The sequence below is a fragment of the Neisseria sp. HMSC061H08 genome, assembly GCF_001836795.1.
GTDB classification, from domain to species: Bacteria; Pseudomonadota; Gammaproteobacteria; order Burkholderiales; family Neisseriaceae; genus Neisseria; species Neisseria subflava_A.
This window is the reverse complement of record NZ_KV830556.1, coordinates 449,564-507,234: the sequence shown is the minus strand read 5'-3', so window position 1 is coordinate 507,234 and position 57,671 is coordinate 449,564. Positions and strand designations below refer to the sequence as shown.

The following is a 57,671-nucleotide window of genomic DNA, read 5'->3' as shown; positions in this document are numbered from 1 at the left end:
CGAACAAGCGCATAAAGAAAACGCAGACACCATTCCAGAACCCTATTGGCGTTATGCCAGACGCTGGGAATTGCTGGGCTATCCCGCCTTTTGCGCCACTATCGTGATTTACTTCCTGATGGTGATGAAACCGATTTAAAGATTTTCAGACGACCTCAGCAACACCATAAAGAAAAACCATGAACATCATCATTTTCGGAGGCAGCGGCTTCATCGGCAGCCGTACCGCCCAAATCTTAAAAGAACAAGGTCACCAAGTTTACACGCCCGACCGCCGCGCCTTCGATTTTCTTCATCCTGACGAAACCGCCGCACGCCGTTTATTAGAGGGGCAAGACGTCCTCATCAACTGCATCGGCATCATGAACCGTCATGCCGAAATACTCGAAACCGTACACCACCGTACGCCCAAACAACTCGCCGCATGGGCAAAAACAGCAGGCATAAAACACTGGGTGCAACTATCCGCACTGGGTGCCGACCCATCTCAATCCATCAACTTTGTCGGCAGCAAAGGACGTGGAGATGATGCCGTCGCCCAAAGCGGCATCCCGATTGCCATAGCCAGACCATCCGTCGTTTACGGGCGAGGAGGAACCAGCTGCGAACTGTTCATCAAATTAGCCCGCCTCCCTTTGCTTCCCCTGCCGGAAGGCGGCCGCTTTCATTTGCAGCCCGTCCATCTTGCCGATGTTGCCGAAGGCTTGGCAAAACTTGCCGCCCAAACCGACACCGACCATAGCATCATTAACATGACCGGCAGCCAAAACCTGACCTTGGCGGAATACCTGACCACCCTCCGCCAAACTCTGCACCACAAACCGCCGCAACACATCCTACCCGTTCCCCTGCGCCTGATTGACCCAGCATTGCCGTTGGCCAACCTCCTCAGCAACAGCATCATCAGCCGCGACAGCTTTGCCCTGCTCAAGCAAGGTTCATGCGCTGATTATTCTGATTTTGCAGCTTTACTAGGCAGGAAACCATTAGCCGCAGAAAACTTTGCCGGTTGCCTATAATTTGTTTAGTTTTAAAATGACAAAACAAAGGCCGTCTGTTGTTCAGACGGCCTAAAGCTTTTATAAAATACTTTATTGCAAAACAATTCAGTTCATCAGAAGCTTATTGCTTCTACCTACCCAACTACAAAGGCTGGGCCAAATCATTTTCTGTGTTGTAGCTGATAAAATCCTGCTCATGAGGGAAATGGACAAACCGCGCGCGCTGTTGCTGCAACCAGCCGCGGATGCTGCGCATTCCTGAATAAAGGTATGGCACGGTGCTTTGCAGGATTTGCGGACGGATGAACATCACGCTGTAATGCGGTCTGGCAGAGGTCTCCACATAAAACGCATTACACAATGGCGTGCGCCGCGCGATGGTTTCAAACTGGGAAACCAAGTTTTCCGGCAAACGCGGCATATCGCAGGATACGATAAGCAGCCAATCGGCAGTGGCAATTTGTAAATCGTTGGCGGCAGTGCACAAAGCGGCTAAAGGGCCGTAATGCTGCCATTGGCGCGCATCGGAGAAAACGTGCGCGCTGCGTTGGGCGTAGGATTCGAGATTGCGGTTGGCACTGATGGCGATATGGCTGACTTGCGGGCGGATTTTTTCGATAACGTGGTCTATCAAGGCTTTGTTGTGCCACTGTACCAACCCTTTATCGACACCTCCCATCCGGCTTCCCTGCCCGCCGGCCAATATCAGTGCGAAAATTTTCATTTTGGTAGTCCTTTGCGAAGCAGAGTATGGAGTGTGGTTCAAGATGTTGTGTTTATTGGATAAGTTTCAAGGTTTCAGGCCGTCTGAAACCTTATTTTCATGATTTAATTCACTTGAGATGAATTTTATCATAACATGATTTTACATTAAACCCCTGTTTTTTCTTATCATAACCATACAATTATTTTAGACAGGTTGTTTATAGGCCGAAAGAATGATATTTTTATAAGATTATCGGATTAGTTTCCCTGCGTGTATTATGCGTTTATTCTCCGGATCTTCAGACGGCCTGAGCCTGTCTTCGCGTTTAAAACTGCTGACTTTTTTATGGGTCAGTTCGGCGTTTTTGTCGATTGTTTTTACCCTGCTGCTTTCTTGGCGTTTGGAAAACGCGGCCAAAACGATTGAAGATGCAGGCAGTTTGAAAATGCAAGTGTATCGGTTGGCTTATATGGCAAGCGTCCGTACGCCCAATGCGCAAATTGACAACCAAATCAAAGAATTTGAGCGTACGCTGGCCAGTGTGACGCAAAGCGATGCCATTCATCCGCTGATTCCGTCCCAAATGCCGCTGGCTTACGATTTGATCCAATCGATGCTGTTGATCGATTGGGAATCCAACATCAAGCCTTCTTTGCAACATTACGAGCGCCCGACCCAAATCGGCCTGTACCGTTTTGCCGGCAATATCGAGCTGTTTTTACAGGCGATGGAAAATGCCAACGAGCAAAATACCTTGTGGCTGCGCCGCTTTCAAATGGCCATGATGCTGATGATTGTTGTGGCTGCAGGCTTGATGATTGTTTGGCATTATTCATGGATTATCCGCCCCTTGGAAAAACTGCGCGATGGTGTAGAAACCATCAGCAAAGGGCATTTCGGCGTTCAAATCGAGACAGACCAGATTCGTGAGTTTGCCCAAGTAAGCAAGGGCTTTAACCAAATGAGCCGCCGTCTGCATACGCTTTATACGGATTTAGAAGGACAGGTTGCCCAACAAACCCAAGACTTGGCCCGGCAAAACCGTGATTTGACCCTGCTCTACCAAACTACGCGCAACCTGCACCAAACCTTTACGCCGCAACAGGCGGCAGAAGAATTTTTAACTCAGATTCTGCCGGCGTTTTCAGCCTTAGGCGGTACGGTATATCTTTCCGATGAGGAGCGGAAACGTTCTGATTTGGCGGCAAGCGTCGGTGAAACCGAAGAAGGAAATCGTGTAGAATTTCCGATCGTTTATCAAGACGAACAGCTCGGCGTACTGACCCTATATTTTTCAGACGGCCATATGCCTGACGAGCAAGACGAAAAACTGCTGCATACTTTAAGCGGACAGCTGGGCATTTCCATCGCAAGCAACCGCATGGAACAAGAGCGCCGCCTGCTTGCAGTCTTGCAGGAGCGTAACTTGATTGCGCAAGGTTTGCATGACAGCATCGCGCAAGCTTTGACCTTTTTGAATTTGCAGGTGCAAATGTTGGAAAGCGCGTTTGCTTCAAACCAACGCGAGCAGGCTGAAGAAAACATCAGCTTCATTAAAGACGGCGTGCAGGAATGCTATGAAGACGTACGCGAACTTTTGATGAATTTCCGCACCAAAATCAGTAATAAAGATTTTCCTGAAGCGGTAGAATCGCTGCTGGCGCGTTTTGAACGACAAACCGGTATTCCAGTTGATTTAAAATGGCAGGACGACGGGCAGGCTTTGAATTATGATGAGCATTTGCAAATCATCTTCATCTTGCAGGAAAGCCTGTCCAATATTCGGAAGCACGCGCGTGCGCAACATGTCAGCGTCGAAATTGCCAACCACGGCGATTTTGTCATGACGATTCGTGACGACGGCGCAGGCTTTAATAAAGAACACTTATCAGACCGGCCTTCAGGCGAACATGTCGGCTTGGGCATTATGCAAGAACGGGCCCAACGGATTAACGCAGAATTGGCCATTACATCGCAGATTGGGCAAGGTACGGCGGTTATGCTGACTTTGCCGCAACAAATGAGAACAGCATCATGACGATTAAGATTACCCTTATTGACGACCACACCCTATTTCGCAGCGGTATCAAGGCCTTGCTTTCACGCCAGCCTGATTTTGAGGTCGTCGGCGAAGCTTCAGACGGCCTGGCCGGCGTAAAAATGGTTGAGCAGCTCAAGCCTGATGTGGTCTTACTGGACTTGGATATGCCGGTCATGAATGGCCGCGAAGCATTGGCTCAAATTTTAAGTATCAATCCGCAACTGACCGTCATTATGCTGACCGTTTCCGAAGACAGCGATGACTTGACCGAATGTATGCGTATGGGTGCAAAAGGCTTTTTGCTGAAAAACATCAATGCCGACTTCCTCTTAGAAAGTATCCGCAAAGCCGTCGATGGCGACAATGTCTTCTCTCCAGAAATGACCAGCCGCTTGGTGCAATCGCTGATTTCCCCTTCTCCTTCCCGCTCCGACCACCTGCTGGCGCAGCTGACCCCGCGCGAAATGGAAATCTTGGGCTATCTTGCCGCCGGACACAGCAACAAAATCATTGCCCGCCATTTGAACTTGGCAGAGTCAACCGTCAAAGTGCATGTGCAAAACCTGTTGCGTAAGTTGAACCTAAGCAGCCGCGTTCAAGCAGCGGTTTATGCGGTGCAACACAAAGTACCGCAACCGGTATTGTCTTAATCAGGCCGTCTGAAACCTTCTTTTTAAAATGTTTCAGGAAAAGTGTTTATTCGCTATAATCACGCCGATTTATATGCAGGGTTGTCTGATTCTTTCAGACGGCCTTTTTATTTGATTTCTCACTGATTTAAAACAACATGTCCGAAAACATTCCAGAAAATACACCCGAAAATACCGTTCCTGAAGAACACAAACGCAGCATCCGCAGTTTCGTCTTGCGCCAAGGCCATATGACCGCTGCCCAACAGCGCGCCATCGATACGATGTGGCCGCAATTTGGTGTGGACTTCCAAGAAGCCCCTTTGGATTTGAACCGCACTTTTGGACGGGACAACCCTAAAGTTTTGGAAATCGGTTTCGGTATGGGTGTTGCAACGGTGGAAATCGCCAAACGTCTGCCCAATACCGACTTTTTAGCGATTGATGTTCACGGCCCGGGCGTGGGCAATATCTTGAAACTGATTGAGGAGGAACACATTTCCAACATCCGCGTAATGCGTCATGATGCAGTGGACGTAGTAGAAAAGATGCTGGAAGACGGTTCTTTAGACGGCATTCATATTTTCTTCCCTGACCCTTGGCACAAAAAACGCCACAATAAACGCCGCTTGGTACAAGTGCCGTTTGTTGAAAAGCTGCTGCCCAAACTTAAAAGCGGCGGCTATGTCCATATGGCAACCGACTGGGAAGAATACGCCGTGCAAATGCTGGAAGTTTTGAGCAGTTTCGACTCTTTGCAAAACACAGCTGCCGATTACGCCCCTACGCCTGATTATCGTCCTGAAACCAAATTTGAAGCTCGAGGCAAACGATTGGGTCATGGCGTTTGGGACTTGGTGTTCCGTAAGAAATAAAGCCGAACATAAAACACAAGGCCGTCTGAAAAATTTCAGACGGCCTTTTATCTTACTGATTAAGCCAAGAAAAGTTTATAAGCCGGATTATCAGTTTCTTCTTTATAAACATAACCCAAGCTCTCCAAAAAGTCGGCAAAAGCCTCATTGTCGCTGTCAGGTACATCGATACCGACCAAAATACGGCCGTAGTCCGCACCATGATTGCGATAATGGAACAAAGTAATATTCCATTCGGCGCGCATATGGTTCAAGAAACGGGACAACGCACCCGGGCGCTCCGGGAATTCAAAGCTGACCAAGCGTTCGCTGGATACTTTTTCCGTACGTCCGCCGACCATATAACGGATATGGATTTTGGCGATTTCGTCATTGGTCAGGTCAACATTGGGCAAGCCTGCGTCAGCCAGTTGTTTGCTGATGACGGCCAAGTCTTGCGCACCGGCGGTTTGCAAGCCGACAAAAATATGCGCATTTTTATCGCTGCCGTAGCGATAGTTGAACTCGGTAATATTCCGACTACCCAAGACATTGATAAACTTAAGGAAGCTGCCTTTTTCTTCAGGAATGGTAACGGCAAAAATACCTTCGTTGCCCTCGCCCAGTTCACTGCGTTCAGAAACATGGCGCAGGCGGTGGAAGTTCATGTTGGCGCCACTGGTGACGGCAACCAGGTTTTGACCTTGAATATTGTTTTTCGCAACGTAAGCCTTCAGGCCGGCAAGTGCCAATGCGCCCGCAGGCTCGGTAATGCTGCGCGTATCGTCAAAAATATCTTTAATCGCGCCGCACAACATATCCGTATTGACCGTAATAATTTCGTCCAACAGCTCTTTACACAGGCGGAAGGTTTCCTCGCCCACCACTTTAACCGCAGTACCGTCTGAAAACAGGCCGACATCTTTCAAATGTACGATTTCACCTGCCTCTACCGATTGCTTCATACAGCAAGAGTCATCGGTTTGCACGCCAATCACTTTAATCTCAGGGCAAACCTGTTTGATAAATGCCGCTACGCCTGCTGCCAAACCGCCGCCGCCAATCGGAACAAAAATCGCATTGATATTACGGTGTTGACGGAGAATTTCCATGCCGACAGTTCCCTGACCGGCAATCACATCAGGATCATCAAAAGGCGCGATATAAGTCAGTTTTTCCTTTTCTGCCAACTCCATCGCATAATCATAGGCATCGTTGTAAGACACGCCTTTCAATACCACTTCGCCGCCTCGGCTCTTGACCGCATCAATTTTGATTTTCGGCGTAGTTTCCGGCATCACAATCACCGCACGGCAACCCAAATACTGCGCCGACAAAGCCACACCCTGTGCATGGTTGCCCGCACTGGCAGCAATCACGCCGCAATCCAAGGCTTCTTTAGGCAGTTTCGCCATTTTGTTGTACGCGCCGCGGATTTTGAACGAAAACACCGGCTGCAAATCTTCACGTTTGAGCAAAACCTGATTGTTCAGACGGCCTGACAGACTGCGCGCCAAATCCAAGGGCGTTTCTACGGCCACATCATAAACGGAAGCGGTCAAAATACGGGTTAGATAATCAGAAAGAGGAAGGGAATGGTTCATGGTATTTTAGTGTTCGGAAATAAATTGCAATTCGGTCAAATCGACCGGAGGAAAAAGTTAAAACCATACCCCTGAGGCCGTCTGAAGGCAAGAAAAATCTTAGCAAAGCCTAAATGAGACGGTATAATGTCCGCTTAATATCTATTTAATATGCCAAACTGTTTACTTTGAAACAGTGTCCACTCATATTCAAATCCACACATAATGATGAAAAAAACGCTACTTAGCTTAATTTTTGCTGCCCTCCTGAATACTCCTGCCCTTGCTGCAGACCCGGTTGCTTCCGCACCTGCCGTACAAAGCGAGGCTCAAACGCAGCCGCTGCTGCGCAGCATCAACAGCCCGACAACACCGCCGGAAATTGCGGCGACTGCCTACATCGTTACCGACCTGCACAGCAAGCAAACCTTGGCATCCAACAATGCAGACACGCCTATCGAGCCTGCTGCATTGACGCAAATGATGACAGCCTACCTTGCCTTTAAAGCACTGGAAAACGGTACGCTTCAAGCAGATCAAATGCTGACTGTTTCAAACGTCGGCTGGAAAGTCGAAGGTTCGCGTATGTTCCTCGACCCCAAAGTTCCTGTCAGCATCAGCGATTTGATTAAAGGGACAACCATCCAATCGGCCAACGATGCCGCCATTACCCTTGCCGAAGCCATTGGCAACGGCTCTGTCGACGAATTCGTCAAACAAATGAACGAAGAAGCCAAACGCTTGGGCATGAAGCACACCCACTTCAACAACCCGACCGGCATTTCTTCTAACGGCCATGTTTCAACCGTTGGCGACCTTGCCATCTTGGCCGCCGCACTCATTAATGACTATCCGAAATATTATCCATTATTTGCAAACAAATCTTTCAAATACAATAATATCGAGCAGCCCAACCGCAATCTCCTGCTCTATCGCGACAGCAGTATCGACGGTTTGAAAACCGGCTATAGCGAAGGCGCAGGCTACCATCTCGCCGCTTCCAGCAAACGCAACAACCGCCGTATTGTTTCCATTCTTGCCGGTGCCGAATCCACCGAAGCGCGCGCCAGCGAAAGCAGCAAACTGCTCAACTGGTCATTGCAGGCATTTGATACGCCTAAACTTTACAACGGCGGAGAAGTGATTTCCCAAGTCAAAGTTTACAAAGGCAGCACCAAAGCCGTAGATATCGGTTTCTTGGACGATGTTTACATTACCATTCCCCACGATACCGGCAAAAACGTCAAACCAATCTTAGAAACGCTTCAGCCCGTCCTCGCCCCGATTGAAAAAGGCCAAGTATTGGGCAAGCTGAAAGTCATGAAAGACGGTAAAATTATTGCCGAAAAAGACGTTGTCGCCCTGACCGGTGTGGAAGAAGGCAGCTGGTTGCGCCGTATGTGGGACGCGATTGTGTTGTGGTTTAAAGGTTTATTCAGTTAATCCTCTTTCTATCAAAACATAAATTAAAGGCCGTCTGAAATTTTCAGACGGCCTTTTGTATATCTGTTTTATGGCTTTAATAAAAATTCCTAACAAGAAATTTATCCATTTTAATTTTAGCAGTTTCAGTGATTGCCAATATGCAACGCTTCCAAAAAATGCCGTCTGAAAACATAAAGATTTTCAGACGGCATTTCAATACCTTAATAGGCTATCAGTATGGGCTTAAACTAAGCCTTTTTTCTCCAGATAGCTTTCGTAATCACACGTTTTATATCCACCTTTGTCATCTAATTTGATAAATTATGTGGCATCTACTACGCGTTAACTTACACTTAGACTACCTGAAACCTTGATTTACTGCAACTTATCCTTCTGCCATGCTTGGTATGAACGAATGGCTAAAAACAGGCAGACAATCCAAATTATGCCCAAGAAGCCCCAAACACCGGGTGCCCCGAACTCGTTAAATAACCAAGCAACTGCTCGGCCTTTACGAGAAGCGTGTTCGGTAGCGACAACATTTACAGTGTCTCCAAACGTAATGTACCAGCCCAGCACTGGCAATACGATTAGTGCAAACAGATTTTGTAGCAGTTTTTTAAGATTTGCATTCATATTGTTTCCCTACAAAACTCCTTTTTTCTCCAGATAGCTTTCGTAATCGCCCAAGTAGTGTTCATATCCGCCTTTGCCATCCAATTCGATGATTTGGGTAGCCAATGAAGATACAAACTGACGGTCATGCGAGACGAAAATCAGCGTGCCGTTGTATTTTTCCAGCGCCATGTTCAAGGATTCGATGCTTTCCATGTCCATGTGGTTGGTCGGTTCGTCCATGACCAAAACATTGGGTTTCAACAACAACAGTTTACCGTAAAGCATACGGCCTTTTTCGCCACCGGAGAGGACCTTCACTTTTTTCACGACATCGTTGCTGCCGAAGAGCAAGCGGCCCAAAGTGCCGCGGATGACTTGTTCGTCATCGCCTTCCTGGCCCCATTGGCGCATCCATTCAGTCAAATCCATATCAACATCGAAATCGTTTTCATGGTCTTGCGGATAATAGCCGACACTGGCTTTTTCCGCCCATTTGATGGTGCCTTCGTCCGGCAACAGGCCGTCTGAATATTCGGGGTTGTACGCGCCGGCCAAAAGTTTCAGCAAGGTAGATTTACCTGCGCCGTTCGGGCCGATGATGGCGAGGCGTTGACCGGCTTCAAGAATGAAGTTCAGGTTTTTAAACAACTGGGTTTCAAAACGTTTGGCCAGTTTTTCAACTTCCACAGCCTGACGGTGCAACTTGGCTTTTTCATCAGCTTCAAAACGGATATACGGGTTTTGACGGGTAGAAGGTTTGACTTCGACCATCTCCGATTTGATTTTGTCTGCTTGTTTCAGACGGCTGGTTGCCTGACGGGCTTTGGATTTGTTCGCAGAGAAGCGGGCGACGAACTCTTGCAGCTCTTGCAGTTTCTCTTTGGCTTTGGCGTTGTCTTTCAGGGCGCGCTCACGCGATTGGGCGGAAGCGAGCATATAGTCGTCGTAGTTGCCCGGATAGATGGTGATGGTGTTGTAGTCCAAATCCGCCATATGGGTGCAGACTTCGTTCAAAAAGTGACGGTCGTGCGAAATAATAATCATGGTGGAATCGTATTGGTTCAACACGCCTTCCAACCAGCGGATGGTATTAATGTCCAAGTTATTGGTCGGTTCGTCCAAGAGCAATACATCAGGTTTGGAGAACAGGGCTTGCGCCAGTAATACACGCAGCTTGAAGCCCGGGGCAACTTCCGCCATGGTCGCATTGTGCAAATCTTCGGAAATACCCACGCCGCTCAACAATTCGGCAGCGCGCGCTTCTGCGGTGTAGCCGTCGTATTCGGCGAACTTGGCTTCCAGTTCGGCGGCTTTCATGTAGTCGTCTTCGGTAGCTTCGGGGTTGGCGTAAATCGCATCACGCTCGGTCATCGCCGCCCACATTTCTGTATGACCCATCATCACCACATCCAGCACGCGCATGTCTTCGTAGGCAAACTGGTCTTGGCGCAATTTACCCAAACGCACGCCGTTTTCAATCGCCACTTCACCGGCAGTCTGTTCTAAATCGCCACCGAGGATTTTCATGAAGGTGGATTTGCCTGAGCCGTTGGCGCCGATCAAGCCGTAACGGTTGCCTTCGCCGAATTTGACGGATACGTTTTCAAACAGCGGCTTTGCGCCGAACTGCATGGTGATGCCGTTGGTAGAAATCATTATTCGTAAAACCTTTATAAATAGAATGTTATAATCGGACGCGATTGTAGCATATTTTTGCAAAGACCTCAGGATTGAGGCCATGGCAAATGTGCCCAATACCGATGCAAGATGAAAACAGGCAACGCTTCACGCAAAAATGCGTTGTAGGCAGCCTTTCAGGCCATCTGAAACGGAGAAACGATATGGAAACGCACAAAATCTATTACGCCGTGATTATTTTGGTATGTGCCGCCTCCATGCTGCTCAGCCCGTTTTTCTATATCCGCCGCACGCGCTCAGGCTCCGAATTGCGGCGCGCGCCCAGACAGTGGAAACCCATCCTCTTCGCCAACATCATCATGATTGTGGCTTTGTTTGTTTGGTGGAAATGGTTTTAAGGAAAAATAAAAAATGAACAAAATTTGGTTCAGCACATTACTGCTCGCTTTGACAACTGTGGTTTCCGCCGCGCCTATTTTTGAATGTACCGATTCTGCCGGCCGCAAAGTCTATACCCAAGCCGGCGGCAAAAACTGCAAAGCCAGCAATATCGGCAAACTGTCCATATATACTTCTGCGCCTGTTTCAACACCGGCAACGCCGACTTCCCCAAGCAAAACCGAGCAGGCGGAAGAAGCTGTCGCCCCGGTCAATCCGGCTGATGTCGGCGCGGCCAAGCGTGCTTTGGATACCGCCAAGAAAAATTTGGAAGAAGGCAAAAAAGTGCGTTATGGCAATGAACGCAACTATGCCCGTTATCTCGAACGGATCAACGGTTTGGAAAAAGCCGTCCGCTCGGCTCAGGAAAACTACGATGCAACGCAACGCCAGCCTGCCTCTCAAGATCCTGTTGCCTATTAATCCTTATCACACCAGCAAGGCCGTCTGAAATATGATCGTTCAGACGGCCTTTTCATGTCTTCAATATAACAAAATCGTCTTTATACCAAACAAAGCATTCTTTCCAGTTTCCAGACGGCCTTGTTAAAGTAAGCGTGTATTAAATTCTGACGGTTGCCATTATGTTGTTACTCAAAACACCCTCTGTATTGCCGGGTTTCAAGCTCAGCCTGGGTTTGACGGTTTTGTGCCTGTCGCTTTTGGTGGTTTTGCCGTTTGCGATGATGGCGGCCAAAGCGGCGGAAATCGGCTGGAGCGGATTTTGGAACACGATTACCGAACCCAATGTCTTGGCGGCCGTCTGGCTGAGCTTGCGGATGTCGTTTTATGCGATGTTGACCAATATCGTGTTCGGTACATTGGTTGCCTGGGTATTGGTGCGCTATGAATTTCCGGGCAAAGGGTTGGTAAACGCTTTGGTCGATTTGCCGTTTGCGCTGCCGACGGCGGTAACAGGCATTGCGTTGGCAACCCTATATGCGCCCAATGGCTGGATAGGCCGTTTTTTCGAGCCTTTGGGCATCAAAATCGCCTTTACGCCTACCGGCATCTGGATTGCGCTGATTGTCGTCAGCCTGCCCTTTATCGTCCGCGCCGTGCAGCCGGTATTGGAAGAATTGTCGGGCGAGTATGAAGAAGCGGCGGCAACTTTGGGCGCAAGCCGTTGGACTACGTTCCGCCGCGTCCTTTTGCCTGAAATCACACCGGCACTTCTGACCGGTGCAGGCATGATGTTTGCCCGCTCTACCGGCGAATACGGCTCGGTCATCTTTATCGCAGGCAATATTCCGATGGTGTCTGAAATCCTGCCCTTGATTATTACCGGCAAACTGGAGCAATACGATGCTCAGGGCGCGTCTGCCGTTGCTCTGTTTATGCTGATGATTTCGTTTGTCATCCTGCTGATTTTAAACATTATGCAATGGACTTTAAGCCGCCGCGCCGGAGCGAGGGTTTAACAAACAACAGGCCGTCTGAAACATCAAGCAAACATTTTTCAGACGGCCCGAATAGATACAAGAATAAATCGAGACTACCCTACCATGAAAACCCATTCCACCAATCCAAATTTGAGCGAACCGCGTTGGCTGCGCGTATTGCTGACCGCTACCGCCTTGGGCTTTCTGCTGCTGATGCTGGTCGTGCCTTTGGTTGCCGTATTCTATGAAGCCTTAAAAGGCGGTTGGGATTTGTACCTGCAATCCTTGACCGATCCCGAAGCATGGTCTGCCATCAAATTAACACTGATTACCGCGCTGATTGTCGTTCCCATCAATGCCGTATTGGGCGTGGCGATGGCGTGGCTGCTGATCCGTTTTGATTTTCGCGGCAAGCAGTTGCTGACCACCCTGCTCGATTTGCCGTTTTCCGTATCGCCCGTGGTGGCCGGTTTGATGTTCGTCTTATTGTTCGGCGCGCACACTGCATTGGGCGGATGGCTGGAAGCACAAGGCATACAGATTATCTTCGCCATCCCCGGCATTATTCTGGCGACCTTATTCGTTACCTTCCCCTTTGTCGCACGCGAAATCATTCCTTTAATGCAGGCACAAGGCGACAGTGAAGAACAGGCCGCGCTGATACTCGGCGCAAACGGCTGGCAGATGTTTTGGCGCGTTACCCTGCCCAACATCAAATGGGCGCTGCTCTACGGCATCATTCTTACCAACGCCCGCGCGATGGGCGAGTTCGGCGCGGTCAGCGTGGTATCGGGGCACATTCGCGGCGAAACCAACACCATCCCGCTTTTGGTCGAAATCTTCTACAACGAATACAACTTCACCGGCGCATTCGCCCTCTCCGGCGTATTGGCACTTTTAGCCTTGGCCACCTTGCTGGTGCAAAACATCATTACCAAATTACAAGATAAAAAACTCGCCGCCGCCGAAAGGAACGCAGCATGAGCATCACCATCCAAAACTTAAACAAACACTTCGGCAACTTCCACGCGCTGAAAAACATCAACCTCAACGTCCCCACCGGCAAACTCGTTTCCCTGCTCGGCCCTTCCGGCTGCGGCAAAACCACGCTCCTGCGCATCATCGCCGGACTGGAAAACGCCGACGGCGGCCAAATTCTCTTTGACGGGCAAGACGTCACCGCAAAACACGTGCGCGAGCGCAAAGTCGGCTTCGTGTTCCAACACTACGCCCTCTTCCGCCACATGAACGTATTTGACAACGTCGCCTTCGGTTTGACCGTATTGCCCAAGTCCGAACGTCCGTCCAAAGAACAAATCCGCGCCAAAGTCGAAGAATTGCTGAAACTCGTGCAGCTCTCGCATTTGGCAAAATCCTATCCGCACCAACTCTCCGGCGGCCAACGCCAACGCATCGCCCTTGCCCGTGCGCTTGCGGTCGAACCGAAACTCCTGCTTTTGGACGAACCCTTCGGCGCGTTGGATGCCAAAGTGCGCAAAGAATTACGAACTTGGTTGCGCGACATTCATCACAACTTAGGCGTAACCAGCATTCTGGTCACACACGACCAAGAAGAAGCCCTCGAAGTTTCCGACGAAATCGTCGTCATGAACCACGGCCAAATCGAACAAACCGGCAGCGCCGAAGCCATTTACCGCAAACCAGAAAACGCCTTCGTTACAGAGTTCCTCGGCGAGACCGACGCATTTGAAGGACGCATCGAAAAAGGCATTTGGCATTACCACGGTTTCGAATGGAAATTGGACGCGCAATACAAATGGCAGGAACAAACCGCCATCGGCTATATCCGTCCGCACGAATGGCAGCTTGCCGCCGAAAACGAAACGCCGATGATTCGTGCCAAAATCGAAAAAATCCACGCCGTCGGCGCATTGACGCATATTCTGGTGAAGCACGACAAACAAGACGTGCATATCACGCTGGCAGGCAGCGATGCCGCGCGTTACCAAATTGCCGAAGGCAAAGAATTGAAGCTGATTCCGAAACAGGTTTATGTCTTCTCTCAAAACGAGCTGATTGAATATTCGATTTGAGACTAAATCATAAGGCCGTCTGAAAATCTGCTTTCAGACGGCCTTTCATCTTATTTAAACCTGCCAATCAATCGGCTCTAGACCATGTGCCTGCAAATAAGCGTTTGCCTGCGAAAAATGTTTGCAGCCGAAAAAGCCGCGATATGCCGATAAAGGCGAAGGATGCGGCGCGGTCAGCACCAAATGACGGTTGCGGTCGATGAACGCGCCTTTCTTCTGCGCATGGCTGCCCCACAGCATAAAGACCAAATGCTCGCGTTCCCTATCCAATTGTCGGATGACTTCATCGGTAAACGCCTCCCAACCGAAGGTCGCATGGGAATGCGCCACACCGGCACGGACAGTCAACACCGTGTTCAACAGCAACACGCCCTGTTCCGCCCAATGCTGCAAATAGCCGTGTTGCGGAATCTGAAAGCCTTCAATATCCGTAGCCAGCTCTTTATAAATATTGACCAATGACGGCGGCACCGCAATTTCAGGCTGGACGGAAAACGCCAAACCATGCGCCTGACCCACGCCGTGATACGGGTCTTGCCCCAATATCACTACTTTTACATTTCCGAATTCAGTCGTCCGAAAAGCATTGAATACGTCGCGTTCAGGCGGATAAACGGTTATCCCCACCTGCCTTTCATGGCGCACCTTCTCCAAAATCGTTTGAAAATACACCTTTTCTTTTTCCGCACCAATTGCCTCGTGCCAAGTCTGCATTATTTGCCGCTCCGTATTTGAACGGACTTATTATAACTGAAATAAATTTCAACCTTAGCCTTTTCATTTCAAGCTGTTGCCATTATGATAAGGATTATCAAAAGATTATTAAAAGGATATGCCGCATGACGATATGGTTTGTTGCCGCCGCCGTTGTTCTGATTGTCGAATTATTTATCGGAACGGTTTATCTTTTGGTGGTCAGCGTAGCGCTGGTCGCTGCTGGAATCATGTACGGATTAAGCGGACACTTCTCTGCCTCCGTTTTGACCGCGACCATCATCAGCGCATTCGGTATCTGGCTGGTACACGGCCGTCTGAAAAATCAGTTGACTCCCCAAGCACTCAACGATGATTTGGATATTGGGCAAAACGTCCGCATCCTACGTCACCTGCATGACAATATTTACGAAGTCACCTACCGCGGTACACACTGGCAGGCACAAGCCGAACGGCCTCAAGATACTTTTCAGACGGCCTCAAGCGCAGTCATTACTGCCAAAAACGGTAATCTGCTGATTATCCGCACACTCTCCCAACCATCATCATAAGGAAACATTATGGAATTTCTGCTCAGTCTCCCCGTCCTACTCCTCATCGTCGTTGTTGTTTTTGGTTTCAAATCCTTTATCGTTGTACCACAGCAGGAAGTTTATGTGGTCGAACGATTGGGCCGTTTTCACAAAGCGCTGACTGCAGGTCTGAACATCCTTATCCCATTTATCGACCGTGTCGCCTATCGTCACTCGCTGAAAGAAGTTCCTTTGGATGTTCCCAGCCAAGTCTGTATTACCCGCGACAACACTCAGCTGACTGTGGACGGCATCATCTACTTCCAAGTTACCGATCCTAAACTCGCGTCTTACGGCTCCAGCAATTACATCATGGCGATTACCCAGCTTGCGCAAACAACTTTGCGCTCTGTCATCGGCCGCATGGAATTGGATAAAACCTTTGAAGAACGCGATGAAATCAACAGCATTGTTGTTGCTGCTTTGGACGAAGCGGCAGGTGCATGGGGCGTGAAAGTCTTGCGTTACGAAATCAAAGACTTGGTTCCGCCACAAGAAATCCTCCGCTCAATGCAGGCGCAAATTACCGCCGAACGTGAAAAACGCGCGCGCATTGCCGAATCCGAAGGCCGTAAAATCGAGCAGATTAACCTTGCCAGCGGTCAGCGCGAGGCAGAAATCCAACAATCCGAAGGTGAAGCGCAAGCCGCCATCAACGCGTCAAACGGTGAAAAAATCGCCCGCATCAACCGCGCACAAGGTGAAGCCGAAGCCCTGCGCCTGGTGGCAGAAGCCAACGCCGACGCCATCCGCAAAATCGCCGAGGCTGTCCGCTCAGAGGGCGGTGCTGAAGCCGTTAACCTGAAAGTTGCCGAGCAATACGTTGCCGCCTTCAGCAATTTAGCTAAAGAAAGCAACACGCTGATTATGCCCGCCAACGTTGCCGACATCGGCAGCTTGGTCTCTGCCGGTTTGAAAATCATCGACGGCAACAAGCCTAAAGCGTCATAATAGCATTCTGAATCAGGCCGTCTGAAAACCCAATACGGCTTTTCAGACGGCCTTTTTATATCGTTCGTTTTTTATATGAATACACAAACCATAAAAACCTATCTTGTCGGCGGCGCCGTCCGCGATCATCTGTTAGGCCTGCCCGTCAAAGACCGCGACTGGGTAGTCGTCGGTGCAGATGCGCAAACCATGTTGGCTCAAGGCTATCAGCCGGTCGGCAAGGATTTCCCCGTCTTTCTCCATCCGGACAGCCACGAAGAATACGCCCTCGCCCGTACCGAGCGCAAAACCGCCAAAGGCTATGCCGGATTCAGTTTTCATGCCGATAAAGACGTTACGCTGGAACAAGATCTGATGCGCCGCGACCTGACCATCAATGCCATGGCTCAGGATTCAGACGGCACGATCATCGATCCTTTTGGCGGACAACAAGACTTGGCGGCCGGCATCCTGCGCCACGTTTCTCCTGCCTTTGCCGAAGACCCCGTACGTATTTTGCGTATTGCCCGTTTTGCCGCGCGTTATGGTTTTCAAATTGCCGATGAAACCATGTTGCTGATGCGACAAATGGTAGAAAACGGCGAAGCGGATGCCTTAGTTGCCGAACGCGTCTGGCAGGAATTGGCTAAAGGCTTGATGGAGAAAAATCCGCGCAAAATGATTGAAGTTTTACGCGAATGCGGCGCACTCAAAGTCTTGCTGCCCGAACTTGACGCCCTTTTCGGCGTACCGCAACGCGCCGACTATCATCCCGAAATCGACAGCGGTATCCATACACTGATGGTTGTACAACGGGCCGCCGAAATGAATCTGTCCCTTGCCGAACGCTATGCCGCCCTATTACACGACTTAGGCAAGGCAAAAACACCGGCCGATATCCTGCCGAAACACTACGAACACGACATCAACGGCGTCGAACCCGTCCGCGAAGTCAATCAACGCCTGCGCGCGCCCAAACACTGCGCCGAGCTTGCCGAACTCGTCTGCCGTTGGCACATCATGCTCCATCAAGTCGGGCAATTCAAAAGCAAAACCATTTTGAAGGTTTTGAAAAAAACCGATGCATTCCGCCGCCCCGAACGTTTTCAGACGGCCTTAAACGTCTGCGTGGCTGACAAACGAGGCCGTCTGAATCTTGAAGACACCCCCTATCCGCAACGCGAACACTGGCTGGCCTTACTTGAGGCTGCCAACCAAGTAGATGCAGGCAAAATTGCCGCCGAGTGCCACGCACAGGGCAAAGCCCATTTGATTGCCGAACAAATCGATCATGCCCGCTTGGCGCAAATTACACCGCTGCAAAAAGCGTATCAGGCTGAAAAATAGGAGGCTATTGATGGTATAGACAAGCTTTGAAACATCCGCCACAATATCCGCTATAATCTGCATCTTGACCATCTTATTTCAACAATAAAAATCATGACTATCCAGACCGATTTACTTTACGAAAAAATCAGCAATGAAGATTATCAACGCCTCATTGTCAAACACAGCGAATCTTTCAGCGAAGGCGAAATCCTCCTATTAAACGAAATCCTTGAAAAATTCCGCTTTGATGTCGTACAGGCTCAAGCTTTGGCGCAAGCCATCATGCAGCAGGTGCGCTTCGATCCAAACGACTACCATATCGACAGCGACGATGAAGACACAACCGGCATCTGTCCGCACTGCATCAATCCGCCCATGCCACCCCTGCGCGATTATTTGGTTTGGCGCGAAACACGCGGCTGAAAATTTTCCTAATCGATTTTGATAAGTTATTAAACATTCACTATCAAACAAGGCCGTCTGAACAGGTGTCATCGTTACATTTGTTCAGACGGCCTTTTGTAAATAAATGTTCATGACTAGGATAAATCAGTATAATCTGCGCCGTTTGAATTTTCTTCGGAGCTTTTATGAACCAGCTTAAAACGGCGGTAGCCGGTGCGCAGATTTTGTTTGTCGCATTCGGTGCCATGGTGCTTGTGCCGCTTCTGACGGGACTGAACCCGGCTTTGGCATTATTGGGCGCAGGCTTGGGCACCTTGTTGTTCCAATTGGTTACCAAACGTAAAGTGCCGATTTTCCTCGGCTCTTCTTTTGCCTTTATTGCACCGATTATCTACTCCATCGGCGAATGGGGCCTGCCTTCTACCATGTTCGGTCTGTTTGCGGCAGGTTTCATGTACTTTGTTTTTGCCGCTCTGATCAGATGGCGCGGTCTGGATGCGGTACACAAGCTGTTGCCGCCCGTGGTTATCGGTCCGGTAATTATGGTAATCGGCTTGTCCGTGGCCGCTGCAGCCAGCAGCATGGCCATGGGTCAGGCAGATGGAAAACAGGTCATCGACTATATCGACTCGCTGATTCTCTCCGGCTTTACCTTTGCGGTAACCGTCATTGTTTCTGTCTTCGGCAGCAAGATGATGAAGCTGATTCCGATTTTGATCGGCGTGGCTTCTGGCTATGTGTTGGCTTTGATCATGGGCTTGGTCGATACCAGTGCCATCATCAACGCTCCTTGGTTTGCCGTCCCTCATTTTGAAACACCTCAAGTCAACTGGCAGGCTGCCTTGTTTATGTTGCCTGTTGCCATCGCCCCGGCCATCGAACACATCGGCGGCATTATGGCCATCGGTAATGTAACCGGCAAAAACTACACTAAAGACCCGGGCTTGGACAAAACCCTCGCCGGCGATGGCTTGGGCGTGTGCGTGGCCGGTTTGATTGGCGGCCCTCCTGTGACCACTTACGGCGAAGTAACCGGCGCGGTGATGATTACCAAAAATAGCAACCCCGTCATCATGACTTGGGCGGCAATTTTTGCGATTTTCATGGCGTTTTTCGGTAAGTTCAACGCGTTTTTGGCTTCGATTCCTATGCCGGTTATGGGCGGCATTATGTTGCTGCTGTTCGGTACAATCGCCTCTTTGGGCATCAAAACATTGATTGATGCGAAAGTCGATTTGATGCAGCCGAAAAATCTGGTTATCGTCAGCTCCGTATTGACGACCGGTATCGGCGGCATGATTATCAAAGTAGGTACTTTGAGCTTCGCCGGTGTAGGTTTGTGCGCCGTATTGGCGATTATCCTGAACTGCGTTTTGCCCAATACCAAATCAGAAGAAGCGTAAATAGCTGGCTCATAAACTCAAAGGCCGTCTGAAAATAAGATTTCAGACGGCCTTTTTATTACGCTTTATACAATGAAAAATGCCGGAGACTTAACCATCTCCGGCATTTTTGAATAAGGTGGCGAGCCGAACCCCCGGCACTGGCTCATCAGAGTGGGCTGCTGGCTTCCGCCCCTGACCCGGTGTTCCGAATTACCATGCGGGGAGACCCGCCGTAGAAGAGACGCATTATAGCGGTTTTACAGAAAAACTCAAGCGATAAAATCTATCAGGCCATCTGAAAACCATTTACACGACAAGATTGTAAACAATATTGCCTAGTTGCAAATCATTCCCATTGAAATGTTTATTGTCTTTTCCGTTGAAAAATATCGAAAATTACACTACATTAACACTTTACGCCATCAAGAAGAAATTGCATTTTTCAGGCGGCCTTTAATATAAAAACATTACATCCATCAACGGAACACGACCATGACCACGACTACTGCCCCTCAGCGTATTCGAGAAATTCCCTATAACTATACTTCTTATACCGACCGCGAAATCGTCATCCGACTGTTGGGCGACGAAGCATGGCAAATCCTGCAAGACCTGCGCGGTCAACGCAAAACAGGACGTTCGGCACGAATGCTGTTTGAAGTATTGGGCGATATTTGGGTGGTCGTGCGCAATCCGTATCTGGTCGATGACTTGTTGGAGCACCCGAAACGCCGCGCCGCGCTAGTGCGTGAAATGCGCCACCGCTTAAATGAAATCCGCAAGCGCCGCGACGACAATCAGCAAGTGGATGTCTTGGTTGCCGCAGCAGAAAAAGCAGTCGAGCGTTTTGATAGCAGTTTTGATGAAACCATCCAAAAACGCCATCAGATTTTGGAACGCTTAAGCAAAATTACCAAGCCGCACAACATCATGTTTGACGGATTGGCTCGCGTAACGCACGTTACCGATGCGACCGACTGGCGCGTGGAGTATCCGTTTGTTATCGTCAATCCTGATACCGAGGCAGAGATCGCGCCTTTGGTGCGCGCCTTAATCGAATTGGACTTGGTCATTATCCCGCGCGGCGGCGGTACTGGTTATACCGGCGGCGCAGTACCTTTGGATGCAAACAGCGCAGTCATCAATACCGAAAAACTCGACAAGCATCGCGGCGTCGAATACGTTGAGCTGGCAGGCTTGGACGGCAGACATCCGATTATCCATTGCGGCGCAGGCGTAGTAACCCGCCGAGTGGAAGAAACCGCGCATCAGGCAGGTTTGGTGTTCGCCGTCGATCCGACCTCCGCCGATGCGTCTTGCGTGGGCGGTAATGTGGCGATGAATGCAGGCGGTAAAAAAGCCGTACTGTGGGGTACTGCCCTGGACAACCTCGCCTACTGGAACATGGTCAATCCTCAAGGCGAATGGTTGCGTATCGAACGTGTGCATCACAATTTTGGCAAAATCCACGATGAAGAAACCGCCGTGTTTAACGTACATACGCTGGATTCAGACGGCCGCAATATTGTCAATACCAAACGTTTGGAAATCCCCGGCCACAAATTCCGCAAAGTCGGTTTGGGCAAAGACGTTACCGACAAATTCTTGAGCGGCCTGCCCGGCGTGCAAAAAGAAGGTACGGACGGCATCATCACCAGCGTTGCCTTCGTATTGCATAAAATGCCGAAATACACGCGCACCGTGTGTATGGAGTTTTTCGGCACGGTCGCCACCGCAACGCCGTCTATTGTCGAAATCCGCGATTTCCTGCTTGACCATGAAAGCGTACGATTGGCCGGTTTGGAGCATTTAGACTGGCGTTACGTCCGCGCCGTCGGTTATGCCACCAAAGCGGCAGGCAAAGGCCGACCTAAAATGGTCTTGCTGGCAGACGTGGTTTCCGACGACGAAGCCGCCGTACAGGCAGCCGCCGAACATATCTGCGAACTCGCCCGCGCACGCGACGGCGAAGGCTTTATCGCCGTGTCGCCCGAAGCACGCAAAACCTTCTGGCTCGACCGCAGCCGCACCGCCGCCATCGCCAAACACACCAACGCCTTTAAAATCAATGAAGACGTGGTAATCCCACTCGAAAGACTCGGTGAGTATTCAGACGGCATCGAACGCATCAACATTGAGCTTTCCATCCAAAACAAGCTCAAACTCTGTGCCGCCTTGGAGCAATATCTGTCCGGCAAACTCCCCATCGACAAAATGGGAACAGACCTGCCAACCGCCGAACTGTTGGGCGAACGCGGCAAACACGCCCTGGCCCACGTTTCCGCTGTCAAAGCGCGTTGGGAATGGTTGCTTGCTAACTTAGACGCACCACTTGCCGACTATAAAGTCCGCTATGGCGCAGCCGTCCACGCCGCGCCCGAAGCCAAAGACAATGAAAGCTGCTTTATTGCCTTCCGCGATTTCCGCCTGCGCGTGTCTGTCAAAGCAGACGTAATGAAGCCACTTTCTGAAATCTTCAGCGGCAAAACCGACACCAAAATCATCGAAGGCTTGGGCAAAATCCACGCCAAAACCGTACGCAGCCGCGTCTTTGTCGCCCTGCATATGCACGCCGGCGACGGTAACGTTCACACCAATATTCCGGTTAACTCAGACGATGCCGAAATGCTTCAGACGGCCTATCGTTCGGTCGAACGCATTATGAAAATCGCCCGTTCGCTCGGCGGCGTAATTTCCGGCGAACACGGCATCGGCATTACCAAACTCGAATTTTTGACCGATGAAGATTTACAACCGTTTTGGAACTACAAAAACCAAGTCGATCCGAAACACACCTTCAACCGTCACAAACTGATGAAAGGCTCGGACCTGCGCAACGCCTATACGCCGTCCTTCGAGCTTTTGGGGGCGGAATCGCTGATTATGGAAAAATCAGACCTCGGCACCATCGCCGATTCCGTCAAAGACTGCCTGCGCTGCGGCAAATGCAAACCTGTTTGCTCTACTCACGTCCCGCGTGCCAACTTGTTGTACAGCCCACGCAACAAAATCCTCGGCGTGGGGCTCTTGACCGAAGCCTTCTTATACGAAGAACAAACCCGTCGCGGCGTTTCCGTCAAACATTTTGAAGAACTGATGGACATCGGCGACCACTGTACCGTGTGCCACCGCTGCGTTAAGCCCTGCCCTGTCAACATCGACTTCGGCGACGTTACCGTAGCCGTCCGCAACTACCTTGCCGATTCCGGCCACAAACGCTTTGCGCCTGCGGCTTCAATGGGCATGGCATTTTTGAACGCCACAGGCCCAAAAACCATCAAAGCCCTTCGCGCCGCCATGATACAGACCGGCTTCCCTGCGCAAAACTTTGCCTACAAAATCGGCAAACTTCTTCCAATCGGTACCCAAAAGCAAAAAGCCGAACCCAAAGCTACGGTCGGTACTGCCTCAATCAAAGAACAGGTTATCCACTTCATCAACCGTCCTTTACCCAAAAGCGTGCCTGCTAAAACTCCACGCTCCATGCTGGGTATAGAAGACGACAAGAGTATTCCTATCATCCGCAATCCGGCTTCTCCGGAAGATGCCGAAGCCGTGTTCTACTTCCCAGGTTGCGGCTCTGAGCGTCTGTTCAGCCAAATCGGACTTGCCGTTCAAGCCATGCTCTGGCATGTCGGTGTACAAACCGTCCTGCCGCCCGGCTATATGTGTTGCGGCTATCCGCAAGACGCTGGAGGCAATAAGGCTAAAGCCGAAGAAATGAGCACCAACAACCGCGTGGCTTTCCACCGTATGGCAAACACCCTCAACTACCTCGACATTAAAACCGTCGTCGTCAGTTGCGGTACCTGCTATGACCAACTGGAAAAATACCGTTTTGAGGAAATCTTCCCAGGCTGCCGTATCATCGACATCCACGAATATCTGCTTGAAAAAGGGGTGCAACTAAACGGCGTAAAAGGCCAGCAATACCTCTACCACGACCCTTGCCATACCCCGATCAAAACCATGAATGCCACCCAAATGGCCAGCAGCCTGATGGGACAGAAAGTCGTCTTAAGCGACCGCTGCTGCGGCGAGTCCGGTATGTTTGCCGTCAAACGGCCAGACATTGCCACTCAGGTCAAGTTCCGCAAACAAGAGGAAATTGAGAAAAACCTCAAAGAGCTGCCGCAAGGCGAACCTGTCAAAATGCTTACCTCCTGCCCAGCCTGCCTGCAAGGCTTGAGCCGCTACTCCGATGACAACAATATGCCTGCAGACTACATCGTCATCGAAATGGCGAAACACATCCTCGGCGAAAACTGGCTGGATGAGTTTGTGAAAAAAGCCAATAACGGCGGTGTAGAAAAAGTATTGCTCTAAGGACTTAGACAAAAACTTGTGGATGTAATAAAGGCCGTCTGAAAATCTTTCAGACGGCCTTTTTATTCAAAAGAATCAAAATACAATAATCAAATCAAATCAAATGCCTTTGCAAATAGCGATGCTACACCAGCAGTATTTAATAAAAAATAAAACCTGAGGCTTTTATCCCCCAGGTTTTATTTTCAAGCCTTATGCTTTTTCTTGCTGACGTTTTCTTTCTGCCATCATCTCATGCAATGTTTGTTTGGCAGGTTTCATCGGAACATGGTTATTGGTCCAGCTTAACTGCTTGCTTGGCGTCAATGCACGGAATTTGGTAGCAGCCCAGCCGAATGCTCGATAAGCTTTACTGCCGCTGAAAATACCGTTAAACGTACGCCATGCCATTTGTTCGCCAAAAGTATGCGATGCACCTTGACCACGGATAGGATGTGGAACGGTTTCTGTTGGCGAACGTTGCGCTTCAACACGCAGACGTTGCATTTGTTCGGTAATCGGAATACGTACCGGGCAAACTTCGACACAGGCGCCACACATGGTACACGCAGTCGGCAGATCGCGTGTCGCATCCAAGCCCAACAAATGCGGAGAGATAATCTCGCCAATCGGACCGGGATAAGTCGTGCCGTAAGCCGCGCCACCGATACGGGTGTAAACCGGACAGTGGTTCATACACGCGCCACAACGGATACATTGCAAGGTACGGCGCATTTGATCTTCTGCATAGGCTTGGCTACGGCCGTTATCAAGCAGTACCAAGTGCATTTCTTGAGGACCGTCCAGCTCTTCGCTACGGCGAGGGCCGGTAATCATATTGAAATAAGTGGTAATGTTCTGACCGATGGCGGAGCGTGGCAGCAGGCTGTACAAAGGCGGAACATCCGACAACTTCGCAACCACTTTTTCAATACCGGTAATGGCGATGTGCACAGGCGGCACAGTGGTACTCAAGCGGCCGTTGCCTTCGTTTTCGACCAGACACAAAGTACCTGTTTCCGCGACGGCAAAGTTCACACCGCTCAAACCGACATCGGCGGTACTGTAAATATCGCGCAATGCTTTACGCGCAAATCCGGTCAGCTGGTCTACGTCGTCCGTTAATGGAGTACCAAGATTTTGATGGAAAAGCTCGCTCACCTGCTCTTTGGTCTTGTGAATGGCAGGCATCACGATATGGGTTGGTTTCTCACCGGCCATTTGAACGATAAACTCGCCCAAGTCGCTCTCAACCGCTTTAATGCCTTGGTCTTGCAGATAATGATTCAGCTCAATCTCTTCGCTGACCATAGATTTGCCTTTCACCATTAGCTTACCGTTTTTATCAGTAATGATGTTGTGAATGATTTGGCAGGCTTCGGCAGGTGTTTCCGCCCAGTGAACTTTAACGCCCAGCTTGGTCAGGTTTTCTTCCAATTGTTCCAGCAATGCAGGCAATTTGGACAACGAACGTTGACGGACATGCTCACACAAGTCACGCAGGCTTTGCAGCTCTTCTTCATCTGTCAAAACGGCTTTGCGCTTGGTCATCAGCATATCCATCGCTGTGCGCAAGCTTTTACGCAGAGGCTTGTCTTGCAAAGAAATCGCGGCGTTTTGCTTGAATGTTTCCGGCTTCATATGGAATTTAATGGTTTGGGAACTCATGCTTTTTCCTCCAAATCGGCAGGGGAAATATGATCAGGCAGGACGGCCAAAACCACCAAATCGCGCGGGCCGTGTGCACCATAGGCCAAAGTCAATTGAATATCGGCAGTCTTAGACGGGCCGGAAATCAAAATAACGTTGGTAGGTATGCCTTTTTCTACCAGTTTTTCACCTTCAACAGCATTATGGAATTCGTTGTACATCTTGCTGGTGTCAAACAGGCAGAAATGCACAGGCGGAACCAAACTCAGGCTGCGCGGCTCAACAGGGCTGGACTCCAGCATAATCGTACCGGTACGGGCAATACCGCATTTAGAGCCGCTAAAACCAGCCTCAATATCGGTAAAGAATTCGTTTTTCCAGTCGTCGATTTTTCGCTCAAAACCACGCGCTTCAATATCAGTATCGGCCAAAGCTGCACGGGCCAGCTGACCATGTTCTGTTTCCAATGGGAGCAGAATGTTTTTCAAGCCTTTGCCTTCGGCTGCTTGGCGGAATACTTGCGGCCAGTTGGATTTGGTAACCCAATAGATTTCAGTTTTGACGGCACGCATGGCAGCCGCCCAATGTTTCAAACGCTCGACATCGTTTGCCCAAGAAACACCCATTTCACGGTAATAATCGAAAACCGGCGGCTCTTCCATCGGCAAGGCATCGGCTTTTTTCAATTTCGCTAAAATATTTTCGCGCGCACTCATGCTTTACCTCCGGTACGTTCCAACAGGAAAGATGCAATATGTTTCGGACGTGGCATATTGGGTTCGTCTTTGGCAATTTTGCCGCCGATATTCATCATACAGCCACAATCCGCGCTGATGATTTCAGTTGCGCCTGTTTCTTTCAGGGCTGCGACTTTGTCGGTTACCATCGCGCCGGAAATATCAGCCTGTTTCACAGAGAATGTACCGCCAAAACCGCAGCACTCGCTTTCATGGTCATGAACGATACGTTCAACATTTTCCATACCGTCGATCAGCTGCCAGCCTGACACATGGACATTCATCTCACGACGCGCCGCGCAGGAAGTATGAACGGCTACTTTAACCGGCTCACCTTTATCTTCAGGTTTGTAACCAATCGCCAGCAGGAAGTGGGTAAATTCAATGATACGATTGGCGCAATCAATGGCTTTTTGTTCGTACTCGGTACCTTTAAACAAAGTCGGCCAGTGGTGTTTCATCATGCCGCCGCAAGAACCGGAAGGCACGACAATCGGCCAATTTTCAGGGAATAAATCCAGTTGCGCTTTGGCAACATCAAAGGCTTCTTTAGGATGACCTGACGAATAGGCCGGTTGGCCACAGCAGCTTTGCTCCATAGGATAATGGACGCGGATACCCTGTTGTTCGATTAAAGTGATGGCATCCATACCGGCTTCAGGCATGAAAAGGTCGAGAACGCAAGTACCGAAGAAATAAGCATCGGTTGGCTTGCTGTCGAATACGGTGATTTGTGGTGGTTTGATTGCGCTCATTTTTTTGGAACGGGACAACCCGTTTTCTTGTGTAAAAATAAGATGGATACTTTAAGTAATTGCTTGTAATGGGTCAAGTCTAATTTTAAAAAATAATATTAAACAAGCATGACAAATCAGACAGAGGGCTTTCCCTTATTAACTTGATAATCTATATAATAACCACTATCAATAAGAAAACTAATGAATTCATTTTTTTAATAAATGAAATTTAACTACTCCCTCTCTCTCTTCAAATCAGAATAACTATCTCTTTATTGAATCTTGATTTACATCAGAAGTCATGAATTTAATCGCTATGACACGTTTTTAGACGAAACAAGCAACCCGCTATGCTGTACATATGTTTCAGACGGCCATATTGGAATAAAAAGATATCTAAGATAATAAAAATAAAAGTTTTTCTCACAAACTCAGCCCCTCTGAAAGATAAGTTCGTCAAAAGTCCACTTTCCGTATGCTCAACCCTACTTTTAATCAAAATCAAACACTTGAAAAATCATCGTTCCTAACCTTGAAAACCCTTTGCACACTCAAGCACTTCCAGTATCATTGAGACAGTTTCTTGACGCAAAATTACAGTCTTAGCCGCCCACAATCGGCATGGATTTGCAAAAGAAGTGAAACCAAGCCTCAAAACAATTTCACCTTAATTTCGGAGTAGGCATTATGTTGACCCAGACTCAACAGGTTGATTTGACCTTGCATCACCTTAAAGAACGCACCCTATCGATATACACTCCCGAACAGCGTGCAAGCATCGAGGCATCTGAAGACTGGAAACAGTTTGACAGACGGCTTGAAGAACACTTTCCCAAACTGATGCACGAGCTGGACAACGTTTACAACAACAACGAAGCCGTCCTCCCCATGTTGGAGCAACTGATTGCCCAAGCATGGCAAAGCTATTCCCAACGCAACGTATCTTTAAAAGATATCGATATCGCACGCGAAAACGATCCTGACTGGATTTTGTCCAACAAACAGGTCGGCGGCGTGTGCTACGTCGATTTGTTCGCAGGCAATCTGCAAGGTTTGAAAGCCAAAATCCCTTATTTCCAAGAATTGGGCTTGACCTATCTGCACCTGATGCCCCTGTTTAAATGTCCCGAAGGCAAAAGCGATGGTGGCTATGCGGTCAGCAGCTACCGCGATGTCAATCCGGCTTTGGGTACGATAGACGACTTGCGCGATGTCATTGCCGCTTTGCACGAAGCAGGCATTTCCGCCGTTGTCGATTTCATCTTCAACCACACTTCCAACGAACACGAATGGGCAAAACGCTGCGCCGCCGGCGATCCGCTCTACGACAATTTCTACTACATTTTCCCTGACCGTTGGATGCCCGACCAATACGACCGCACCCTGCGTGAAATCTTCCCCGACCAACATCCGGGCGGTTTCTCGCAATTGGAAGACGGCCGCTGGGTATGGACAACGTTCAATTCCTTCCAATGGGACTTGAATTACAGTAATCCTTGGGTATTCCGTGCCATGGCAGGCGAAATGATGTTTCTTGCCAACTTGGGCGTTGATATTCTGCGCATGGACGCCGTTGCCTTTATTTGGAAGCAAATGGGCACAAGCTGCGAAAACCTGCCTCAGGCACACGCTCTGATTCGTGCGTTTAACTCTGTAATGCGTATCGCAGCGCCAGCCGTCTTCTTCAAATCCGAAGCCATTGTCCATCCTGACCAAGTTGTCCAATACATCAGCCAAGACGAATGCCAAATCGGCTACAACCCTCTGCAAATGGCATTGTTGTGGAACACGCTTGCGACACGCGAAGTCAACCTGCTCCATCAAGCACTGACCTACCGCCACAACCTGCCCGACCACACAGCATGGGTCAACTACGTCCGCAGCCATGACGACATCGGCTGGACATTTGCCGATGAGGATGCATGGCAGTTCGGTATTCACGGCTATGACCACCGACAATTCCTCAACCGCTTCTTCGTCAACCATTTCGACGGCAGCTTCGCACGCGGCGTACCGTTCCAATACAACCCAAGCACAGGCGACTGCCGTGTCAGCGGTACAGCCGCAGCATTGGTCGGCTTGGCTCAAAATGATCCGCATGCCGTTGACCGCATCAAACTCTTGTACAGCATTGCTTTGAGTACTGGCGGCCTACCGCTGATTTACCTAGGCGACGAAGTCGGTACGCTCAATGACGATGACTGGTCGCAAGACAGCAACAAGAGCGATGACAGCCGCTGGGCACACCGTCCTCGTTACAATGAGGAGTTGTACAACCAACGCCATGACGGCTCGACCACTGCCGGTCAAATTTTCCAAGGTTTGCGCCATATGATCTCCATCCGCCAAAGCAATCCGCGCTTTAATGGCGGCAGATTGGTCACCTTCAACACCAACAACAAACACATCATCGGCTATATGCGCAACAACGCGCTTTTGGCATTCGGCAACTTCAGCGAACATGCGCAAACCATCAGTGCGCACACCCTGCAGGCCATGCCGTTTAAAGCGCACGATTTGATCAGCGGTCAAACCGTTTCTCTGAATCAGGATTTGGTCCTGCAACCCTATCAAGTCATGTGGCTTGAAATTGCATAAGCTGAATTTTTTATACATCATTCAAGGCCGTCTGAACAAATCAGCGTTCAGACGGCCTTTTAAGGCATAAGATGTATTTTGTATTTTGGGCAGTTTCGCTTAGAATGCACGCTTTAATACTAAATGACACACTTAAAGTCAGGAGTAAAAATCCATGTTGAAAAAATTCGTACTTGGCAGCATCGCTGCAGTAGTTTTGGCTGCTTGCGGTGGAGAAGGTAGCAACTCAGCTTCTTCTGCTCCGGCACAATCCGGTGCGGCCTCAGGCTCATTGATTGAGCGTATCAACAACAAAGGTACCATCACTGTCGGTACGGAAGGTACTTACGCACCATTCACTTACCACGACAAAGACGGCAAATTGACCGGCTACGATGTCGAAGTAACCCGCGCAGTTGCCGACAAACTGGGTATCAAAGTTGAATTTAAAGAAACACGTTGGGACTCTATGATGGCAGGTTTGAAAGCCGGCCGTTTTGACGTGGTCGCCAACCAAGTCGGCCTGACCAGCCCTGAACGTCAAGCGACTTTTGACAAATCCGAGCCTTACAGCTGGAGCGGTGCCGTATTGGTTGTACGCAAAGACAGCAACATCAAATCCATCGATGACATCAAAGGCGTGAAAACCGCACAATCCCTGACCAGCAACTATGGCGAAAAAGCCAAAGCGGCAGGAGCTGAACTCGTGCCGGTAGATGGTTTGGCGCAATCTCTGACTCTGATTGAACAAAAACGTGCCGACGCAACCCTGAACGACGAATTGGCAGTATTGGACTATCTGAAAAATAAACCTGATGCTGGTGTAAAAATCGTTTGGTCTGCCCCGGCTGACGAAAAAGTCGGCTCCGGCTTGATTGTCAATAAAGGCAATGATGAGGCATTGGCCAAATTCAGCACAGCCATGAACGAACTGAAGGCCGACGGTACGCTGAAAAAACTGGGCGAACAATTCTTCGGAAAAGACATCAGTGTTAAATAATTTCCTTGCCTCTCTGCCGTTTATGACGGAAACACGCGCTGATATGCTCATCAGCGCGTTTTGGCCTATGGTCAAAGCCGGCTTTATAGTATCTCTTCCTCTGGCGATTGCTTCTTTCGTTATCGGTATGATTATTGCTGTAGCCGTTGCTTTGGTAAGAATCATGCCACCTGGTGGAATTCTTCAAAAAATTCTACTTAAAGTGGTTGAATTCTATATTTCTGTCATTCGTGGAACACCGCTTTTAATACAACTAGCAGTGGCCTTCTATGGTCTGCCATCTGTTGGTATTTATATCGACCCGATTCCTGCCGCCATCATCGGCTTTTCGCTCAACGTTGGTGCATACGCTTCCGAAACCATACGCGCGGCAATTTTGTCCGTACCTAAAGGTCAATGGGAAGCTGGTTTCTCCATCGGTATGACCTATATGCAGACATTCCGCCGCATTGTCGCTCCGCAGGCATTCCGCGTTGCCGTACCGCCTTTGAGCAATGAATTTATCGGTTTGTTCAAAAATACCTCGCTTGCAGCAGTTGTAACGGTAACTGAATTATTCCAAGTTACTCAACAGATTGCTAATCGCTCCTATGACTATCTACCGGTTTATATCGAAGCCGGATTGGTTTATTGGTGTTTCTGCAAAGTGCTGTTTTTGATTCAGGCGCGTTTGGAAAAACGTTTCGACCGCTATGTCGCCAAATAAGGAGTTGTCATGATTAAAATCCGCAATATCCATAAGACCTTTGGCGAAAATACCATTTTGCGCGGCATCGATTTGGATGTCGGCAAAGGACAAGTGGTTGTTATCTTAGGCCCTTCCGGCTCAGGCAAAACCACGTTTTTACGCTGTTTAAACGCTTTGGAAATGCCTGAACAAGGTCAAATCGAGTTTGACAATGCGCAGCCGTTAAGCATCGATTTTTCCAAAAAACCAAGCAAACACGATATTTTGGCACTGCGCCGCAAATCCGGCATGGTGTTCCAACAATACAACCTCTTTCCGCACAAAACTGCGTTGGAAAACGTCATGGAAGGACCGGTTGCCGTACAAGGCAAGCCTGTCGCTCAAGCGCGTGAAGAGGCTGTCAAATTGCTTGAAAAAGTCGGTTTGGGCGATAAGATTGACCTCTACCCCTACCAGCTTTCCGGCGGTCAACAGCAGCGTGTCGGCATTGCCCGAGCATTGGCGATTCAGCCTGAATTGATGCTGTTTGACGAACCGACTTCCGCGCTTGACCCTGAATTGGTGCAAGATGTTTTGGATACCATGAAGGAATTGGCACAAGAAGGCTGGACCATGGTTGTCGTTACGCATGAAATCAAATTCGCCTTAGAAGTGGCAACCACGGTCGTCGTGATGGACGGCGGCGTTATTGTCGAACAAGGCAGCCCGCAAGATTTGTTCAATCATCCCAAACATGAGCGGACACAAAAATTCCTGCGCCAAATCCGTGCGGACAATGCCGATCTTCAAATTTAATTGAAACGACAGACAATTTGAAAGCATTTCCGACCGTCATTTCATAAAGGCCGTCTGAATTAAGTGAAATAGAAATCGTTGATTTCGTTTTCATACTTGTTCAGACGGCCTTTTATATATCTTTTCAGGTAAAATAACGCCTTTCGTTTTACTCATCCCCTTGCCTGCCATCATGATAGAAATTAAAAAACTCACCTTACAACGCGGTTTGAAAGTCCTACTCGATAAAGCCGATGCCGTAATCAACCCCGGCCAACGCGTTGGTTTAATCGGTAAAAACGGTACAGGCAAATCCAGCCTGTTTGCGCTGATAAAAGGTGAAATCACACAAGATGGCGGCGAAATCCTTATTCCCAAAACATGGCGCCTTGCTTCCGTCTCTCAAGAAACGCCTGATTTAGATATTTCCGCTTTAGACTACGTTTTGCAAGGTGATGCCGAATTGCAGGCTTTTCAGACGGCCTTAGCCCAAGCAGAAGCACAAAACGACGGCATGAAGCAAGCCGAATATCACGCCAAACTTGAAGAAATCGATGCCTATACCGCTCCTGCACGCGCCGCCAAACTACTTAACGGCTTGGGTTTTGCACAAGAAGAACATACCCATCCCGTCAAATCTTTTTCCGGCGGCTGGCGTATGCGCCTCAACCTTGCCCAAGCGCTGATTTGCCGTGCCGATTTGCTGCTTTTGGACGAACCGACCAACCACTTGGATTTAGAAACCGTGTTGTGGCTGGAAAACCATCTCGCTTCCCTGCCTTGTACGCAAATCATCATCTCCCATGACCGCGACTTCTTGAATGCCACCACAACGCAGACCATCGAACTGTCGCAACAAAAATTGACCCAATACGGCGGCAATTACGATTTCTACCAAGCCGAACGCGCCCAACGCCTGGCGCAACAACAAGCCGCTTACGTCAAACAGCAGGCGCAAATTAAACATCTGCAATCCTTTATCGACCGTTTCAAAGCCAAAGCCACAAAAGCCGTACAAGCTCAAAGCCGCATGAAGGCATTAGCCAAACTTGAGCGCATCGCTCCTGCGCATTTGGATAGCGAGTTTTCCTTTGAGTTTGCCAATCCGACCCATCTGCCTAATCCATTATTGAAACTCGACCATGCCGACTTAGGTTATGGCGACAATACCGTTTTACACGATATCACCTTGTCTTTGGAAAGCGGCGCACGTTACGGCCTGTTAGGTGTTAACGGCAGCGGTAAATCCACATTTATCAAAGCATTGGCAGGAAAAATCGATTTACTTTCCGGCAGCATCGTTCGCTCCGAAAAGCTCAATATCGGCTATTTTGCCCAACACCAACTGGATACTTTACGCGCAGACCAAAGTCCGGTTTGGCATATCCAACAGCTTTCGCCCGAAGTCCGCGAACAGGAAATCCGCAACTTTTTAGGCGGTTTCAACTTTGTCGGCGATATGGCGGTTCAAAAGACCGAGCCGTTCTCCGGCGGGGAAAAAGCGCGGCTGGCCCTTGCCATGATTATCTGGCAAAAGCCTAATCTGCTGTTGCTTGACGAACCGACCAACCACCTAGACTTGGATATGCGCCACGCCCTGACACTTGCACTGCAAAGTTTCCAAGGTGCATTGATTGTCGTTTCGCACGACCGCAGCCTGCTTGAAGCGACTACCGACAGCTTCCTATTGATTGACAAAGGCCGTCTGAACAACTTCGACGGTGATTTGAACGACTACCGTCAATGGCGGTTGGCACAAGAAAACGCAGCTGCTGCCCCCGCCGCTTCTGCACAAAGCCAAAGTCGCAAAGACACCAAGCGCATAGAAGCACAAATCCGTCAGGAAAAAGCCAAACGCAGCAAACCGATTCAGCAGAAAATCGACAAAGCCGAAAAAGAAATCGCACGATTGACTGATATTCAGACGGCCTGTGAAGCATTTTTGGCACAAGAATCTGCTTATTCAGAAGAAAATAAACCCAAATTGCAAGAGACACTCGCACAATTAACAGAAACTAAAGTAAAATTAACGCAACTGGAAGAAAAATGGCTGCAATGGCAGGAAGAGCTTGAGCAAATCCAAGTTGATGTCGAAGCCGAGTTTTCCCAATAAAAATAGAGCCATCAGGCCGTCTGAAATAAAACACAATACGGAAAAACATGACTTCAACCATCAAACAAGCCGGGTACTTCTTCGTATCCTCTTTCATCTTGGGTATTTCTCTTCACGCTACCGCCGCAGTTTATTCCTGCGGCAACGGCAGCTATACTTCCGAACCCAAATCCTCCTGCGCACAGGCCGAATTGCCTAAAATCAGCGGCCATCAAGGCAGCGGTTACCACCTCAACATCCGCAGCCTCAATGCCTCTGATGAACGCGCAAGTGCAAAGCCTAAGAAAAAGGCACGCGCGGAAAAATCGGATAAACAAGAGAAAAAAGCCGACAAACCGAGCAAAAACAAAAACGGTGCAAAAGCCAAAAAACAGCAGCCCATGCCGTCTGAACAAGAATAAAATGCTCAACTGCAACGAATCAGCCCTACCTGAATCATGAAAAAATATCTGCTTACCCTATCCCTGCTGCCGCTTGCCATTTTCAACAGCCAAGCCCATGCCGCAAAAATCTACACCTGTGAAGTCAACGGCTCAATTGTCTATACCTCGCGCCCAAGCGGCAACTGCCAAGCCGTCAACGATTTGCCGATTGTCGGCAAATACAGCAGCAGCCGATACGACGCCCCGGTCAGCGATACGCCGACACTCAATGCGCCGACATCACAAATAGCTCCGGCCAAAAGCAAAAACACAGCGACAAAATCCAACCATAAGGCAACGCCCAAACCAGCTCCTGTCCGCACCGCTTCTGAAACAGCTCCTCCTCCGGTTCCAAAATCCTCCGGCGTCAACAGTCGCCGTTCTATTTTGGAAACCGAGTTATCCAATGAACGCGCGGCTTTGGCCGATGCCAAAAAGCAACTGAGCCAAGCGCGGACGGCCAAAGGTGGCAGCGTCAATCAACAGGCCATCAGTACGCTGCAAGGTGCGGTTTTGGATAGAGAGAAAAACATTCAAGCCCTACAACGCGAACTGGGCAGAATGTAAGTCCAAATCAATCAAAACATCAGGCCGTCTGAATAGGTGGAAACGAAATCCAAAATTTTCGTCATGCCAAACAGACGGCCTGAATCCTATAATGATTACGCCCGTTTCAATTTCTTGTGCCTAGTAAATACGGTATAATTTGCCCTTTACGCACATTACCTCCGGTCTTTTCAGACGGCCTTTATCTCATGACTGCAAAATCTTCTAAAACCCAAACAAAAAAACGCGTCTCTACCAAACCGGCAGCCAAACCGACCACACGCAAATCCACCAAAGCACAAACTCAAGCCGACAATAAAGTCTCCCAACGCCTCAAGGCCGCCAAAGAGCTGCAAAAAAACGAAGAAAAAAAAGCGCGTCCCGAGCATGTCGTCAACTTGATTAATGATGCTTTATGGCTGTTTGGCTTGGTTATCACCATTTATCTGGCCATTTCCCTGGCCAGCTTCAGCATGGACGACCCTGCATGGTCGCGCAGCGTTCCCAAAAGCAACGATGTCGCCAACCTCGGCGGCCTCTTTGGCTCCTATCTTTCCGATGTCGGATATTATCTGTTCGGCCTATCGTTTTGGTGGTGGATAGCTGCCTCTTGCGTTTTCCTCTACAAAAATTTCCGCCCCATGAAAAAGCAGGAAAACCACAAGCCCTACAATCACAGCGTAGCCGCTTTGGCATTGTTTCTCCTGCTGGTGTGCAGCCCGATTATCGAACATTTCCTGTTTGACAATGCATTGAGCGAATCCCTTCCCGTCGGTGCAGGCGGCTTGGTCGGCTTGCTGGCGGGTTCAGGCTTGGCTTGGCTGTTGGGTAAGTCGGGCAGTCTGTTGATTATGCTGGTGATGTTGCTTTTATCCATTTCCCTGCTGGCTCAGGTGTCATGGTTGGAAGTCATGGCCAAATCCGGCAGCCATATGGGTGGTCTGTTTGGCAACCTGATGAAAAAACTGTCTCAGTTCCGAAATAAAAAAGAAGATGTCTGCTCCGAAGCTTTGGAAACCCAAAATACGCGCCGCATGGTTAAAGAAGCCAAAACCATTACCGCCACTCCGGTTACTCCGTTGGCAGGCAGCAGCAGCAACCGTAAAACCGTTGCCGTATCCGTTGCGCCGCCCCCTAAAATCCAAACTTCCCTGTTTGACGATACTGAACCTAAAAACAACGGCGAATACCACAAACCCAATATGAACCTGTTGCGTATGCCGTCTGAAGAACCGGTTGCCGTCAATCCGGATGAATTGCAACAAACCGCAGAATTGATCGAAGCCAAGCTGGCTGAATTTGGCATCGGCGTACAGGTTGTTTCCGCCACTTCCGGCCCCGTGATTACCCGCTACGAAATCGAACCGGCACAAGGTGTCAAAGGCAGCCAAATTGTCGCCTTGTCCAAAGATTTGGCGCGCTCGATGTCCCTGCAAGCCGTACGCATTGTTGAGACCATTGCCGGTAAAAACACCATGGGGATTGAATTGCCCAATGAGAAACGCCAAGACGTGATGTTGAGCGAAATCCTCTCTTCACCCGTGTTTACCGACGCCAAATCCAAACTGACCGTTGCCTTGGGTAAAGATATTGCAGGTACGCCCGTGGTCGGCGACTTGGCAAAAATGCCGCATCTTTTGGTCGCAGGCATGACCGGATCGGGTAAATCTGTCGGCGTAAACGGCATGATTATGTCCATGCTCTTCAAAGCCACGCCCGATGAAGTCCGATTCATCATGATTGACCCGAAAATGCTGGAATTGAGCATTTATGACGGCATTCCGCACCTGCTCTGCCCGGTTGTAACCGATATGCGCGAGGCAGGACAAGCGTTAAATTGGTGTGTTGCCGAAATGGAAAAACGCTATCGCCTGCTCTCACACGCCGGCGTGCGCAATCTGGACGGCTTCAACCAAAAAGTCGAGCAGGCCAAAGCGGCAGGCAAACCATTACTCAATCCGTTCAGCTTAAATCCTGACGATCCTGAGCCTCTGGAAAAACTACCGTTGATTGTGGTCGTCATCGACGAGTTGGCAGACTTGATGATGACCGAACGCAAATCCGTTGAGCAACAAATCGCACGCCTTGCCCAAAAAGCGCGTGCAGCAGGCATACACATGATTGTCGCCACCCAACGCCCAAGCGTTGATGTGGTTACCGGCCTGATTAAAGCCAATATCCCGACACGCATGGCCTTTACCGTACAAAGCAAAATCGACAGCCGCACCATTCTTGACCAAATGGGTGCAGACGAATTGCTCAAATACGGCGACTCATTGTTCCTGCAACCGGGCAGCGCAGAACCGACACGCCTGCAAGGTGCGTTTGTTTCCGATGATGAAGTGCATCAAGTCGTCAATTTCATTAAAGAACAAGCGCCGACCAATTATGTGGAAGGCTTGCTCAGCGGTGAAGCGGCCATCGAAACCACCAATATTGTCAATCCGAACGCCAACAGCGATGAACTGTTTGATCAAGCCGTTGCCTTCGTATTGGAAAGCCGGAAGACTTCCATCTCCTCCCTGCAACGCCAATTGCGCATCGGCTACAACCGCGCCGCCAATTTGGTAGATGCTCTTGAAAATGCCGGTGTGCTTTCTCCGGCAGACATCAACGGCAGCCGACGGATTCTGGCGCAAAAAGACCAGCTTTAAAAAACAATGTCAAAGCAAAAAGGCCGTCTGAAAAGAATTTCCTACTTTTCAGACGGCCTTTTTATGTTATTCGTGAAACATTGTGTTATACTAAGCAGCTAAATTTTGACCTTATGCATATTCCCGGAATCCTTCGGGGGATTAAGCAGAAGGATAACCGTTTAACACAACAAATTTAAGGGCTTACGATGAGCGTAACTGTTGAAACTTTAGAAAATCTGGAACGCAAAGTAGTATTGTCTCTGCCTTGGTCCAAAATCAACGCAGAAACTGAGAAAAAACTGAAACAAACCCAACGCCGTGCAAAAATTGACGGCTTCCGTCCGGGTAAAGCACCGTTCAAAATGATTGCCCAAATGTATGGCGCAAGCGCACAAAACGACGTTATCAACGAATTGGTACAACGCGAATTCTACGATGTTGCCGTTGCTCAAGAATTGAAAGTTGCCGGTTACCCACGCTTTGAAGCCGTTGAAGAACAAGACGATCAAGAGTCTTTCAAAGTTGCCGCTATTTTTGAAGTCTTCCCCGAAGTAACCATCGGCGACCTGTCTGCCCAAGAAGTAGAAAAAGTAACTGCAACCGTTGGCGATGCCGAAGTTGACCAAACCGTAGAAATTCTGCGCAAACAGCGCACCCGTTTCAACCATGTTGACCGTGAAGCACAAAACGGCGACCGCGTCATCATCGACTTCGAAGGCAAAATCGACGGCGAACCTTTCGCCGGCGGCGCGTCTAAAAACTACGCTTTCGTATTGGGCGCAGGTCAAATGTTGCCTGAATTCGAAGCCGGTGTCGTCGGCATGAAAGCCGGCGAAAGCAAAGATGTTACCGTAAACTTCCCTGAAGACTACCACGGTAAAGATGTTGCCGGTAAATCTGCCGTATTCACCATCACTCTGAACAACGTTTCTGAAGCTACTTTGCCTGAAGTTGATGCAGACTTCGCTAAAGCTTTGGGTATTGAAGACGGCGACGTTGCCAAAATGCGTGAAGAAGTGAAGAAAAACGTTGGCCGCGAAGTTGAGCGCCGCATCGGTGAACAAACTAAAGAATCTGTCATGAACGCCCTGCTCAAAGCAGCCGATTTGCAAGTTCCTGTTGCTTTGGTCAACGAAGAAGCCGCTCGCTTGGCAAACGAAATGAAACAAAACTTCGTTAACCAAGGTATGGCTGACGCTGCCAACTTGGATCTGCCTTTGGATATGTTCAAAGAACAAGCAGAACGCCGCGTTTCTTTGGGTCTGATTTTGGCTAAATTGGTTGAAGAAAACAAACTTGAGCCAACTGAAGACCAAATCAAAGCCGTTGTTGCCAACTTCGCTGAAAGCTACGAAGATCCTCAAGAAGTTATCGACTGGTACTACGCAGAGCCTTCCCGCCTGCAAGGCCCGACTTCTTTGGCAGTAGAAAGCAACGTTGTTGATTTCGTTCTGAGCAAAGCTAAAGTAACTGAAAAAGCGCTGTCTTTTGACGAAGTAATGGGCGCACAAGCTTAATTGCTCCAAGGCCGTCTGAAACAGACAATCAAAAGCACCGAAGCGCTTTAAATGCTTTGGTGCTTTTCCATCATTAACAGGAGACAAAAATGTCCTTCGATTTCAATAATTACCTTGTCCCTACCGTTATCGAGCAAAGCGGTCGCGGCGAGCGCGCATTCGACATCTACTCACGCCTTTTGAAAGAGCGCATCGTTTTCTTGATCGGCCCGGTGACAGACGAATCTGCCAACTTGGTTGTTGCGCAATTACTGTTCTTGGAAAGTGAAAACCCTGATAAAGATATCTTCTTCTATATCAACTCTCCGGGCGGTTCGGTTACTGCCGGTATGTCGATTTACGACACCATGAACTTCATCAAGCCTCATGTTTCTACCTTATGCTTGGGTCAAGCAGCAAGTATGGGCGCATTCCTGTTGTCCGCAGGCGAAAAAGGCAAACGCTTTGCCCTGCCAAACAGCCGCATCATGATTCACCAACCGCTCATCAGCGGCGGCTTGGCCGGTCAGGCTTCCGATATTGAAATTCACGCTAAAGAGCTGCTGAAAATCAAAGAGAAACTGAACCGCTTACTCGCCAAACATTGTGATCGCGATTTGGCTGACTTGGAACGCGATACCGACCGCGACAATTATATGTCTGCCGATGAAGCTAAAGAATATGGTTTGATTGACCAAGTTTTGGAAAACCGAGCCTCTCTGCAAGCCTAATCTTTATCGGTTTTAAACTAAAAGGCCGTCTGAAAAGTATATATTCAGACGGCCTTTCTTCAATTTTACTTCGTGTTGTCTTTATTATTCACTTGAACCGGATACAGCAAAATCAAAGGATTAGCTTTCACTTGACTCCAGAAGCTCTTCAGCAGATTACGCATACTGCCCAAACGCGTGCCGCGAGAACGGAGCGCAACAGCCAAAGCTAAAGAAAAGCTGACCACCAGATTCACCATACCGATTGCCAATACACTTGCCAAGCCAAGCATAAAAGTGAATATATCTGCATGACCGCTAATCGTGGCATAACCCAAATTTGCCGAAGAAAATGCTACATGGCGAATATCCAGCGGCAAGCCGAAAAGATGGCCGAAATAGCCGGTCATTCCCAAAAGCATACCGAAAATAAAATTGCCCATAAGCGAGCCGTAATGCTTATGAATATAAGCAGCCAAACGGCGGCGCGGCTGCGGACGCATGATTTTTCGTAAAAACGGATTAAACGGCAGGCGCTGACGCAGGTTCAGATAATCGGAACGGTTGTCAAAAAAGCCGGCAATAATACCCGAACAAAACAACCATACGCCGGCAATAGCGGCATACCATAAGGTCGGTTGGGTAAAAATCTCAATGGATTTGAACTGATAGGCCGTAACTGCCTCATTCAGCAAGGGCTGACCATGCGTATGGGCATAGCCAAAAGCAATCCCTGCCGCCAACAATACCGCAATCGATACATTGCCAAACACGGCGACACTTTGCGAACGGCATACGTCAATCAGCAGTTTTGCCAATTTGTTGTCCACCGCTTTGCTGCCTTCATTTGAGTCCACCTGCTCGGCAAAACTTGCCGCCGTCATGGCAGGCTGCTTGGTTGCAACGGTACAGTGCAGCATATGAATCAGCATAAAGCCTAAGCCGTAGTTAAGTCCGGCAAGGAATGAAGTCGTAAACTCACCGAATCCCAAAGACGCAATATGGATTTTATTCAATGCCATCAAAGCAATAATTACGCCACCGCCTGCTGCGGAATAAAACATTTTGAAATATTCGCTACGGTTGCGCGTAATGTAATGCTCACCATGATGGCTTTTGTTTTCCGTAATACTGCGCGCCAGCATTCTGATACTGCTTTTACGCAAGTGGCTGGTACTGTATTGCTCTACCGCCGCATAAATCATCGCATTCATCAGATTGATGGTTAAGCGGGTGCGGCTGCCGGTTTCAATTTGAATATTGGTCAACAGTTTCAGGCGGTCTATGGTTTGTTGCAGGCGTTCGAGCAAGTGGGCAACTTTTACTGACGAACCAGACCCGGCTCCGGTACCACGACGGCGCAAATAGTCAATTTGCTTTTCACACTGGTCAAACATAACCTCCAAATGCGCCGTGTCATAAGTTTCTTCACTATGGCGATAGTGTTCCACCATCTTCGCAATTTCGCGTTGTAAAGCGACAAATGCAGAATCCGCTTCCAACAAACGGGGGGCAATCCGTATTAAATCCGGCTCAATCGCTTCGGAAGCAATCCAAATAGACAACATTTCCACCGCTCGCAAACGAGCATCCGCCAACTGTCGGCTGGCCGTCTGAAGCAAAGCAGGATCGGCTTTGCTCTGCAACAATTCATACATGCTCAACCATTGGCGCAAACTCAGGGTTTGCAACCATTTATCATCGTTTTTCGAATGAAAAAGATATAAAAACACTTCGCGCAAGTTGGAAAAATCTTTATAAGACGGGCTGAAACGTTCGTAAATCCGTATGCCCATCTCCCGAGTAAAACTATGGCGCGAGAAAATACCCAGCTTAATCAGCGCAGGATAGATGTGAACTTTGGACAGCCAGGCATAGAAGCGCAGGCTGAATTGACGACATAGAGCATCGTCTTGTTTTAAAGTAGATAAAATCAAATCAAAACGTTCGGAAGCCTGTTTTTTGCCTCCTCGGCGCAAAAATTTGATTAATGCATTGAGAATAAGAACAAAGTCGGTATCATTTAAGCGCTCCGACAAAATAATGTGAAGATTTTGATTAGTCAGTTTTTGCATTGTAGTATTATTACACAAAATGAGATATTTAGCAAGAACTTCGGCAAACAGGTCGGATTATATCGCATTCTTTATCAATCCACGGCACAAGATTTTCAATTAATATTCTCTAAAATTCAATGAATAATCAAATTACATAACAAATATATGATGTGAATCAATAACTAGGAAAGGCCGTCTGAATTCCTTCAGACGGCCTTTTACAACAGCATACTACATTATTTTAAACTTATGCAAACAAGAGCTTACCACCCTCTTCTTTAACATGGATTGTGCTATCGGGCGCATATTTGCCTTCAAGCAAGGCTTTTGCCAGCGCATTTTCGATTTCAGACTGAATAGCGCGTTTGAGCGGACGGGCACCATACACAGGGTCGAAACCGGCTTTAGCAATCAGATCCAAGGCAGCATCATCGACTTTCAGATGCAGATGTTGTGCTTCCAAACGTTTTTCCAAACCTTTAAGCTGGATTTTCGCAATGCTGCGGATATTGGCCTGATCCAAACCGTGGAACACGACTACTTCGTCAATACGGTTGATCATTTCAGGACGGAAATGTTCTTTCACATCCTCCATCACAACTTCTTTTACCGCTTCATAGTCTTGAGTACCCATTTGTTGGATATGTTGGCTACCAATATTGGAAGTCATCACGATAACGGTATTTTTGAAGTCCACGGTTCGACCTTGTCCATCGGTCAAGCGGCCGTCATCCAATACTTGCAGCAAGATGTTGAACACGTCTGGATGGGCTTTTTCCACTTCATCCAAAAGAATCACGCTGTATGGTTTGCGGCGGACTTGCTCAGTCAGGTAACCGCCTTCTTCGTAGCCGATATAGCCGGGAGGCGCACCGATTAAGCGGGCAACAGCATGTTTTTCCATGTATTCGGACATATCGATACGAATCAGATGGTCTTCGCTGTCAAACAGGAAGCCTGCCAAAGCTTTGCACAATTCGGTTTTACCCACACCGGTCGGGCCTAGGAACAGGAAGCTGCCGTAAGGCTTGTTTGGATCGGCAAGGCCTGAGCGGCTTCGGCGGATAGCGTCGGACACGGCACGCACGGCTTCATCTTGACCAACCACGCGGCGGTGCAATACTTCTTCCATCTTCAGCAGCTTATCGCGTTCACCTTCCATCATTTTTGACACAGGAATGCCGGTCATACGGGAAACAATTTCGGCCACTTCATCCGCGCCGACTTCAGTACGGAAAAGTTTGTTTTGTTTTTTGCCGTCGGGGTTACTTTCCGCAGCTTGCAACTGTGCGCCCAATTTCGGTAACTCACCGTATTCGAGTTCGGACGCACGGGCAAAATCGCCTTGACGTTTGGCCTGCTCGATTTTGACTTTGATGTCGTCCATCTGTTTTTTGATGTCGGCAGTGCTGGAAGAGGCGGCTTTTTCTGCTTTCCAGATTTCGTCCAAATCGGCGTATTCTTTTTGCAATCCGTCGATTTCTTCGTCTATCAATTCCAGACGTTTCTTGCTGGCGTCATCGCTCTCTTTGGCAACGTGCATTTTTTCCATTTTGAGCTGGATGATGCGACGGTCGAGTTTGTCCATTTGCTCGGGTTTGCTGTCCAACTCCATTTTGATACGGCTGGCAGCTTCGTCAATCAAATCAATCGCTTTGTCGGGCAAGAAACGGTCGGTAATATAACGGTCGCTCAACTCCGCTGCGGCAACGATAGCAGGGTCAGTAATATCGATGCCGTGGTGGATTTCATAACGCTCTTGCAAACCGCGCAAAATAGCGATGGTGTCTTCCACACTTGGCTCGCCAACCAATACTTTTTGGAAGCGGCGTTCGAGTGCTGCGTCTTTTTCGATGTATTGGCGGTATTCGTCCAAGGTGGTCGCGCCGATGCAGTGCAGTTCGCCGCGCGCCAAAGCCGGTTTCAACATATTACCCGCATCCATCGCGCCGTCGGTTTTACCCGCGCCAACCAAAGTATGGATTTCGTCGATGAAAATCAGGGTGTTGCCGTCGTCTTTCGCCAAATCATTCAACACGCCTTTCAAGCGTTCTTCAAATTCGCCGCGGTATTTTGCGCCGGCAATCAAAGCCGCCAAATCCAAAACCAACAGGCGTTTGTTGCGCAGGGATTCGGGCACTTCGCCGTTAACAATACGTTGCGCCAAGCCTTCAACAATAGCGGTTTTACCCACACCAGGCTCACCAATCAGCACAGGGTTGTTTTTGGTACGGCGTTGCAGCACCTGAATCGCACGGCGGATTTCGTCGTCGCGGCCGATAACAGGGTCGAGCTTACCGTCACGGGCGCGTTGAGTCAGGTCGAGTGTGTATTTTTTCAAAGCATCGCGTTGGTCTTCGGCATTCGCATCGTTCACGTTTTGTCCTCCTCGTACCGCGTCAATTGCGGCATTAATGTTTTGTTCGGTTGCACCGGCATCTTTCAAAATTTTGCCGGTAGCGTCATTCTGCTGCACCAAAGCCAACAGGAAAAGTTCACTGGCGATATAGGCATCGCCACGTTTGGTTGCAGCCTTGTCCATCAAGTTCAATACAGCTTGCAGCTCACGGCTGGGCATAATATCGCCGCCCTGGCCGGATACTTTCGGCAGGCTGTTTAAATGCTGCTGCAAACGCTGTTTCACCTGAGGTACGTTCACGCCCGCATGGGCCAGTAACGCAGCAGCTCCACTGTTTTGATCATCAAGCAATGCTTTTAAGATAAAGCCGGCCTCGAGATAGCTGCTGTCCGCAGCCAAAGCCAGGCTTTGACCTTCTTGCAGAGCTTGCTGAAATTTAGCAGTCAATTTATCAAATCTCATTTTACGTTCCTCTACAAATATATTTCCGTTGAAGCCTATATAGGCGCAAATGTGGATAACTCAAGAGTTATTTTTTCATTAAATAGTAAATTTAATTTATATTATTGTTTTACAATGATTAATTTTTATGATTTTATGTGTATAACTTTTCTTTTCCATTTACCCCATACGTAAAAGGCCGTCTGAAAAATCAAGAAGAATCAGGTATAATCGGCAACATATTAATTTTCAGACGGCCTTTGCGCCGAAGGATACTTTCATGAGCAAAAAACGAGTTTTAACAGGCGTTACCACAACAGGTATTCCACACTTGGGCAACTACGTCGGCGCCATCCGCCCGGCTATCCGCGCGGCGCAAGATTCCAATACTGAATCATTCCTCTTTTTGGCCGACTATCACGGCATCATCAAATGTCATGAGCCGGAAATGATTCATCAATCTACTCAAGCTGTTGCCGCTACATGGCTCGCCTGCGGACTCAATCCGGAACAGACTACTTTCTACCGTCAAAGCGATATTCCTGAAGTCATGGAGTTGAACTGGATTCTGACCTGTATTACTGCAAAGGGTCTAATGAACCGCGCCCACGCTTACAAAGCCGCAGTACAGGCAAATACCGAAAACGGTCAGGAAGATCCGGATCACGGCGTGGAAATGGGCCTATACAGCTACCCTATCCTTATGACCGCCGACATCCTTATGTTCAATGCCCATGAAGTACCTGTCGGTCGCGACCAAATCCAACACGTCGAAATGGCGCGCGATATTGCCGGACGCTTCAACCATCGCTTCCAAGAACTCTTCACCCTGCCCGAAGTAAAAATCGATGAAAATGTCGAACTTTTGGTCGGCTTGGACGGACGCAAAATGTCCAAGTCCTACGGCAATACCATTCCGCTTTGGGAAAACGATAAAAAAACCCAAAAATCGGTCAACAAAATCATCACCAATATGAAAGAACCCGGCGAGCCAAAACAGCCTGATGAAAGTCCTCTGTTTGAAATCTACAAAGCCTTCTCTACGCCGTCTGAAACTGCCGAGTTCACACAAATGCTGGCCGAAGGCCTTGCTTGGGGCGAAGCCAAGAAACTCTTGGGCGCAAAAATCAATGCCGAGCTCGCAGAACCGCGTGAGCGTTACAATGAGTTGACAGCCAAACCATCTCAAATTGAAGATATTTTGCAGGCCGGCGCACAAAAAGCGCGTAAAGAAGCACACGAATTGTTGGATAAAGTACGCGATGCAGTAGGTATTCGTCCGTTGAAATAATAGCAAGGCCGTCTGAATATTTCAGACGGCCATCATCTCGCTAAATTTTAAAATATCACTATTTTTCAGGGTTTCTCATATGAAAAAAACCTTCCCTCTTATCTTGCTCAGCCTTTCATTGGCTGCCTGTGGCGGCAAATCTGAAGATACTGCCGCCAATGATGCTGCTTCAGGCAAGGCCCCAAAGCCTACCTTCAAAGTCAAATACATCGATGAACAAGCCATAGCCGGTTTGGATTTGGGTACAGCTCAAGAAGGCGAAACGAAAGAAGGTAAAAAACAACGCACCTATCCGATTAACGGCATAGAGGGCGGCGTCATCAATCTGATTGGCAAGCACCCTAACGACTTAGAAGTCATCAGCGGCCAATGCATGGAAAAAAATGAAAAAGGTGTTCCAGCCGGCTGGTCAGCCAACGGCATCTGCCACACTGCCTTTGCAAAAATGGTGGACAATATTGCCCAAGATGGCAGCAAGCTGACTGACTATTTGATTTCACACGCTGCTTTGCAACCTTATACTGAAGGAAAAAGCGGTTATGCCGCCGTCCAAAACGGCCGCTATATTTTGGAAATTGACAGCGAAGGCATGTTCTATTTCCGCCGCCGTCATTACTAAAACCCTGCCCACCCTATTTTTCCCCTGACACAAGGACTGAATCATGGCTCAAGTTACTTTCCAAGGCTCTCCTATTTCCACAAACGGCAATTTGCCTGCCATCGGCCAAGTTGCACCTGATTTCACATTGGTAGCAGCAGACCTATCTGAGAAATCATTGGCTGACTTTGCAGGCAAACGCAAAGTGCTGAATATTTTCCCTAGCATTGACACCGGCGTATGTGCCCAGTCCGTCCGCACTTTCAACAAACGTGCCTCGTCTTTGGACAATACCGTCGTCTTGTGCATTTCTGCTGATTTACCGTTTGCACAAGCCCGCTTCTGTGGCGCAGAAGGTTTGGAAAACGTAGTGACACTTTCTACATTCCGCAGCAGCTTTTCTAACGATTACGGTGTTACACTGACAGAAAGCCCATTGCGCGACCTGACTGCCCGCGCAGTGGTGGTTTTGAACGAGCAAAACCAAGTTCTCCACGCTGAGTTGGTTTCTGAAATTGCGAACGAGCCTAACTACGAAGCAGCTTTAGCTGTTTTGTAATTAACCAAATAAAATCAGGCCGTCTGAAGATTTTCAGACGGCCTTTAGCTTATCTTCAAAATAAAAACGGTAGCTTAAAAGCTACCGTTTTCTGTTTCAAACCTTATACAGATTTATCTGTTTTGTCTGCTTCTACTGACTCAGTATTTTGAACCTCATTTTGCTCAACAGGTTCAACAGCTTCAGCAACAGGCGCTTCAGGCTCTTCTACTTTGTCATCACGGACATTGTGGCTGTAATCTTTAGGTGGACTAGGTTGTTTACCGGCCATAATTTCCAAAACTTGGTCTCGATCGATGGTTTCCCAATCCATCAGTGCTTTGCACATGGTTTCCATCTTATCGCGATTTTCATCCAAGATTTTGTAAGCCACTTGGTATTGCTCATCCAAAATACGGCGGATTTCCGCATCGATATCTTGTTGGGTTTTCTCGGAAATATTTTGAGAACGGGTTACGCTGCGACCCAAGAATACTTCACCTTCGTTCTCAGCATAAACCATCACACCCATTTTGTCGCTCATACCATAACGCGTTACCATCTCGCGAGCCATTTGAGTTGCACGCTCAAAGTCGTTAGATGCGCCGGTAGAAATACGGCCGACAAAAATATCTTCAGCAATACGACCACCAAACAAGATTGAGAGCTGGCTCAGCATTTGGTCTTTATACATGCTGATGCGGTCACGCTCAGGCAGCTGCCAAGTCAAACCCAATGCACGGCCACGAGGCATAATCGTTACTTTGTGAACCGGATCGGTAAACGGCAAGCTTTCCGCTACGATTGCATGGCCAGCCTCATGATAGGCTGTCGCACGTTTTTCATCTTCGTGCATTACCATGCTGCGACGTTCCGGACCCATGTAGATTTTGTCTTTCGCATCTTCAAAGTCACTTTGATCGACCTTAACTTTATTACGACGGCCGGCAAACAAAGCTGCTTCATTGACCAAGTTTGCCAAATCCGCACCTGAAAAACCAGGTGTACCGCGTGCTAAAGAAGTCAAATCTACGGATGCATCCAAAGGCACTTTTTTAGCGTGAACTTTCAAGATTTGCTCACGGCCACGAATATCAGGCAACGGAACAACGACTTGACGGTCAAAACGGCCCGGACGCTGCAACGCAGGGTCAAGTACATCAGGACGGTTGGTTGCTGCGATCACAATAACGGTTTGATTACTTTCAAAACCATCCATTTCAACCAATAATTGGTTCAATGTTTGCTCACGCTCATCATTGCCACCGCCCAAACCGGCACCGCGCTGACGGCCGACCGCATCAATTTCATCGATAAAGATGATACATGGTGCATTTTTCTTGGCCTGCTCGAACATATCGCGGACACGGCTCGCACCGACACCGACAAACATTTCTACGAAGTCAGAACCTGAAATACTGAAGAATGGCACACCTGCCTCACCGGCAATCGCTTTGGCCAGCAATGTTTTACCCGTACCGGGGCTACCGGCCAACAAAATACCGCGCGGCACACGACCACCTAAGCTTTGATAACGATTGGGGGCTTTTAAATAATCTACGATTTCTTGTACTTCTTCTTTTGCCTCATCACAACCGGCAACATCGGCAAAAGTCACTTTATTGGAATCTTTATCCAACAAACGCGCACGGCTTTTACCAAAAGAGAAGGCACCGCCTTTACCGCCACCGCCGCTTTGCATGCGCATGAAGTAGAACCATGCACCAATCAACAACAAAACAGGCAGCAGACTGTAAAACAGACTGGCCAGCATGCTTGGTTTTTCTTCCGGAGTCACTTTGACGCGTACTTTGTTGTCCAACAGTGTTTTAACCAAGTTGTCATCCAAAGGCGCATTGGTATAGAAGGCAGTTTTATCGGTGCGCTCACCTTTAATCAGATAGCCGCTGACAACAGATCCTTCGATATTGACATTGGATACTTCGCCACTATTAACTTGCTGAATAAATTGAGAATATTCGATTTGCTGTTTATCTTCCTGCTTATCGCTGAGTGCATTGAATGCTGCTAAAAGCATAGCACCACCCACTACCCAGACTAATATGTTTTTAATGGTATTCCCCACTGAACAGGCTCCATGGTTACAAAATAAATAAAATCAAGGGAAAGAATTTTAAAGCACCCACCCTACATTGTCAGCGTTTATTTTTGCCTAATAGGTAAATCTCACTGGAACGATTGCGGGAAGCATCCGGCTTTCGAGTTTGCACACTGGCAAAAATTTTGCGCATTGCCGCCGTATACTCCTGATAGCCTGCGCCTTGAAACACCTTCACCAAAAAACTGCCTCCGGGTTTCAAATGCTGCGAGGCAAAATCCAAAGCCAGTTCACACAGGTAAAAACTGCGTGCCTGGTCTGTTACGGCATTGCCTGACATATTGGGTGCCATATCACAGATTACAAGGTCTAACGGACGATTATTCAATAAGGCTTCAAACTGCTCCAAAACGGCATCTTCCCTAAAGTCGCCCTGGATAAACGACACACCTTCAATAGCATCCATCGGCAAAATATCCAAAGCAAAGACTGCCCCAGTTTTACCGACCAGCTTGGCCGCCACTTGTGACCAACTTCCCGGCGCGCTGCCCAAATCCGCCAAAACCGTACCTGGTTTGATTAATTTATCTTTTTGATTGATTTCCAATAACTTATAAGCCGCTCTGGCACGATATCCGTCCTTTTGTGCCATATGGACATAATGATCGTTGACGTGCTCATGCAGCCATGCTTTTGAAGATTTTGAGCGTACAGCCATCTTGATTTGAAATGCTTAAGTTAAAATCAGCATTGTACGTTATTTCCCCCGTAAATGTTCTAAATCGCGTACAATATAGCCATTATTCTTTTGAATTGGATACTTATTAATATGAGCGACAACAAATTAAGCACCAAAGAAATTTTGGCCTTGAAAGCCCAAGCACATCACCTCCACCCTGTTGTTATGGTTGGCCAACAAGGCTTGACCGACTCAGTCATCAAAGAAACCGATGCTGCATTGACAGCACACGAATTGATTAAAGTCCGTGTTTTTGGCGATGATCGTGCTGAACGTATTGAAATTTGCAATGCCCTGTGTGAAACACTGGGTGCTCAACTGGTGCAACATATTGGCAAATTACTTGTTTTGTGGCGTAAGAAACCGGACGACGAATAATTTAAAATGAATAAACAGCAGAAGTATTTTCTCAACCCACTTTAATCATATCCTTCTGTTGTATTTATGCAGTACGGAATGATTTATTCCATTATTCTAAGCATCAAAATACAAATACGGTTGTCTGTTTTTGTAAATAACCTCAAAATTACAAAATCATAACGGCCGCACTCTGTCGGCCGATTATTTTATTCTTAATCCTTCGCAAAATATAAAAGCAAACCGATGAATGCTCAACAATATGAAGAATCTTTTCTTCTAGCAGAAAAATTAATCACTCAAGACCCTCCTGACTTTGCACGAGCCATCCCATTGCTCTGCGAGGCAGCAGAAGCCGGGCATGTTGAGGCTGCATTTCAACTGGCAGGATACCTGATCGAACACCACGAAAATGCTCAAGATTTAGCAATTGCAGTTGAATATTTAAAGCAAGCTGCAAGAGCTGGTCATCCATACGCCCGCTATAATCTTCTCCAATTACAAGAAAATAATGGAATAGAAATAGAAAAGCTCATTGCAGCCTATCAAGAGCTTGCTGAAGAAGGATTGGCTCCTGCCCAACTGCGCCTCATGCGTTTATATGCAGATAATGGCAATGACCAAGAAGCAGTCAAATGGGCATTAAAAGCTGCCGAACAGCAAAATCCTCAGGCACAATACTTCTTAGCCCAACATTACCAATATTCCAGCTCTTCTGATTTGGAATATTCCCATAAACTTTATCAGCAATCCGCTGCACAGGGATTTATTGCGGCACACTGGCAACTCGGTCTCCAATACAAATTGGGGCAAGGTGTCGCACAAAATCCTGAAAAAGCAATCGAACATTTACGTATTGCCGCCGATTACGACATTGTTCCAGCGCAAACTTCTCTTGCAGAACTCTTAGCCGCATCAAATCCTGCTGAAGCATTGGAATGGTTTGAAAAAGCTGCTGCACAAGGTGACAGCAATGCGAATGTAGCACTTGCCGAAATCTATCTCCTAGGCAAAAACACCGAACGAGACCCTCAAAAGGCCTATCAGCATGCTAAATTTGCTGCGGATCAAAATGATCCGGAAGGTTTGCGTCTTTTAGGTGATATCCATCGCTACGGATTGGGACGAGCAGTTGATGCAGACACCGCCCGTCAATATTATCAACGCTCGGCTGATTTAGGTAATCTTGCCGCTTACCAAAAACTTCTGTCTGACAGCGCATTGAATAACCAGCAAAACTATGAGCTAACCAAAGAAATCGCCCTCCAACGTCAGGAAGCCGAGCGTCTGTACAAGCTGGCATTTGCAGCACACTATGGCTTAAAACGCAAACAGAATTACGCTGAAGCACTGGAGTTATACCATCAGTCCGCAGAACGTGGGCACAGCAAATCCCAAACCAATCTTGGCATGATGTATTACTGCGGACAAGGTGTACCTGTCGACTACGCCCAAGCTGCAAAATGGTTTGAAGCAGCGGCCAAACAAAGAGACACGATGGCTCAATATAATCTTGCCTGCCTGTATTATCACGGCATGGGTGTAAAAAAAGACATCAACAATGCTTGCTTCTGGCTGCAAGAAGCCATCCAACATGGACATGAACAGCAAGACGTTCTCAAAGAGCTTTTGACTCAATGGAAGCAATTCGCTCAAAAAGGCTCTACCGATTAAAGGCCGTCTGAAATTCTAACTTCCTACATAAATGACATGTCAGCGCTAAAGTAGCCTGTACATGTCATTTTTTTCATTTACCCTTCCTCAACAATCGCCATCCTCAAATCCCATTTCTCCTTAATCTCTTTAGAGTCTTCAGACGGCCTATTCTCTTTGTAAAAGAGCAGATAATCTAAATTTAATTTTCTATTTACAACAAAATTTGAAAAATATTTTTCGTATACGAATCCATTTACTCAAATATCTGATACTTTTTTACTGTATCCACTCAATATCCCGATTTAAAAACAAGCTCCATAACTCTTTAAAAAAATCCTAATTTCAACGTCTAAATCCTATCAATATCTACAGCACAATTTGCCAGTTTGCCCAATTACTGATAGCATTTGCAGGTTAGCTGGTTTGTAAAAAGTTCAATTCTTTCTGATTTTTTATCAACGGTTATAACGTATTGAAAATATTTCAGTAATTAAAACTTTTTTCGAATTTGACTCTAGGAATTTTCGTTTTTAACTCACATTTGTTGATAAACGAAAATATCGGGGTACTACTCCGTCATTGAAAAACACTCAACACAAGGATAGATATTATGTCCACCCAATTACACGATGTTGACCCAATTGAAACCAAAGAATGGTTAGACGCGTTAAGCTCTGTTTTAGAATATGAAGGTAGCGAACGCGCCCAATATCTGCTGGAAAGTTTGGTCAAATACAGCCGTGACAAAGGCATCCGTATGCCTCACGGCACCACTACTCCATACTTGAACACCGTTTCCGTTGAAGACGAAAAAGGCATCCCTGGCGACCAAAACATCGAACACCGCATCCGTGCATTCGTTCGTTGGAATGCTGCCGCTATCGTTTTGCGCGCAGGTAAAAAAGATTTGGAATTGGGTGGACATATTGCATCTTTCCAATCAGCCGCCACTATGTACGAAGTCGGCTTCAACCACTTCTGGAAAGCTAAAGGCGAAGGCGAAGAAGGCGATTTGGTATTCTTCCAAGGCCACGTTGCCCCTGGCATCTACGCACGCGCTTTCGTTGAAGGCCGTCTGACTGAAGACCAGCTGAACAACTTCCGTCAAGAAGTTGACGGTAAAGGTTTGCCTTCTTACCCTCACCCTCACCTGTTGCCTGACTTCTGGCAATTCCCAACCGTATCTATGGGTCTGGGCCCATTGATGGCAATTTACCAAGCACGCTTCCTGAAATACTTGGAATCTCGCGGTCTGGCTAAAACCAAAGGCCGTAAAGTATGGGTATTCTGTGGCGACGGCGAAATGGACGAACCTGAAAGCCAAGGTGCTATTGCTCTGGCTTCACGCGAAGGCTTGGACAACTTGGTATTCGTCATCAACTGTAACCTGCAACGTTTGGACGGCCCAGTACGCGGTAACGGCAAAATCATTCAAGAGCTGGAAGGCAACTTTGCCGGTGCCGGCTGGAATGTTGTGAAAGTCATCTGGGGTCGTCGTTGGGACCGCCTCTTGGCAAAAGACAAAGATGGCATCCTGCGCAAACGTATGGAAGAGTGCTTGGACGGTGACTACCAAACTTACAAATCCAAAGACGGTGCATACGTTCGTGAACACTTCTTCAATACGCCTGAACTGAAAGCATTGGTCGCCGATATGACTGATGACGAAATTTGGGCATTGAACCGCGGTGGTCATGACCCTCAAAAAGTGTACAACGCTTACGACCGCGCTGCGAACCACGCCAACGGCAAACCTACTGTAATCTTGGCAAAAACCATTAAAGGTTACGGTATGGGCGCATCCGGCGAAGGTCAAAACGTTGCCCACCAAGCCAAAAAAATGGACAAAGCATCTCTGAAACAATTCCGTGACCGCTTTGACATTCCTGTGACTGACGAGCAAATCGACAGTGGCGACCTGCCTTACCTGACTTTTGCTCCTGACAGCGAAGAATACAAATACCTGCACGCACGCCGTGAATCTTTGGGTGGCTACCTGCCTCAACGCAACCCAACCCAAGATGTTCTGGAAGTGCCTGAACTGTCAGCATTTGATGCCCAACTGAAATCCAGCGGTGACCGTGAATTCTCCACCACCATGGCTTTCGTACGCATCCTGTCTACTTTGCTGAAAGACAAAAAAATCGGCAAACGCGTTGTACCTATCGTTCCTGACGAAAGCCGTACTTTCGGTATGGAAGGTATGTTCCGCCAATACGGCATTTGGAACCCTAAAGGCCAACAATACACCCCTCAAGATAAAGACCAACTGATGTTCTACAAAGAATCCGTCGACGGTCAAATCTTGCAAGAAGGTATTAACGAGCCAGGCGCAATGGCTGACTGGATCGCTGCTGCAACCAGCTACGCCAACAGCAACTTTGCGATGATTCCTTTCTACATCTACTACTCTATGTTCGGTTTCCAACGTATCGGCGACTTGGCATGGGCTGCCGGCGATATGCATGCACGCGGCTTCCTGTTGGGTGGTACTGCCGGCCGTACAACGCTGAACGGTGAAGGTCTGCAACACGAAGACGGCCACAGCCATATTCAAGCAGATTTGATTCCAAACTGCGTTTCTTACGACCCGACATTCCAATACGAAGTAGCCGTTATCGTTCAAGACGGTCTGCGCCGTATGTATGCCAATAACGAAGACGTGTTCTACTACATCACCCTGATGAACGAGAACTACGCTCACCCAGATATGCCTGAAGGCGCAGAAGAAAACATCCTGAAAGGTATGTATCTGCTGAAAGCCGGTGGCAAAGGCGACAAGAAAGTTCAATTGATGGGTTCCGGTACCATCCTGCAAGAAGTCATTGCCGGTGCTGAATTGTTGAAAGCCGACTTCGGCGTAGAAGCAGACATCTGGTCTTGCCCATCTTTCAACCTGTTGCATCGCGATGCTATCGAAGCAGAACGTTTCAACCGCCTGAATCCTTTGGAAACTGCAAAAGTACCGTTTGTTACTTCTCAACTGCAAGGTCATGACGGTCCGGTTATTGCCGCTACCGACTATATCCGCAGCTATGCCGACCGCATCCGTGCCTATATCCCTAACGACTACCACGTCTTGGGTACTGACGGCTTCGGTCGCTCCGACAGCCGTGCCAACCTGCGCAGCTTCTTTGAAGTTGACCGCTATAACGTTGCCGTTGCTGCATTGAGCGCATTGGCCGAACAAGGCAAAGTCAGCAAAGAAACCGTTCAGCAAGCCATTGAAAAATACGGCATTAATGCCGATGTGGCTCCAAGCTGGAAACGCTAATTGATGTTTCAGACGGCCTGTTTGCTTTATTCAGACATCAGGCCGTCTGGAAACCGAATGCTTGAATGGCTTGAACAAACTGTACCGATGCCGTAAGAAACAGTTTTCAGACGGCATCAAACTGAAAATGTTAAAGGAACTCAAATGAGTATCGTAGAAATCAAAGTCCCTGATATCGGCGGTCATGAAAACGTCGACATCATCGCCGTAGAAGTTAAAGTGGGCGACACTATTGCCGTTGACGACACCTTGATTACGTTGGAAACCGACAAAGCCACTATGGATGTACCTGCTGATGCAGCCGGCGTCGTGAAAGAAGTTAAAGTGAAAGTTGGCGATAAAATCTCTGAAGGCGGCGTTATTCTGACCGTTGAAACCGGTGCTGCCGCTGCTGATGCCGCTCCGACTCCTGCAGCAGAAGCTCCTGCTGCTCCAGCTGCTGCGCCTGCAGCTGCTCCTGCCGGTGGCGCTACCGTACAAGTTGTTGTACCTGATATCGGCGGCCACTCTGACGTAGACGTTATTGCCGTTGAAATTAAAGTTGGCGACACTGTTGCCGTTGATGACACTCTGATTACTTTGGAAACCGACAAAGCCACCATGGACGTACCATGTACCGAAGCCGGTGTGGTTAAAGCCGTATTCCTGAAAGTTGGCGACAAAGTATCCGAAGGCTCCGCCATTATCGAAGTAGAAACTGCCGGCTCTGCCGCAGCAGCCCCTGCTCCTGCCGCTCAAGCTGCCGCACCTGCACCAGCTACCGCTCCGGCTCCTGCAGCACTAGCCGCTGCGCCTGCACCAGCTGCTCCTGCTGCTGCCAAAATCGACGAAGCTGCATTCGCAAAAGCGCATGCAGGTCCTTCCGCACGCAAACTGGCTCGCGAATTGGGCGTAGATTTGGGTCAAGTCAAAGGTACCGGTCTGAAAGGCCGTATCATGGGCGAAGACGTTAAAGCTTTCGTTAAATCCGTTATGCAAAGCGGTGCAGGCAAACCTGCAGCTGCTTCTTTGGGCGGTGGTCTGGACTTGTTGCCATGGCCTAAAGTTGACTTCTCTAAATTCGGCAGCATCGAAGTTAAAGAACTGTCTCGCATTAAGAAAATCTCCGGTCAAAACCTGTCTCGTAACTGGGTTGTGATTCCTCACGTTACCGTACACGAAGAAGCGGACATGACCGAATTGGAAGAATTCCGCAAACAGCTGAACAAAGAATGGGAACGCGAAGGCGTGAAACTGTCCCCATTGGCGTTCATCATTAAAGCCTCTGTTGCTGCGCTGAAAGCCCTCCCTGAATTCAACGCCTCTCTGGATGGCGACAACTTGGTGCTGAAAAACTACTTCAATATCGGTTTCGCTGCCGACACGCCAAACGGCTTGGTTGTTCCAGTCATCAAAGACGTGGATCAAAAAGGCTTGAAACAAATCAGCCAAGAGTTGACCGAATTGTCTAAAAAAGCCCGCGAAGGCAAGCTCAAACCTCAAGAAATGCAAGGCGCATGCTTTACCATTTCCAGCTTGGGCGGTATCGGCGGCACAGGCTTCACTCCGATTGTGAACGCACCTGAAGTCGCTATTTTGGGCGTGTGCAAATCCCAAATCAAACCGGTTTGGAACGGCAAAGAGTTCGCTCCTCGCCTGATGTGTCCGTTGAGCCTGTCCTTCGACCACCGCGTCATCGACGGTGCCGCCGGTATGCGCTTCACCGTATTCCTGGCTAACCTGTTGAAAGACTTCCGCCGCATTACTCTGTAATCCGAGCATTTTCAGACGGCCTGAATAGACAGGCCGTCTGAAAAAAAGAAGTCCGAACATCATTCAGAAAGATTAGACATGAGCTTAGTTGAATTGAAAGTGCCCGACATTGGCGGTCACGAAAATGTAGATATTATTGCGGTTGAAGTAAATGTGGGCGATACCATTGCTGTGGACGATACCCTGATTACTTTGGAAACCGATAAAGCGACTATGGACGTACCTGCCGAAGTTGCAGGCGTAGTCAAAGAAGTTAAAGTTAAAGTCGGCGATAAAATCTCTGAAGGCGGTTTGATTGTTGTCGTTGAGGCCGAAGGTGCAGCTGCTGCCCCTAAAGCCGAAGCGCCTGCTGCTCCTGCACAAGAAACGCCTAAAGCAGCCGCTCCTGCTCCTCAAGCTGCACAATTTGGCGGTTCTGCCGATGCCGAATACGATGTGGTCGTATTGGGTGGCGG

The 57,671-nt window shown here is 48.5% G+C and carries 47 protein-coding genes and 1 other RNA gene (2 of these 48 running past the window's edge); 35 read left to right on the top strand and 13 right to left on the bottom strand.

Annotated features, from left to right (window positions below):
• Both HMPREF2675_RS03400 and HMPREF2675_RS03395 read left to right on the top strand, forming a co-directional pair.
• A protein-coding gene (locus tag HMPREF2675_RS03400) for a DUF2269 family protein (protein ID WP_003778699.1) crosses the window boundary here: on the top strand, nt 1–139 show its 3' portion. 344 nt of this gene lie to the left of the window's left edge; only the last 139 of its 483 coding nucleotides appear in the window; its start codon lies off the left edge, out of view; the stop codon is at nt 137–139.
• A gap of 40 nt (nt 140–179) precedes the next feature.
• Nucleotides 180–1,019 carry an NAD-dependent epimerase/dehydratase family protein gene (locus tag HMPREF2675_RS03395; protein ID WP_070814073.1) on the top strand — a complete coding sequence of 280 codons (840 nt, stop codon included), beginning with the start codon at nt 180–182 and terminating at the stop codon, nt 1,017–1,019.
• Between the two features lie 124 nt (nt 1,020–1,143).
• On the opposite strand, the gene mobA is transcribed toward HMPREF2675_RS03395, so the two are convergent.
• Nucleotides 1,144–1,725: a molybdenum cofactor guanylyltransferase MobA gene (gene mobA, locus HMPREF2675_RS03390; protein ID WP_070814072.1), complete on the bottom strand. Its 582-nt coding sequence runs from the start codon at nt 1,723–1,725 to the stop codon at nt 1,144–1,146.
• Between the two features lie 259 nt (nt 1,726–1,984).
• On the opposite strand from mobA, the gene HMPREF2675_RS03385 reads away from it, so the two are divergent.
• The 3 genes from HMPREF2675_RS03385 (at nt 1,985) to trmB (ending at nt 5,252) form a co-directional block, all read left to right on the top strand.
• Nucleotides 1,985–3,745: a histidine kinase gene (locus HMPREF2675_RS03385; protein WP_070814071.1), complete on the top strand. Its 1,761-nt coding sequence runs from the start codon at nt 1,985–1,987 to the stop codon at nt 3,743–3,745.
• Nucleotides 3,742–4,398, top strand: coding sequence for a response regulator (locus tag HMPREF2675_RS03380; protein ID WP_004520571.1), 657 nt, complete (start codon nt 3,742–3,744; stop codon nt 4,396–4,398). Before HMPREF2675_RS03385 ends, HMPREF2675_RS03380 begins: the two co-directional genes overlap by 4 nt.
• Before the next feature lie 137 nt (nt 4,399–4,535).
• On the top strand, nt 4,536–5,252 hold the full coding sequence (trmB, locus tag HMPREF2675_RS03375) for a tRNA (guanosine(46)-N7)-methyltransferase TrmB (protein ID WP_070814070.1): 717 nt from the start codon (nt 4,536–4,538) through the stop codon (nt 5,250–5,252).
• A 59-nt stretch (nt 5,253–5,311) separates the two neighbouring features.
• On the opposite strand, the gene ilvA is transcribed toward trmB, so the two are convergent.
• Complete coding sequence (gene ilvA / locus HMPREF2675_RS03370) at nt 5,312–6,835, bottom strand: threonine ammonia-lyase, biosynthetic (protein ID WP_070814069.1); 1,524 nt, start codon at nt 6,833–6,835, stop codon at nt 5,312–5,314.
• Nucleotides 6,836–7,039: 204 nt separating this feature from the next.
• Between ilvA and HMPREF2675_RS03365 the strand changes: the two genes are divergently transcribed.
• On the top strand, nt 7,040–8,257 hold the full coding sequence (locus HMPREF2675_RS03365) for a D-alanyl-D-alanine carboxypeptidase family protein (RefSeq protein WP_070814068.1): 1,218 nt from the start codon (nt 7,040–7,042) through the stop codon (nt 8,255–8,257).
• Nucleotides 8,258–8,614: 357 nt separating this feature from the next.
• Here the strand turns inward: HMPREF2675_RS03365 and HMPREF2675_RS03360 are convergent, their stop codons facing one another.
• Complete coding sequence (locus HMPREF2675_RS03360; protein ID WP_070814067.1) at nt 8,615–8,875, bottom strand: hypothetical protein; 261 nt, start codon at nt 8,873–8,875, stop codon at nt 8,615–8,617.
• A 9-nt stretch (nt 8,876–8,884) separates the two neighbouring features.
• A complete protein-coding gene (locus HMPREF2675_RS03355; protein WP_070814066.1) occupies nt 8,885–10,513 on the bottom strand; it encodes an ABC-F family ATPase in 1,629 nt (542 codons plus the stop codon).
• Between the two features lie 185 nt (nt 10,514–10,698).
• Here HMPREF2675_RS03355 and HMPREF2675_RS03350 point away from each other — a divergent pair, with 185 nt between their 5' ends.
• The 5 genes from HMPREF2675_RS03350 to HMPREF2675_RS03330 all read left to right on the top strand — a co-directional run bounded on the left by HMPREF2675_RS03350 (nt 10,699) and on the right by HMPREF2675_RS03330 (nt 14,369).
• Nucleotides 10,699–10,893: a hypothetical protein gene (locus tag HMPREF2675_RS03350; RefSeq protein WP_070814065.1), complete on the top strand. Its 195-nt coding sequence runs from the start codon at nt 10,699–10,701 to the stop codon at nt 10,891–10,893.
• Nucleotides 10,894–10,906: 13 nt separating this feature from the next.
• The gene (locus tag HMPREF2675_RS03345) at nt 10,907–11,356 is read left to right on the top strand and encodes a DUF4124 domain-containing protein (protein ID WP_070814064.1); all 450 of its coding nucleotides are present in this window, start codon (nt 10,907–10,909) and stop codon (nt 11,354–11,356) included.
• A 161-nt stretch (nt 11,357–11,517) separates the two neighbouring features.
• Nucleotides 11,518–12,354, top strand: a complete 837-nt coding sequence (cysT, locus tag HMPREF2675_RS03340; protein WP_004520580.1) for a sulfate ABC transporter permease subunit CysT — start codon at nt 11,518–11,520, stop codon at nt 12,352–12,354.
• Between the two features lie 84 nt (nt 12,355–12,438).
• Nucleotides 12,439–13,299, top strand: coding sequence for a sulfate ABC transporter permease subunit CysW (cysW, locus tag HMPREF2675_RS03335; protein ID WP_070814063.1), 861 nt, complete (start codon nt 12,439–12,441; stop codon nt 13,297–13,299).
• Nucleotides 13,296–14,369 carry a sulfate/molybdate ABC transporter ATP-binding protein gene (locus tag HMPREF2675_RS03330; protein ID WP_070814062.1) on the top strand — a complete coding sequence of 358 codons (1,074 nt, stop codon included), beginning with the start codon at nt 13,296–13,298 and terminating at the stop codon, nt 14,367–14,369. Before cysW ends, HMPREF2675_RS03330 begins: the two co-directional genes overlap by 4 nt.
• A gap of 54 nt (nt 14,370–14,423) precedes the next feature.
• Here the strand turns inward: HMPREF2675_RS03330 and ung are convergent, their stop codons facing one another.
• Nucleotides 14,424–15,083 (bottom strand): uracil-DNA glycosylase, encoded by a 660-nt coding sequence (ung, locus tag HMPREF2675_RS03325; RefSeq protein WP_070814061.1) that lies wholly within the window; start codon nt 15,081–15,083, stop codon nt 14,424–14,426.
• A gap of 125 nt (nt 15,084–15,208) precedes the next feature.
• Between ung and HMPREF2675_RS03320 the strand changes: the two genes are divergently transcribed.
• From HMPREF2675_RS03320 to HMPREF2675_RS03300, 5 genes are all read left to right on the top strand, one after another.
• Nucleotides 15,209–15,634, top strand: a complete 426-nt coding sequence (locus tag HMPREF2675_RS03320; RefSeq protein ID WP_070814060.1) for an NfeD family protein — start codon at nt 15,209–15,211, stop codon at nt 15,632–15,634.
• A 9-nt stretch (nt 15,635–15,643) separates the two neighbouring features.
• Entirely contained in the window at nt 15,644–16,606 is a 963-nt protein-coding gene (locus tag HMPREF2675_RS03315) for an SPFH domain-containing protein (protein WP_070814059.1), read from the top strand.
• 75 nt (nt 16,607–16,681) lie between these two features.
• On the top strand, nt 16,682–17,932 hold the full coding sequence (locus HMPREF2675_RS03310) for a multifunctional CCA addition/repair protein (protein WP_070814058.1): 1,251 nt from the start codon (nt 16,682–16,684) through the stop codon (nt 17,930–17,932).
• 93 nt (nt 17,933–18,025) lie between these two features.
• Entirely contained in the window at nt 18,026–18,337 is a 312-nt protein-coding gene (locus HMPREF2675_RS03305) for a hypothetical protein (protein WP_070814057.1), read from the top strand.
• Nucleotides 18,338–18,504: 167 nt separating this feature from the next.
• Nucleotides 18,505–19,722: a uracil-xanthine permease family protein gene (locus tag HMPREF2675_RS03300; RefSeq protein WP_003679234.1), complete on the top strand. Its 1,218-nt coding sequence runs from the start codon at nt 18,505–18,507 to the stop codon at nt 19,720–19,722.
• Between the two features lie 117 nt (nt 19,723–19,839).
• On the opposite strand, the gene ffs is transcribed toward HMPREF2675_RS03300, so the two are convergent.
• Nucleotides 19,840–19,936: signal recognition particle sRNA small type (ffs, locus tag HMPREF2675_RS03295), an RNA gene on the bottom strand.
• 260 nt (nt 19,937–20,196) lie between these two features.
• Between ffs and HMPREF2675_RS03290 the strand changes: the two genes are divergently transcribed.
• A complete protein-coding gene (locus HMPREF2675_RS03290; RefSeq protein ID WP_070814056.1) occupies nt 20,197–24,030 on the top strand; it encodes a DUF3683 domain-containing protein in 3,834 nt (1,277 codons plus the stop codon).
• Nucleotides 24,031–24,222: 192 nt separating this feature from the next.
• Here HMPREF2675_RS03290 and HMPREF2675_RS03285 read toward each other — a convergent pair whose 3' ends face one another.
• From HMPREF2675_RS03285 to HMPREF2675_RS03275, 3 genes are read right to left on the bottom strand one after another with little or no spacing between them, the layout of a single operon-like run.
• Nucleotides 24,223–25,677, bottom strand: a complete 1,455-nt coding sequence (locus HMPREF2675_RS03285; protein WP_049333852.1) for a LutB/LldF family L-lactate oxidation iron-sulfur protein — start codon at nt 25,675–25,677, stop codon at nt 24,223–24,225.
• Nucleotides 25,674–26,375 carry a LutC/YkgG family protein gene (locus HMPREF2675_RS03280; protein ID WP_070814055.1) on the bottom strand — a complete coding sequence of 234 codons (702 nt, stop codon included), beginning with the start codon at nt 26,373–26,375 and terminating at the stop codon, nt 25,674–25,676. Before HMPREF2675_RS03280 ends, HMPREF2675_RS03285 begins: the two co-directional genes overlap by 4 nt.
• On the bottom strand, nt 26,372–27,151 hold the full coding sequence (locus tag HMPREF2675_RS03275) for a (Fe-S)-binding protein (RefSeq protein WP_070814087.1): 780 nt from the start codon (nt 27,149–27,151) through the stop codon (nt 26,372–26,374). The genes HMPREF2675_RS03280 and HMPREF2675_RS03275 overlap by 4 nt, the downstream gene beginning before the upstream one ends.
• A 669-nt stretch (nt 27,152–27,820) precedes the next feature.
• Here HMPREF2675_RS03275 and HMPREF2675_RS03270 point away from each other — a divergent pair.
• The 10 genes from HMPREF2675_RS03270 to clpP all read left to right on the top strand — a co-directional run bounded on the left by HMPREF2675_RS03270 (nt 27,821) and on the right by clpP (nt 40,116).
• Entirely contained in the window at nt 27,821–29,731 is a 1,911-nt protein-coding gene (locus HMPREF2675_RS03270; protein ID WP_070814054.1) for an alpha-amylase family protein, read from the top strand.
• 154 nt (nt 29,732–29,885) lie between these two features.
• The gene (locus tag HMPREF2675_RS03265) at nt 29,886–30,710 is read left to right on the top strand and encodes an amino acid ABC transporter substrate-binding protein (protein WP_070460706.1); all 825 of its coding nucleotides are present in this window, start codon (nt 29,886–29,888) and stop codon (nt 30,708–30,710) included.
• The gene (locus HMPREF2675_RS03260) at nt 30,700–31,416 is read left to right on the top strand and encodes an amino acid ABC transporter permease (protein WP_083290040.1); all 717 of its coding nucleotides are present in this window, start codon (nt 30,700–30,702) and stop codon (nt 31,414–31,416) included. The genes HMPREF2675_RS03265 and HMPREF2675_RS03260 overlap by 11 nt, the downstream gene beginning before the upstream one ends.
• A 9-nt stretch (nt 31,417–31,425) precedes the next feature.
• The gene (locus HMPREF2675_RS03255; RefSeq protein ID WP_049333845.1) at nt 31,426–32,193 is read left to right on the top strand and encodes an amino acid ABC transporter ATP-binding protein; all 768 of its coding nucleotides are present in this window, start codon (nt 31,426–31,428) and stop codon (nt 32,191–32,193) included.
• Nucleotides 32,194–32,365: 172 nt separating this feature from the next.
• Entirely contained in the window at nt 32,366–34,285 is a 1,920-nt protein-coding gene (locus tag HMPREF2675_RS03250; RefSeq protein WP_070814053.1) for an ATP-binding cassette domain-containing protein, read from the top strand.
• A 47-nt stretch (nt 34,286–34,332) separates the two neighbouring features.
• A complete protein-coding gene (locus HMPREF2675_RS03245) occupies nt 34,333–34,686 on the top strand; it encodes a nucleolar protein (protein ID WP_070460711.1) in 354 nt (117 codons plus the stop codon).
• A gap of 36 nt (nt 34,687–34,722) precedes the next feature.
• Nucleotides 34,723–35,274, top strand: a complete 552-nt coding sequence (locus HMPREF2675_RS03240; RefSeq protein WP_070460713.1) for a hypothetical protein — start codon at nt 34,723–34,725, stop codon at nt 35,272–35,274.
• A 188-nt stretch (nt 35,275–35,462) separates the two neighbouring features.
• Entirely contained in the window at nt 35,463–37,907 is a 2,445-nt protein-coding gene (locus HMPREF2675_RS03235) for a DNA translocase FtsK (protein ID WP_070814052.1), read from the top strand.
• 188 nt (nt 37,908–38,095) lie between these two features.
• Entirely contained in the window at nt 38,096–39,406 is a 1,311-nt protein-coding gene (gene tig / locus HMPREF2675_RS03230; RefSeq protein ID WP_049323216.1) for a trigger factor, read from the top strand.
• Nucleotides 39,407–39,495: 89 nt separating this feature from the next.
• Nucleotides 39,496–40,116: an ATP-dependent Clp endopeptidase proteolytic subunit ClpP gene (gene clpP, locus HMPREF2675_RS03225; protein ID WP_003683589.1), complete on the top strand. Its 621-nt coding sequence runs from the start codon at nt 39,496–39,498 to the stop codon at nt 40,114–40,116.
• A gap of 65 nt (nt 40,117–40,181) precedes the next feature.
• Here the strand turns inward: clpP and HMPREF2675_RS03220 are convergent, their stop codons facing one another.
• Together HMPREF2675_RS03220 and clpB are read right to left on the bottom strand one after the other, a co-directional pair.
• The gene (locus tag HMPREF2675_RS03220) at nt 40,182–42,170 is read right to left on the bottom strand and encodes a site-specific recombinase (protein WP_070814051.1); all 1,989 of its coding nucleotides are present in this window, start codon (nt 42,168–42,170) and stop codon (nt 40,182–40,184) included.
• 229 nt (nt 42,171–42,399) lie between these two features.
• Complete coding sequence (gene clpB / locus HMPREF2675_RS03215; RefSeq protein ID WP_070814050.1) at nt 42,400–44,973, bottom strand: ATP-dependent chaperone ClpB; 2,574 nt, start codon at nt 44,971–44,973, stop codon at nt 42,400–42,402.
• A gap of 259 nt (nt 44,974–45,232) precedes the next feature.
• Here clpB and trpS point away from each other — a divergent pair, with 259 nt between their 5' ends.
• The 3 genes from trpS (at nt 45,233) to tpx (ending at nt 47,400) form a co-directional block, all read left to right on the top strand.
• Nucleotides 45,233–46,243 (top strand): tryptophan--tRNA ligase, encoded by a 1,011-nt coding sequence (trpS, locus tag HMPREF2675_RS03210; RefSeq protein WP_070814049.1) that lies wholly within the window; start codon nt 45,233–45,235, stop codon nt 46,241–46,243.
• A gap of 79 nt (nt 46,244–46,322) precedes the next feature.
• Nucleotides 46,323–46,862, top strand: coding sequence for a hypothetical protein (locus HMPREF2675_RS03205; protein WP_070814048.1), 540 nt, complete (start codon nt 46,323–46,325; stop codon nt 46,860–46,862).
• Between the two features lie 43 nt (nt 46,863–46,905).
• Nucleotides 46,906–47,400 carry a thiol peroxidase gene (tpx, locus tag HMPREF2675_RS03200; RefSeq protein ID WP_070814047.1) on the top strand — a complete coding sequence of 165 codons (495 nt, stop codon included), beginning with the start codon at nt 46,906–46,908 and terminating at the stop codon, nt 47,398–47,400.
• A gap of 103 nt (nt 47,401–47,503) precedes the next feature.
• On the opposite strand, the gene ftsH is transcribed toward tpx, so the two are convergent.
• Together ftsH and rlmE are read right to left on the bottom strand one after the other, a co-directional pair.
• Nucleotides 47,504–49,465, bottom strand: coding sequence for an ATP-dependent zinc metalloprotease FtsH (gene ftsH, locus HMPREF2675_RS03195; protein ID WP_070814046.1), 1,962 nt, complete (start codon nt 49,463–49,465; stop codon nt 47,504–47,506).
• A gap of 70 nt (nt 49,466–49,535) precedes the next feature.
• A complete protein-coding gene (gene rlmE, locus HMPREF2675_RS03190) occupies nt 49,536–50,156 on the bottom strand; it encodes a 23S rRNA (uridine(2552)-2'-O)-methyltransferase RlmE (protein ID WP_070814045.1) in 621 nt (206 codons plus the stop codon).
• A gap of 111 nt (nt 50,157–50,267) precedes the next feature.
• Between rlmE and yhbY the strand changes: the two genes are divergently transcribed.
• The 5 genes from yhbY to lpdA all read left to right on the top strand — a co-directional run.
• Nucleotides 50,268–50,555 (top strand): ribosome assembly RNA-binding protein YhbY, encoded by a 288-nt coding sequence (yhbY, locus tag HMPREF2675_RS03185; RefSeq protein ID WP_039863504.1) that lies wholly within the window; start codon nt 50,268–50,270, stop codon nt 50,553–50,555.
• Between the two features lie 225 nt (nt 50,556–50,780).
• Entirely contained in the window at nt 50,781–52,208 is a 1,428-nt protein-coding gene (locus HMPREF2675_RS03180; RefSeq protein ID WP_070814044.1) for a tetratricopeptide repeat protein, read from the top strand.
• Between the two features lie 592 nt (nt 52,209–52,800).
• Nucleotides 52,801–55,464, top strand: coding sequence for a pyruvate dehydrogenase (acetyl-transferring), homodimeric type (gene aceE / locus HMPREF2675_RS03175; protein ID WP_070814043.1), 2,664 nt, complete (start codon nt 52,801–52,803; stop codon nt 55,462–55,464).
• 144 nt (nt 55,465–55,608) lie between these two features.
• Nucleotides 55,609–57,216 (top strand): dihydrolipoyllysine-residue acetyltransferase, encoded by a 1,608-nt coding sequence (gene aceF / locus HMPREF2675_RS03170; protein ID WP_070814042.1) that lies wholly within the window; start codon nt 55,609–55,611, stop codon nt 57,214–57,216.
• A 78-nt stretch (nt 57,217–57,294) separates the two neighbouring features.
• Nucleotides 57,295–57,671, top strand: the 5' end (the start) of a protein-coding gene (lpdA, locus tag HMPREF2675_RS03165; RefSeq protein ID WP_070814041.1) for a dihydrolipoyl dehydrogenase. It continues 1,408 nt past the right edge of the window; 377 of the gene's 1,785 nt are visible here — the first part of the coding sequence; it begins with the start codon at nt 57,295–57,297; its stop codon lies off the right edge, out of view.

Excerpts from the sequence above, each read along its gene's own strand:
- HMPREF2675_RS03395 (WP_070814073.1), top strand. The coding sequence starts at position 180 with ATGAACATCATCATTTTCGGAGGCAGCGGCTTCATCGGCAGCCGTACC.
- mobA (WP_070814072.1), bottom strand. The coding sequence starts at position 1,725 with ATGAAAATTTTCGCACTGATATTGGCCGGCGGGCAGGGAAGCCGGATG.
- HMPREF2675_RS03385 (WP_070814071.1), top strand. The coding sequence starts at position 1,985 with ATGCGTTTATTCTCCGGATCTTCAGACGGCCTGAGCCTGTCTTCGCGT.
- HMPREF2675_RS03380 (WP_004520571.1), top strand. The coding sequence starts at position 3,742 with ATGACGATTAAGATTACCCTTATTGACGACCACACCCTATTTCGCAGC.
- trmB (WP_070814070.1), top strand. The coding sequence starts at position 4,536 with ATGTCCGAAAACATTCCAGAAAATACACCCGAAAATACCGTTCCTGAA.
- ilvA (WP_070814069.1), bottom strand. The coding sequence starts at position 6,835 with ATGAACCATTCCCTTCCTCTTTCTGATTATCTAACCCGTATTTTGACC.
- HMPREF2675_RS03365 (WP_070814068.1), top strand. The coding sequence starts at position 7,040 with ATGATGAAAAAAACGCTACTTAGCTTAATTTTTGCTGCCCTCCTGAAT.
- HMPREF2675_RS03360 (WP_070814067.1), bottom strand. The coding sequence starts at position 8,875 with ATGAATGCAAATCTTAAAAAACTGCTACAAAATCTGTTTGCACTAATC.
- HMPREF2675_RS03355 (WP_070814066.1), bottom strand. The coding sequence starts at position 10,513 with ATGATTTCTACCAACGGCATCACCATGCAGTTCGGCGCAAAGCCGCTG.
- HMPREF2675_RS03350 (WP_070814065.1), top strand. The coding sequence starts at position 10,699 with ATGGAAACGCACAAAATCTATTACGCCGTGATTATTTTGGTATGTGCC.
- HMPREF2675_RS03345 (WP_070814064.1), top strand. The coding sequence starts at position 10,907 with ATGAACAAAATTTGGTTCAGCACATTACTGCTCGCTTTGACAACTGTG.
- cysT (WP_004520580.1), top strand. The coding sequence starts at position 11,518 with ATGTTGTTACTCAAAACACCCTCTGTATTGCCGGGTTTCAAGCTCAGC.
- cysW (WP_070814063.1), top strand. The coding sequence starts at position 12,439 with ATGAAAACCCATTCCACCAATCCAAATTTGAGCGAACCGCGTTGGCTG.
- HMPREF2675_RS03330 (WP_070814062.1), top strand. The coding sequence starts at position 13,296 with ATGAGCATCACCATCCAAAACTTAAACAAACACTTCGGCAACTTCCAC.
- ung (WP_070814061.1), bottom strand. The coding sequence starts at position 15,083 with ATGCAGACTTGGCACGAGGCAATTGGTGCGGAAAAAGAAAAGGTGTAT.
- HMPREF2675_RS03320 (WP_070814060.1), top strand. The coding sequence starts at position 15,209 with ATGACGATATGGTTTGTTGCCGCCGCCGTTGTTCTGATTGTCGAATTA.
- HMPREF2675_RS03315 (WP_070814059.1), top strand. The coding sequence starts at position 15,644 with ATGGAATTTCTGCTCAGTCTCCCCGTCCTACTCCTCATCGTCGTTGTT.
- HMPREF2675_RS03310 (WP_070814058.1), top strand. The coding sequence starts at position 16,682 with ATGAATACACAAACCATAAAAACCTATCTTGTCGGCGGCGCCGTCCGC.
- HMPREF2675_RS03305 (WP_070814057.1), top strand. The coding sequence starts at position 18,026 with ATGACTATCCAGACCGATTTACTTTACGAAAAAATCAGCAATGAAGAT.
- HMPREF2675_RS03300 (WP_003679234.1), top strand. The coding sequence starts at position 18,505 with ATGAACCAGCTTAAAACGGCGGTAGCCGGTGCGCAGATTTTGTTTGTC.
- HMPREF2675_RS03290 (WP_070814056.1), top strand. The coding sequence starts at position 20,197 with ATGACCACGACTACTGCCCCTCAGCGTATTCGAGAAATTCCCTATAAC.
- HMPREF2675_RS03285 (WP_049333852.1), bottom strand. The coding sequence starts at position 25,677 with ATGAGTTCCCAAACCATTAAATTCCATATGAAGCCGGAAACATTCAAG.
- HMPREF2675_RS03280 (WP_070814055.1), bottom strand. The coding sequence starts at position 26,375 with ATGAGTGCGCGCGAAAATATTTTAGCGAAATTGAAAAAAGCCGATGCC.
- HMPREF2675_RS03275 (WP_070814087.1), bottom strand. The coding sequence starts at position 27,151 with ATGAGCGCAATCAAACCACCACAAATCACCGTATTCGACAGCAAGCCA.
- HMPREF2675_RS03270 (WP_070814054.1), top strand. The coding sequence starts at position 27,821 with ATGTTGACCCAGACTCAACAGGTTGATTTGACCTTGCATCACCTTAAA.
- HMPREF2675_RS03265 (WP_070460706.1), top strand. The coding sequence starts at position 29,886 with ATGTTGAAAAAATTCGTACTTGGCAGCATCGCTGCAGTAGTTTTGGCT.
- HMPREF2675_RS03255 (WP_049333845.1), top strand. The coding sequence starts at position 31,426 with ATGATTAAAATCCGCAATATCCATAAGACCTTTGGCGAAAATACCATT.
- HMPREF2675_RS03250 (WP_070814053.1), top strand. The coding sequence starts at position 32,366 with ATGATAGAAATTAAAAAACTCACCTTACAACGCGGTTTGAAAGTCCTA.
- HMPREF2675_RS03245 (WP_070460711.1), top strand. The coding sequence starts at position 34,333 with ATGACTTCAACCATCAAACAAGCCGGGTACTTCTTCGTATCCTCTTTC.
- HMPREF2675_RS03240 (WP_070460713.1), top strand. The coding sequence starts at position 34,723 with ATGAAAAAATATCTGCTTACCCTATCCCTGCTGCCGCTTGCCATTTTC.
- HMPREF2675_RS03235 (WP_070814052.1), top strand. The coding sequence starts at position 35,463 with ATGACTGCAAAATCTTCTAAAACCCAAACAAAAAAACGCGTCTCTACC.
- tig (WP_049323216.1), top strand. The coding sequence starts at position 38,096 with ATGAGCGTAACTGTTGAAACTTTAGAAAATCTGGAACGCAAAGTAGTA.
- clpP (WP_003683589.1), top strand. The coding sequence starts at position 39,496 with ATGTCCTTCGATTTCAATAATTACCTTGTCCCTACCGTTATCGAGCAA.
- HMPREF2675_RS03220 (WP_070814051.1), bottom strand. The coding sequence starts at position 42,170 with ATGCAAAAACTGACTAATCAAAATCTTCACATTATTTTGTCGGAGCGC.
- clpB (WP_070814050.1), bottom strand. The coding sequence starts at position 44,973 with ATGAGATTTGATAAATTGACTGCTAAATTTCAGCAAGCTCTGCAAGAA.
- trpS (WP_070814049.1), top strand. The coding sequence starts at position 45,233 with ATGAGCAAAAAACGAGTTTTAACAGGCGTTACCACAACAGGTATTCCA.
- HMPREF2675_RS03205 (WP_070814048.1), top strand. The coding sequence starts at position 46,323 with ATGAAAAAAACCTTCCCTCTTATCTTGCTCAGCCTTTCATTGGCTGCC.
- tpx (WP_070814047.1), top strand. The coding sequence starts at position 46,906 with ATGGCTCAAGTTACTTTCCAAGGCTCTCCTATTTCCACAAACGGCAAT.
- rlmE (WP_070814045.1), bottom strand. The coding sequence starts at position 50,156 with ATGGCTGTACGCTCAAAATCTTCAAAAGCATGGCTGCATGAGCACGTC.
- yhbY (WP_039863504.1), top strand. The coding sequence starts at position 50,268 with ATGAGCGACAACAAATTAAGCACCAAAGAAATTTTGGCCTTGAAAGCC.
- HMPREF2675_RS03180 (WP_070814044.1), top strand. The coding sequence starts at position 50,781 with ATGAATGCTCAACAATATGAAGAATCTTTTCTTCTAGCAGAAAAATTA.
- aceE (WP_070814043.1), top strand. The coding sequence starts at position 52,801 with ATGTCCACCCAATTACACGATGTTGACCCAATTGAAACCAAAGAATGG.
- aceF (WP_070814042.1), top strand. The coding sequence starts at position 55,609 with ATGAGTATCGTAGAAATCAAAGTCCCTGATATCGGCGGTCATGAAAAC.